This is a genomic window from Nocardioides sp. (assembly GCF_035547795.1).
Taxonomy (GTDB): domain Bacteria; phylum Actinomycetota; class Actinomycetes; order Propionibacteriales; family Nocardioidaceae; genus Nocardioides.
In genome coordinates, this window is sequence record NZ_DASZUF010000169.1 from 1 (window position 1) to 55,612 (window position 55,612).

Annotated in this window: 54 protein-coding genes (1 of these 54 cut by a window edge); 36 read left to right on the forward strand and 18 right to left on the reverse strand. The window is 70.2% G+C overall.

Annotation, left to right across the window (positions count from 1 at the left end; all coding sequences use genetic code 11):
• Positions 1–19: 19 nt before the first annotated feature.
• Positions 20–1,240, forward strand: a complete 1,221-nt coding sequence (locus tag VHA72_RS11500) for a DUF4032 domain-containing protein (RefSeq protein WP_325575309.1) — start codon at positions 20–22, stop codon at positions 1,238–1,240.
• Here VHA72_RS11500 and rlmB read toward each other — a convergent pair.
• From rlmB to VHA72_RS11515, 3 genes are all read right to left on the reverse strand, one after another.
• A complete protein-coding gene (gene rlmB, locus VHA72_RS11505; RefSeq protein ID WP_325575311.1) occupies positions 1,237–2,202 on the reverse strand; it encodes a 23S rRNA (guanosine(2251)-2'-O)-methyltransferase RlmB in 966 nt (321 codons plus the stop codon). The genes VHA72_RS11500 and rlmB overlap by 4 nt on opposite strands.
• Positions 2,203–2,323: 121 nt before the next feature.
• A complete protein-coding gene (cysS, locus tag VHA72_RS11510) occupies positions 2,324–3,712 on the reverse strand; it encodes a cysteine--tRNA ligase (protein WP_325575313.1) in 1,389 nt (462 codons plus the stop codon).
• Positions 3,713–3,742: 30 nt separating this feature from the next.
• Complete coding sequence (locus VHA72_RS11515) at positions 3,743–5,233, reverse strand: molybdopterin-dependent oxidoreductase (RefSeq protein ID WP_325575315.1); 1,491 nt, start codon at positions 5,231–5,233, stop codon at positions 3,743–3,745.
• Positions 5,234–5,263: 30 nt separating this feature from the next.
• Between VHA72_RS11515 and ispF the strand changes: the two genes are divergently transcribed.
• Positions 5,264–5,749 carry a 2-C-methyl-D-erythritol 2,4-cyclodiphosphate synthase gene (ispF, locus tag VHA72_RS11520; RefSeq protein WP_325575317.1) on the forward strand — a complete coding sequence of 162 codons (486 nt, stop codon included), beginning with the start codon at positions 5,264–5,266 and terminating at the stop codon, positions 5,747–5,749.
• Here the strand turns inward: ispF and nirD are convergent.
• Positions 5,742–6,110, reverse strand: coding sequence for a nitrite reductase small subunit NirD (gene nirD, locus VHA72_RS11525; protein ID WP_325575319.1), 369 nt, complete (start codon positions 6,108–6,110; stop codon positions 5,742–5,744). The two genes, ispF and nirD, sit on opposite strands and share 8 nt — an antisense overlap.
• Positions 6,111–6,194: 84 nt before the next feature.
• On the opposite strand from nirD, the gene VHA72_RS11530 reads away from it, so the two are divergent.
• The gene (locus VHA72_RS11530; RefSeq protein WP_325575321.1) at positions 6,195–6,869 is read left to right on the forward strand and encodes an IspD/TarI family cytidylyltransferase; all 675 of its coding nucleotides are present in this window, start codon (positions 6,195–6,197) and stop codon (positions 6,867–6,869) included.
• 53 nt (positions 6,870–6,922) lie between these two features.
• On the opposite strand, the gene VHA72_RS11535 is transcribed toward VHA72_RS11530, so the two are convergent.
• Both VHA72_RS11535 and VHA72_RS11540 read right to left on the reverse strand, forming a co-directional pair.
• Positions 6,923–7,447 (reverse strand): 2-C-methyl-D-erythritol 4-phosphate cytidylyltransferase, encoded by a 525-nt coding sequence (locus VHA72_RS11535; protein ID WP_325575323.1) that lies wholly within the window; start codon positions 7,445–7,447, stop codon positions 6,923–6,925.
• Positions 7,448–7,479: 32 nt separating this feature from the next.
• Positions 7,480–7,965, reverse strand: coding sequence for a CarD family transcriptional regulator (locus VHA72_RS11540; protein WP_325575325.1), 486 nt, complete (start codon positions 7,963–7,965; stop codon positions 7,480–7,482).
• Positions 7,966–8,145: 180 nt separating this feature from the next.
• Between VHA72_RS11540 and VHA72_RS11545 the strand changes: the two genes are divergently transcribed.
• From VHA72_RS11545 to VHA72_RS11555, 3 genes are read left to right on the forward strand one after another with little or no spacing between them, the layout of a single operon-like run.
• Positions 8,146–8,901, forward strand: a complete 756-nt coding sequence (locus VHA72_RS11545; protein ID WP_325575327.1) for a UbiA prenyltransferase family protein — start codon at positions 8,146–8,148, stop codon at positions 8,899–8,901.
• 59 nt (positions 8,902–8,960) lie between these two features.
• Complete coding sequence (locus tag VHA72_RS11550; protein ID WP_325575329.1) at positions 8,961–9,584, forward strand: hypothetical protein; 624 nt, start codon at positions 8,961–8,963, stop codon at positions 9,582–9,584.
• Complete coding sequence (locus VHA72_RS11555) at positions 9,581–10,318, forward strand: phosphoglyceromutase (protein ID WP_325575420.1); 738 nt, start codon at positions 9,581–9,583, stop codon at positions 10,316–10,318. The genes VHA72_RS11550 and VHA72_RS11555 overlap by 4 nt, the downstream gene beginning before the upstream one ends.
• 24 nt (positions 10,319–10,342) lie before the next feature.
• Here VHA72_RS11555 and phoU read toward each other — a convergent pair whose 3' ends face one another.
• Positions 10,343–10,990, reverse strand: coding sequence for a phosphate signaling complex protein PhoU (phoU, locus tag VHA72_RS11560; RefSeq protein ID WP_325575333.1), 648 nt, complete (start codon positions 10,988–10,990; stop codon positions 10,343–10,345).
• A gap of 122 nt (positions 10,991–11,112) precedes the next feature.
• Between phoU and VHA72_RS11565 the strand changes: the two genes are divergently transcribed.
• The 8 genes from VHA72_RS11565 (at position 11,113) to VHA72_RS11600 (ending at position 17,699) form a co-directional block, all read left to right on the forward strand.
• Positions 11,113–12,309 (forward strand): sensor histidine kinase, encoded by a 1,197-nt coding sequence (locus tag VHA72_RS11565; RefSeq protein ID WP_325575335.1) that lies wholly within the window; start codon positions 11,113–11,115, stop codon positions 12,307–12,309.
• Positions 12,306–12,983 carry a response regulator gene (locus VHA72_RS11570; protein WP_325575337.1) on the forward strand — a complete coding sequence of 226 codons (678 nt, stop codon included), beginning with the start codon at positions 12,306–12,308 and terminating at the stop codon, positions 12,981–12,983. Before VHA72_RS11565 ends, VHA72_RS11570 begins: the two co-directional genes overlap by 4 nt.
• A gap of 139 nt (positions 12,984–13,122) precedes the next feature.
• Positions 13,123–13,446, forward strand: a complete 324-nt coding sequence (locus tag VHA72_RS11575; protein WP_325575339.1) for a 2Fe-2S iron-sulfur cluster-binding protein — start codon at positions 13,123–13,125, stop codon at positions 13,444–13,446.
• A 120-nt stretch (positions 13,447–13,566) separates the two neighbouring features.
• A complete protein-coding gene (locus VHA72_RS11580) occupies positions 13,567–14,850 on the forward strand; it encodes an aromatic ring-hydroxylating dioxygenase subunit alpha (RefSeq protein ID WP_325575341.1) in 1,284 nt (427 codons plus the stop codon).
• 14 nt (positions 14,851–14,864) lie between these two features.
• Positions 14,865–15,344, forward strand: a complete 480-nt coding sequence (locus tag VHA72_RS11585) for a hypothetical protein (RefSeq protein ID WP_325575343.1) — start codon at positions 14,865–14,867, stop codon at positions 15,342–15,344.
• Positions 15,341–16,174 carry a 3-methyl-2-oxobutanoate hydroxymethyltransferase gene (locus tag VHA72_RS11590; RefSeq protein WP_325575345.1) on the forward strand — a complete coding sequence of 278 codons (834 nt, stop codon included), beginning with the start codon at positions 15,341–15,343 and terminating at the stop codon, positions 16,172–16,174. The genes VHA72_RS11585 and VHA72_RS11590 overlap by 4 nt, the downstream gene beginning before the upstream one ends.
• Before the next feature lie 8 nt (positions 16,175–16,182).
• Positions 16,183–17,031 carry an alpha/beta fold hydrolase gene (locus tag VHA72_RS11595; protein ID WP_325575347.1) on the forward strand — a complete coding sequence of 283 codons (849 nt, stop codon included), beginning with the start codon at positions 16,183–16,185 and terminating at the stop codon, positions 17,029–17,031.
• Positions 17,031–17,699: a 2,3-bisphosphoglycerate-dependent phosphoglycerate mutase gene (locus VHA72_RS11600; RefSeq protein WP_325575349.1), complete on the forward strand. Its 669-nt coding sequence runs from the start codon at positions 17,031–17,033 to the stop codon at positions 17,697–17,699. Before VHA72_RS11595 ends, VHA72_RS11600 begins: the two co-directional genes overlap by 1 nt.
• Here the strand turns inward: VHA72_RS11600 and VHA72_RS11605 are convergent.
• Positions 17,656–18,120 (reverse strand): RpiB/LacA/LacB family sugar-phosphate isomerase, encoded by a 465-nt coding sequence (locus VHA72_RS11605; protein WP_325575351.1) that lies wholly within the window; start codon positions 18,118–18,120, stop codon positions 17,656–17,658. The genes VHA72_RS11600 and VHA72_RS11605 overlap by 44 nt on opposite strands.
• Positions 18,120–19,049, reverse strand: coding sequence for a PhnD/SsuA/transferrin family substrate-binding protein (locus VHA72_RS11610; RefSeq protein ID WP_325575353.1), 930 nt, complete (start codon positions 19,047–19,049; stop codon positions 18,120–18,122). The genes VHA72_RS11605 and VHA72_RS11610 overlap by 1 nt, the downstream gene beginning before the upstream one ends.
• A 137-nt stretch (positions 19,050–19,186) precedes the next feature.
• On the opposite strand from VHA72_RS11610, the gene VHA72_RS11615 reads away from it, so the two are divergent.
• From VHA72_RS11615 to phtC, 5 genes are read left to right on the forward strand one after another with little or no spacing between them, the layout of a single operon-like run.
• Positions 19,187–20,335 carry a zinc-dependent alcohol dehydrogenase gene (locus VHA72_RS11615; RefSeq protein WP_325575355.1) on the forward strand — a complete coding sequence of 383 codons (1,149 nt, stop codon included), beginning with the start codon at positions 19,187–19,189 and terminating at the stop codon, positions 20,333–20,335.
• Positions 20,332–21,036: a 4-carboxy-4-hydroxy-2-oxoadipate aldolase/oxaloacetate decarboxylase gene (locus VHA72_RS11620; RefSeq protein ID WP_325575357.1), complete on the forward strand. Its 705-nt coding sequence runs from the start codon at positions 20,332–20,334 to the stop codon at positions 21,034–21,036. The genes VHA72_RS11615 and VHA72_RS11620 overlap by 4 nt, the downstream gene beginning before the upstream one ends.
• On the forward strand, positions 21,033–22,031 hold the full coding sequence (locus VHA72_RS11625) for an amidohydrolase family protein (protein ID WP_325575359.1): 999 nt from the start codon (positions 21,033–21,035) through the stop codon (positions 22,029–22,031). The genes VHA72_RS11620 and VHA72_RS11625 overlap by 4 nt, the downstream gene beginning before the upstream one ends.
• Position 22,032: 1 nt before the next feature.
• Positions 22,033–23,034, forward strand: coding sequence for a substrate-binding domain-containing protein (locus VHA72_RS11630; protein ID WP_325575361.1), 1,002 nt, complete (start codon positions 22,033–22,035; stop codon positions 23,032–23,034).
• The gene (phtC, locus tag VHA72_RS11635) at positions 23,034–23,777 is read left to right on the forward strand and encodes a 3,4-dihydroxyphthalate decarboxylase (RefSeq protein WP_325575363.1); all 744 of its coding nucleotides are present in this window, start codon (positions 23,034–23,036) and stop codon (positions 23,775–23,777) included. The genes VHA72_RS11630 and phtC overlap by 1 nt, the downstream gene beginning before the upstream one ends.
• 74 nt (positions 23,778–23,851) lie before the next feature.
• On the opposite strand, the gene VHA72_RS11640 is transcribed toward phtC, so the two are convergent.
• The gene (locus VHA72_RS11640) at positions 23,852–24,295 is read right to left on the reverse strand and encodes a MarR family winged helix-turn-helix transcriptional regulator (protein ID WP_325575365.1); all 444 of its coding nucleotides are present in this window, start codon (positions 24,293–24,295) and stop codon (positions 23,852–23,854) included.
• A 374-nt stretch (positions 24,296–24,669) separates the two neighbouring features.
• Between VHA72_RS11640 and VHA72_RS11645 the strand changes: the two genes are divergently transcribed.
• The 7 genes from VHA72_RS11645 to VHA72_RS11675 all read left to right on the forward strand — a co-directional run bounded on the left by VHA72_RS11645 (position 24,670) and on the right by VHA72_RS11675 (position 32,841).
• On the forward strand, positions 24,670–25,611 hold the full coding sequence (locus VHA72_RS11645; protein WP_325575367.1) for an ABC transporter substrate-binding protein: 942 nt from the start codon (positions 24,670–24,672) through the stop codon (positions 25,609–25,611).
• Entirely contained in the window at positions 25,611–26,438 is an 828-nt protein-coding gene (locus VHA72_RS11650) for an ABC transporter ATP-binding protein (protein WP_325575369.1), read from the forward strand. Before VHA72_RS11645 ends, VHA72_RS11650 begins: the two co-directional genes overlap by 1 nt.
• An 11-nt stretch (positions 26,439–26,449) precedes the next feature.
• Entirely contained in the window at positions 26,450–27,283 is an 834-nt protein-coding gene (locus tag VHA72_RS11655; protein WP_325575371.1) for an ABC transporter permease, read from the forward strand.
• Between the two features lie 133 nt (positions 27,284–27,416).
• Entirely contained in the window at positions 27,417–29,489 is a 2,073-nt protein-coding gene (locus VHA72_RS11660; RefSeq protein ID WP_325575373.1) for a hydantoinase/oxoprolinase family protein, read from the forward strand.
• Positions 29,486–31,246, forward strand: a complete 1,761-nt coding sequence (locus VHA72_RS11665; RefSeq protein WP_325575375.1) for a hydantoinase B/oxoprolinase family protein — start codon at positions 29,486–29,488, stop codon at positions 31,244–31,246. Before VHA72_RS11660 ends, VHA72_RS11665 begins: the two co-directional genes overlap by 4 nt.
• Positions 31,224–31,979: an SDR family NAD(P)-dependent oxidoreductase gene (locus VHA72_RS11670; protein ID WP_325575377.1), complete on the forward strand. Its 756-nt coding sequence runs from the start codon at positions 31,224–31,226 to the stop codon at positions 31,977–31,979. The genes VHA72_RS11665 and VHA72_RS11670 overlap by 23 nt, the downstream gene beginning before the upstream one ends.
• Before the next feature lie 25 nt (positions 31,980–32,004).
• On the forward strand, positions 32,005–32,841 hold the full coding sequence (locus VHA72_RS11675) for an NAD(P)-dependent oxidoreductase (protein WP_325575379.1): 837 nt from the start codon (positions 32,005–32,007) through the stop codon (positions 32,839–32,841).
• An 85-nt stretch (positions 32,842–32,926) separates the two neighbouring features.
• On the opposite strand, the gene VHA72_RS11680 is transcribed toward VHA72_RS11675, so the two are convergent.
• Positions 32,927–34,171, reverse strand: coding sequence for an NAD(P)/FAD-dependent oxidoreductase (locus VHA72_RS11680; RefSeq protein ID WP_325575381.1), 1,245 nt, complete (start codon positions 34,169–34,171; stop codon positions 32,927–32,929).
• 166 nt (positions 34,172–34,337) lie between these two features.
• On the opposite strand from VHA72_RS11680, the gene VHA72_RS11685 reads away from it, so the two are divergent.
• Complete coding sequence (locus VHA72_RS11685) at positions 34,338–35,354, forward strand: cupin domain-containing protein (RefSeq protein WP_325575383.1); 1,017 nt, start codon at positions 34,338–34,340, stop codon at positions 35,352–35,354.
• A gap of 97 nt (positions 35,355–35,451) precedes the next feature.
• Here the strand turns inward: VHA72_RS11685 and VHA72_RS11690 are convergent, their stop codons facing one another.
• The 4 genes from VHA72_RS11690 to VHA72_RS11705 form a co-directional block, all read right to left on the reverse strand.
• Positions 35,452–37,608, reverse strand: a complete 2,157-nt coding sequence (locus VHA72_RS11690; protein ID WP_325575385.1) for a nitric oxide reductase activation protein NorD — start codon at positions 37,606–37,608, stop codon at positions 35,452–35,454.
• 5 nt (positions 37,609–37,613) lie between these two features.
• Positions 37,614–38,447 (reverse strand): CbbQ/NirQ/NorQ/GpvN family protein, encoded by an 834-nt coding sequence (locus tag VHA72_RS11695; protein ID WP_325575387.1) that lies wholly within the window; start codon positions 38,445–38,447, stop codon positions 37,614–37,616.
• Positions 38,444–39,070 (reverse strand): cysteine hydrolase family protein, encoded by a 627-nt coding sequence (locus VHA72_RS11700; RefSeq protein WP_325575389.1) that lies wholly within the window; start codon positions 39,068–39,070, stop codon positions 38,444–38,446. The genes VHA72_RS11695 and VHA72_RS11700 overlap by 4 nt, the downstream gene beginning before the upstream one ends.
• Positions 39,071–39,486: 416 nt before the next feature.
• Positions 39,487–40,158 carry a FadR/GntR family transcriptional regulator gene (locus VHA72_RS11705; RefSeq protein WP_325575390.1) on the reverse strand — a complete coding sequence of 224 codons (672 nt, stop codon included), beginning with the start codon at positions 40,156–40,158 and terminating at the stop codon, positions 39,487–39,489.
• 200 nt (positions 40,159–40,358) lie between these two features.
• Here VHA72_RS11705 and VHA72_RS11710 point away from each other — a divergent pair, with 200 nt between their 5' ends.
• The 3 genes from VHA72_RS11710 (at position 40,359) to VHA72_RS11720 (ending at position 44,383) form a co-directional block, all read left to right on the forward strand.
• On the forward strand, positions 40,359–41,612 hold the full coding sequence (locus VHA72_RS11710; protein WP_325575391.1) for an MFS transporter: 1,254 nt from the start codon (positions 40,359–40,361) through the stop codon (positions 41,610–41,612).
• A gap of 69 nt (positions 41,613–41,681) precedes the next feature.
• Complete coding sequence (locus VHA72_RS11715; RefSeq protein ID WP_325575393.1) at positions 41,682–42,803, forward strand: cupin domain-containing protein; 1,122 nt, start codon at positions 41,682–41,684, stop codon at positions 42,801–42,803.
• A complete protein-coding gene (locus VHA72_RS11720; protein WP_325575395.1) occupies positions 42,800–44,383 on the forward strand; it encodes an ethanolamine ammonia-lyase reactivating factor EutA in 1,584 nt (527 codons plus the stop codon). The genes VHA72_RS11715 and VHA72_RS11720 overlap by 4 nt, the downstream gene beginning before the upstream one ends.
• A gap of 51 nt (positions 44,384–44,434) precedes the next feature.
• On the opposite strand, the gene VHA72_RS11725 is transcribed toward VHA72_RS11720, so the two are convergent.
• The gene (locus VHA72_RS11725) at positions 44,435–45,724 is read right to left on the reverse strand and encodes an MFS transporter (RefSeq protein ID WP_325575396.1); all 1,290 of its coding nucleotides are present in this window, start codon (positions 45,722–45,724) and stop codon (positions 44,435–44,437) included.
• A gap of 274 nt (positions 45,725–45,998) precedes the next feature.
• On the opposite strand from VHA72_RS11725, the gene VHA72_RS11730 reads away from it, so the two are divergent.
• The 3 genes from VHA72_RS11730 (at position 45,999) to VHA72_RS11740 (ending at position 50,080) form a co-directional block, all read left to right on the forward strand.
• Positions 45,999–46,961: an ABC transporter substrate-binding protein gene (locus VHA72_RS11730; RefSeq protein ID WP_325575398.1), complete on the forward strand. Its 963-nt coding sequence runs from the start codon at positions 45,999–46,001 to the stop codon at positions 46,959–46,961.
• Between the two features lie 121 nt (positions 46,962–47,082).
• On the forward strand, positions 47,083–48,846 hold the full coding sequence (locus VHA72_RS11735; RefSeq protein ID WP_325575400.1) for an ABC transporter permease: 1,764 nt from the start codon (positions 47,083–47,085) through the stop codon (positions 48,844–48,846).
• Between the two features lie 52 nt (positions 48,847–48,898).
• Positions 48,899–50,080, forward strand: a complete 1,182-nt coding sequence (locus VHA72_RS11740) for an ABC transporter ATP-binding protein (protein WP_325575402.1) — start codon at positions 48,899–48,901, stop codon at positions 50,078–50,080.
• An 81-nt stretch (positions 50,081–50,161) separates the two neighbouring features.
• On the opposite strand, the gene fgd is transcribed toward VHA72_RS11740, so the two are convergent.
• Positions 50,162–51,226 (reverse strand): glucose-6-phosphate dehydrogenase (coenzyme-F420), encoded by a 1,065-nt coding sequence (gene fgd / locus VHA72_RS11745; protein ID WP_325575404.1) that lies wholly within the window; start codon positions 51,224–51,226, stop codon positions 50,162–50,164.
• On the opposite strand from fgd, the gene VHA72_RS11750 reads away from it, so the two are divergent.
• A complete protein-coding gene (locus tag VHA72_RS11750) occupies positions 51,225–52,346 on the forward strand; it encodes a CaiB/BaiF CoA transferase family protein (protein ID WP_325575406.1) in 1,122 nt (373 codons plus the stop codon). The two genes, fgd and VHA72_RS11750, sit on opposite strands and share 2 nt — an antisense overlap.
• Before the next feature lie 4 nt (positions 52,347–52,350).
• Here VHA72_RS11750 and typA read toward each other — a convergent pair whose 3' ends face one another.
• Positions 52,351–54,240 (reverse strand): translational GTPase TypA, encoded by a 1,890-nt coding sequence (typA, locus tag VHA72_RS11755; RefSeq protein WP_325575408.1) that lies wholly within the window; start codon positions 54,238–54,240, stop codon positions 52,351–52,353.
• Positions 54,241–54,340: 100 nt separating this feature from the next.
• Here typA and VHA72_RS11760 point away from each other — a divergent pair, with 100 nt between their 5' ends.
• Positions 54,341–54,799: a PPOX class F420-dependent oxidoreductase gene (locus VHA72_RS11760; protein ID WP_325575410.1), complete on the forward strand. Its 459-nt coding sequence runs from the start codon at positions 54,341–54,343 to the stop codon at positions 54,797–54,799.
• Positions 54,800–54,857: 58 nt separating this feature from the next.
• Positions 54,858–55,612, forward strand: the 5' portion of a protein-coding gene (locus VHA72_RS11765; RefSeq protein ID WP_325575412.1) for a M4 family metallopeptidase. Its footprint extends 226 nt past the window's final position; 755 of the gene's 981 nt are visible here — the first part of the coding sequence; it begins with the start codon at positions 54,858–54,860; the stop codon falls past the right edge of the window.

Genomic DNA, 55,612 nt, shown 5'->3' on the forward strand with positions numbered 1-55,612 from the left:
GCTCCCCTAGGCTTGAGCCATGGCACTGCGCATCGTCGCCAGTCGCCCCGATCCCGCGATCGTGACGCTGCCCTGGTCGACGCCGCTCGAGGAGTGGCCCGACGACGTCGTCGTACCCCTGGCGCGGGGCCTGTCTCGCCACGTCGTGCGGATCGTCCGGCTCGGCGACCGGATCTACGCGGTCAAGGAGACCCAGGAGCCGATCGCGTTCCGCGAGTACCGCACCCTGCGCGACCTACAGCGGCTGGGCGTGCCCGCGGTGGTGCCGCAGGCGGTGGTGACCGGCCGCGAGGACGAGCAGGGCAACGAGCTGCCCAGCGCGCTGCTCACCGAGCACCTGCGCTTCTCGCTGCCCTACCGCAGCCTCTTCGAGCACGGCCTGACCGCCGACGACCTGCCCCGGATCATCGACGCGCTGGTCGTGCTGCTGGTCCGGCTGCACCTGACCGACTTCTACTGGGGCGACGTGTCGCTCTCCAACGTGCTCTTCCGCCGCGACGCCGGCGGCTTCGCCGCCTACCTGGTCGACGCCGAGACCGGCGAGCTGCGCGCCTCGATCTCGGATCGCATGCGTGCCTACGACCTGGAGGTCGCCGCGGAGAACGTGTACGCCGAGATCCTCGACCTGGAGGCCAGCGGCGCCCTGCCGGCCGACTTCCCGGTGGAGGGCGTGGTGGCCCAGCTGCGCGACCGCTACGAGGCGCTGTGGGATGAGCTGACCGCCGAGACCCGCTTCCCCGTCGGCGAGATGTGGCAGATCGAGCGCCGCATCGAGCGGCTCAACGACCTCGGCTTCGACGTCGAGGAGCTCGACATCGTCACCGACTACGACGGCGACACCGTGATGCTGCGGCCCCGGGTCGTCGAGCTCGGCCACCACCAGCGCACGCTGCGCGGCCTGACCGGCATCCAGGCCGAGGATGAGCAGGCCCGCCGGATGCTCAACGACATCGCGGCGTACACCGCCTCACGCGATCTGGGCGGACTCTCCCGCGAGGTCGTCGCCCAGCGCTGGCTGAAGGAGATCTACGAGCCGATCGTGGCGATGATCCCCGAGACCGCCCGCGGCAAGCTGGAGCCGGCGGAGATCTTCCACGAGATCCTGGTGCACCGTTGGTACCTCTCCGAACGAGCGGGCCACAGCGTCAAGCTCCTCGACGCCGCCCGCGACTACATGGACTCGGTCCTGCTGAGCCGGCCCGACGAGGCGCTCGCCACGCCCGCCGACGCAGGAGTCTAGGCGCGCGCCTGCGCGACCGCGTAGAGGGTCACCGAGGCGGCGACGCCGGCGTTGAGCGACTCGACGGCGTTCGCCATCGGGATCGACACGATCCGGTCGCAGGTCTCGGCGACCAGGCGGGACAGGCCGCCGCCCTCGGCGCCGACCACGATCACCAGCGGCCCGTCGGCCACCTCGGCGATGTCGGTCAGCGACAGGTCGCCGTTCATGTCGAGGCCGATCACCTGGCAGCCCGCGTCCTGGTACTCCTTGAGCACCCGCGTCACGTTCACCGCCTGCGCGACCGGAATCCGCGCGGCCGCTCCGGCCGAGGTCTTCCACGCGGCGGCGGTCATGCCGGCCGCGCGCCGCTCGGGGATGACCACGCCGTGCGCGCCGAACGCCGCGGCACTGCGCACCACTGCCCCCAGATTGCGGGGGTCGGTGACATGGTCGAGTACGACGATGAGCGCGTCCTCGCCCTCGTCGGAGGCCCGGTCGAGCAGGTCGCCGGGGTGTGCGTACTCGTACGCCGGCACCCGCGCCGCCAGCCCCTGGTGCCCGTTGAACCCGGTCAGCCTGTCCAGCTCGGGCTTGGCCACCTCGAGCAGCCCGATGCCGAGCTCGGCGGCGAGCTGGAACGCCTCCCGCAGCCGGCCGTCCCGCTCGGCGCCCTCGGCGACGTAGACCGCGTTGGCCGGGACGCCCTCGCGCAGCGCCTCGACGACCGGGTTGCGGCCGATGATCCACTCGGCGTCGCCGGTGCCGCGCTTACGTTGCCCGCCGGCACCGCCCTGCCGCTTGGAGGCGCTGCGCTCGGCGAGCTGCTTGCTGCGGTAGGCCTTGTGATACGGCCGGTCCTCCGCCTTCGGCGTGGGGCCCTTGCCCTCCAGCCCGCGTCGGCGCTGACCGCCGGAGCCGACGGTCGCGCCCTTCTTGTTCGACTTCTGGATCGCGCCGCGGCGCTGGCTGTTGCCCGCCATCAGGGCCTCCTGGCTCGTGTTGGTTCGTCGAGGTACGCAGGGCAACCGACACTTCCCTGGTGGAACTCCGCACGGGATGTGCTGGTTCGGCTGCCTACCTCGACGAGCATGCAGCGGCCGCTCACGCCAGGCTCCACTTCGGTCCGTCGGGGGTGTCCTCGAGCTCGATCCCGGCCGCCTTGAGCTGGTCGCGGATCTCGTCGGCGCGGGCCCAGTCCTTCGCCGCCCGGGCGGCCGCGCGCTGCTCCAGCAGACCGGCGACCAGGGCGCCGACGGCCGCCGCCGCCTTCCCGTCGCCGTCGCCCGAGCCGCCCCAGGCGGGATCGGCCGGGTCCAGGCCGAGTACGTCGAGCATCGCCGTCACGGCCGCCGCCTCCGCCGCCGCGGACTCGCCCGCGGCGAGCTTGCGGTTGCCTTCGCGGACGGTCTCGTGCAGGACGGCGACGGCCGCCGGCGTACCGAGGTCGTCGTCCATCGCCGCGGCGAACTCGTCCGGGACGACGCCCGCGCCGGCCGCGCCCGCGCGCTCCAGGAAGCCCTCGATCCGGGCGAAGCCGACCGCCGCCTCCTCGAGTGCGTCGAAGCTGAACTCCACGTGCGAGCGGTAGTGCGTCGAGACCAGGTAGTAGCGCAGCTCGATGCCGCGGAAGCGCTCCAGCACCGCCGGGATGGTCAGCGAGTTGCCCAGCGACTTGCTCATCTTCTCGCCGGCGGTGGTGATCCACGCATTGTGCATCCAGTACGACGCGAAGTCGCGCCCGGCCGCGCGGGACTGGGCCTGCTCGTTCTCGTGGTGCGGGAAGCGCAGGTCGAGCCCGCCACCGTGGATGTCGAACGCCGGGCCGAGGTACTTGCCGGCCATCGCGGAGCACTCGATGTGCCACCCCGGCCGCCCGCGGCCCCACGGCGAGGGCCACGACGCGGTCGCCGGCTCGGAGTCCTTGCGGCCCTTCCAGAGGGCGAAGTCGCGCGGGTCCCGCTTGCCGCGCGGGTCCGCGTCAGCGGCGGCCTCCATGTCCTCGACGGCCTGCCCGGTGAGCTCGCCGTACGGCTTCCAGCTGCGCACGTCGAAGTAGACGTCGCCCGAGCCGTCGGGTGCCTGGTAGGCGTGACCACGCTCGACCAGCTCGGCGATCAGCTCCACCATCTCGGGGATGTGACCGGTGGCCAGCGGCTCGTAGGTCGGCGGGGCGACGTTGAGCAGCTCGTAGGCGTGCGTCACCGAGCGCTGCACGTCGTAGGCGAGGTTGTACCAGGGCCTGCGCTGCTCGGCCGACTTCGCCAGGATCTTGTCGTCGATGTCGGTGATGTTGCGGATGAACGTCACCTGGTAGCCGCTGTGCCGCAGCCAGCGCTGCAGCACGTCGAAGTTGACCCCCGAGCGCAGGTGGCCCACATGGGGCTCCGACTGCGGGGTCAGGCCGCAGACGTAGAGCGACGCCTTGCCCTCGACAAGGGGCACGAAGTCACGCACCTCGTGGGTCGCTGAGTCATAGAGCCGGAACGTCACCCCGAGAGTCTAATGAAAGGAGACGTCCGGCTACGAAGCCTCGAAGTCGACCCGGTGCCAGCCGGTGGCGCCGTCGGGCGCCTCGCTCGTCCGGACGGCGGTCTGCACCTCTCCGGCGCGGTTCACCGCTCGCACCTGTGCGGAGTGGTGCCCGGACTTCAGCGATACGACGGCCTTCCACTGCACCCAGGTCTCGGTGTCGGGCGCCGTGCCCAGGTCGCACTCCACCCAGGGACCGCCGTCGACCGACACCTCGACCTTCGCGATCCCGGTCTCCTGCTGCCAGGCGACGCCCGCCAGCGTGTAGTCGCCAGCCGGCACCACGTCGCCCGAGCCGGGCCGGTCGATCCTGCTGGCCAGCTTCACCGGCCCCTGCGCCGCCCAGCCGAGCGGGATCCAGTAGCCGACCGCCTTGTCCATGGTGGTGACCTCGAGGTCCACCACCCACTTGCAGGCGCTGACGTAGCCGTAGAGACCCGGCACGATGGTGCGCACCGGGAAGCCGTGGTCGATGGGCAGGGCCTTGCCGTTCATCGCCACCGCCAGCAGCGCGTTGCGCTCGTCGGTCAGCGCCGTCAGCGGCGTCCCGCAGGTCCAGCCGTCGGCGCTGGTCTGCAGCACCGCGTCGGCGCCCTCGCGCACCCCCGCCTCGGCCAGCAGCGAGCGGACCAGCACGCCGCTCCACCAGGCATTGCCGATCAGGTCGCCGCCGACCGGGTTCGAGACGCAGTTGAGGGTGATCCATGCCTCGGTGCGCTGCCGTGCCAGCAGGTCGGCGAAGGTGAGCGTGAGCGGCTTGTCGACCATGCCGTGGATCCGCAGTCGCCAGCCGTCGGGATCGACCGAGGGCGGCGAGATGGTGGTGTCGACCCGGTAGAACGAGCCCGCCGGGGTGAGCCAGGGCTGCGCGAGCCCGAGGTCCGCACCGGCGGGTACGACGGGAGGCGTCACCTCGGTCAGCCGCAGCGCTTCCCGGGCGGCCTCCACGGCCCGCCGACCGCGCCCGGCGTACGGTGCCACCACGGCGACGATAACCCCCGCGGCTGCGACCAGGCCCAGTCGCAGCACCGCGCGCCGGTCGCCCGCCGGCTCCATCCGCAGCGGCTCGGTGACGATGCCGAACGCGCCGACCCAGGTCAGCAGACCGACCACCACGGCGATCTGGGCGCCGCTGCCCTCGGCCTTCTCCGCCCCGACGGCGAACCCACCGATCGCGGCGAGGACCAGGAAGCCCAGCACCGGCGGCCACCAGCGCCGTCGGCCGAGCAGGCCCAGCACCGCGAAGACGATCGCCAGCACCACCAGGATCACGCCGACCAGCACCGGCTTGTCGCGATGGCCCAGGTGCTGGATCGCCGACTCGGCCAGCCCACCGGGAACGTGTCGGATCACCCACTCGGCCACCGCCACCACGGGCGAGGCGCGCACATGCAGGGCGTCGGCGGCCAGCCAGCTGGTGGCGAGGCCCGAGCCACCCGCGACCACCCCGGCCGCGGCCCACTGCCAGCGAGGCTCGGTCACTCCCCCAGTGTGCCGCAGCGCCCCTCGGGCATGATCAGCATCGTGAACCCACCTCGGATCGGCATCGGCACCGACGTGCACCGGCTCGCCCCCGGCGTACCCCTGCATCTGGCCGGCCTAGCCTGGCCGGACTCCCCGGTCGGCCTCGAGGGCCACTCCGACGGCGACGTCGCCGCTCATGCCGCCTGCGACGCGCTGCTGTCCGCCGCCGGGCTGGGCGACCTCGGCTCGAACTTCGGTACGGCGCGGCCGGAGTCGGCCGGTGCGGCCGGCGCCACGCTGCTCGCCGAGACCGCCCGCCGGGTGCGTGCCGCGGGCTTCGAGATCGGCAACGTCGCGATCCAGGTGATCGGGAACGAGCCCAAGCTCGGCCCGCGCCGTGCCGAGGCGCAGCGCGCCCTCTCCGACGCGGCCGGTGCCCCGGTCACGGTGAGCGCCACCACGACCGACGGGCTGGGCCTGACCGGACGCGGCGAGGGCGTCGCCGCGATCGCGACGGCGGTCCTGCTCAGCTGACCGTCCGGCGGCGGCCGACCTGGACGACACCGGCCACGATCCTGACCTCGTACGCCGGCACCGACACGTGGTCGTCCTCCAGGCACCGCCCGGTGCGCAAGTCGAAGCCGTGCCGGTGGGCCGCCGAGGCCACGAACGGCACCCCGTCGCGCTGGCCGACGATGCCACGGGCGATCACCGACGCCTTGGCGAACGGGTCGTGGTTGCCCAGCGCGTAGACGCGGTCGTCGGCGGTGCGGAACAGCGCGACGGACTGGCCGTGCACCAGCGCCGTCGCGCCACGGTCCACCGCGAGGTCCTCCAGCCGGCACACCGGCTGCCAGTCCTCGGCTGTGTGTCCGGCGCCCCGTCGCGGTGTCATAGCGCCCCGAACGTAGGCGGCGGGAGTGCGCTGCGGTGTTACGCCGTGTAACAGCCGTGCTAACACCTCAGTAGGGTTCCGCGCATGCCCGCTGCTCTGGTCGTCCTCGCCGCCGGCTCCGGCTCTCGGGTGGGGGCCGACCGCAACAAGGTGTTGCTGCCCCTGGGCGACACCACCGTGCTCGGCCGCTCGGTCACCGCCGCACTGGCGGTCCCGGACGTGGCCCGGATCGTGGTCGTCGCCCGCCCCGGCGAGGAGGAGGCGGTTGGCGAGGCGCTGGTCCCGATACTCGGGGACCGCGAAGTGCTGCTCGTGGCCGGCGGCGCGACGCGGCACGCCTCGGAGGCCCGCGCACTGGCGGTGCTGCGCCGCGACATCGAGGCGGGCATGGTCGACGTGGTGGCGATCCACGACGGCGCCCGGCCGCTGGCCTCCCCCGAGCTCTACGCCGCCGTCATCGAGGCCGCCCGGGTCCACGGCGGCGCCCTGCCCGCGGCCCCGCTGGGCCACCTGCTGACCCGCGCCCTTGCGCCGGTCGAGGGGGAGCTGGTCGGGGTGCAGACGCCGCAGGCCTTCCGCGCCGCGGACCTGCTGCGCGCCTACGACGCCGCCGCCGAGGCCGGCGAGGAGTTCACCGACACCGCCGGCTGCCTGGAGCGGCACTCCGAGGTGCGCATCGCCGCCGTACCGTCGACGGCGCTCAACCTCAAGGTCACCTTCCCCGAGGACGTGGCGCTGGCCGGCACCCTGCAGGGGTAGTTCGGGGAGAAACGGTCGGTTACTCACCAGTAGAGCGACCGTTTCTCCCCGAACTACCTCCGTGCTGCAGTCAGCCCCTCCAGCAGGCGTACGTCGTCCAGGTCCGCGACCCGACGCCCCTCCGGAGGGGCCTGCAGGGTCGTGACCGGGAAGCGGGCGGCCAGGGCGGTGGTCAGGGTGGCGAAGTCGCCGGCGGGCTGGTCATCGAGGGCCGCCACCACGGCCGGCGGCAGCACGATCGGCGAGGTGACGGCGAGCAGGTCGTCGCGGTCGAGGGTGCGGCCGACCAGGCCGTCCTCGACCGTCTTGACGGTGTCGGTGACCGGCCGAACGCCGACCACGACCGCCTCCCGCGCCACCGCCGCCTCCACACACGCGGCGATGAAGCCGGCCGGGGTCATCGGGCACAGCGGGTCGTGCAGCACGAACGGCTCACCGGACTGGACCACGGCCTCCCAGCTGGTGGCGAGGTCGATCGGCGTCACACCCGCCTCGCCGAGCGCCCACGCGGCACAGGCGACCAGCGCCTCACCGTGGATGAGCGCAAACGGCAGGGATCCGCGGTCGGTCTCGACCACGGATCCCAGAGCCGGTGTTGCGTCCTCGGCGATCAGGACGCGAGGACCTCGTCGAGGAGTGCCTCCGCCTTGTCCTCGTTGGTGTGCTCGCACAGCGCGAGCTCCGAGACCAGGATCTGGCGCGCCTTGGCCAGCATCCGCTTCTCGCCGGCCGACAGCCCACGGTCGCGCTCACGGCGCCACAGGTCGCGGACGACCTCGGCCACCTTGTTCACGTCGCCGCTGTGCAGCTTCTCCAGGTTGGCCTTGTAGCGGCGCGACCAGTTGGTCGGCTCCTCCACATGAGCAGCACGAAGGATCTCGAAGACCCGGTCGAGGCCATCACGGTCGACGACGTCGCGGACACCGACGAGATCGAGATTGGAGGCAGGAACCCGAACGACGAGGTCCTGCTGCGCGATGATCCTCAGCACGAGATACTGCCGTTCCTCGCCCTTGATCGTCCGCATCTCGATGTCCTCGATGACGGCTGCCCCATGGTTCGGATAGACGACGGTCTCGCCGACAGTGAAAGTCATATGTCAGGTACCCCTTCCTAGACACCCGAGTCTACCACGGTTTCGAGTCGACGAATTTCGCGTTTATGCAGGTCAGGGCCCCTATCCGGGCTTGACATATGGCCCGGTGGTGTGATCCGGGCCTGTGGCGTGGGCCACGTCCTCCCCGTGGTTCCTGGCCCTGACCTGCATACTTCGCACATGTCGAAGTCGCCCTCGCAGGCCCTTGCGCCGGCAGTACGACGACGGCGGCTGCGCGACTGGACGCCCCTCCTGCTGGCGCGCGCCGCACACCCGCGACATGCCCTGATCACGGCCCTCGTGCTGGCCGCCGCGGCCGCGCTCGACGGCCGGCCCGCCCGCGAGATCGCGCTGGTCGGCGGCACGGTGCTGGTCGGGCAGGTAGTCCTCGGCTGGCACAACGACCTGGTCGACGAGCAAGCCGACCTGGCCCACGACCGGCCGGGCAAGCCGATCGCCGACGGGCGCCTGGACGCGGGCACGGTGTGGTTCGCGCTGTGCTGCGCGGTGCTGCTCGTCGTACCCCTCGCGATCTCGAACGGGGTCGCCTCCGGGCTGTGCTATCTGGCCTCGGTCGCGGTCGGCATGATCGGCAACGTGGTCCTGCGCCGCGGCCTGCTCTCCTGGCTGACCTGGGCACTGGCCTTCGCGCTCTACCCGGCGTTCCTCTCCTACGGCGGCTGGGGCGGCGGCAGCCACGGCGGCCCGCCGCAGCCGGCCCTCGTCGGGCTGGCTGCGCTGCTCGGCATCGGCGTCCACGTGCTCTGCGCGCTGTGGGGCCTGGTCGCGGACAACGCCGACGGCTGGACCTACCTGCCGCTCAAGCTCGGCCTGCGGATGGGCGCCACCCGGCTGCTCGTCCTGGCCGGCCTCTACACCGCGGTGGTGGCGGCGGCGCTGCTCTACGTCGCCGATGACGTCGGTCTGCGGCGCTGACCGGCCCAACGGGCAACCTGGAGAACACCGGTCCGGCAGCGGCCGCTAGCATGTCGCCCGTGACGACGCCTCTTCGCCGCAAGCTCGCCCTGGCCGCCGGCCTCCTCTGCCTGGCCGTGCCGGTGCTGAGCTCGTGCGGGTTCGACTACGCGACCGACCGTCCCAACGTCATCGCCAACGGCGGCTACGACATCGGCAAGACCGGTCTGCGCGTGCTCGCCGCCCGGATCGTCGCCTCCCAGGACGGCCAGGGCGTCTTCGTCGCCACCATCGCGCTCAACCCGACCGCCGACCCGGTCACCGACGCCTCCGACGCCCCCAAGCTGGACCAGATCAGCGCCGGCCCGGACAGCAAGTACGACCTCACGGCGAAGAACTTCACGCCCGTCGCCGTCGGCGACACCGGGGCGGTGAACATGGCCGACCCGTCGGTCGGCGGCATCACCGTCACCGGCGACTTCAAGGCCGGCAGCATCGTGCCGGTGAAGCTGACCTTCAGCGACGGCAGCTCGGCGGTCGTCCAGACCCCGGTCGTCACCAAGTGCGGCGACTACGCCTCGGTCGCGCCGCAGAGCGGCTCGGGCAAGAACGCGAACGCCGGGTCGCAGGAGTCGAGCAGCGCCAGCGGCTCGGGCGCCTACGACTGCTCCTACCCGACCCTGCCCGCGATCCCCGGCGCCTGATGCCGACACTGATCCTGCTCCGCCACGGCGAGAGCGAGTGGAACGCACTCAACCTCTCCACCGGTTGGGTGGACGTCGCCCTCACCGAGAAGGGCCGTGAGGAGGCGGTCAACGGTGGCCGGCTCCTCGCGGAGGCCGGGCTGCTGCCCGACGTCGTCCACACCTCGCTGCTGCGCCGCGCGATCAACACCGCCGCGATCGCACTCGACGTCGCCGACCGGCACTGGATCCCGGTCCGGCGCGACTGGCGGCTCAACGAGCGGCACTACGGCGCGCTGCAGGGCAAGAACAAGTCCGAGACGCTGCGCAAGTTCGGCGAGGAGCAGTTCCAGCTCTGGCGCCGCTCGTACGACGTACCGCCTCCGCCGCTGGCCGACGACGACCAGTACTCACAGGTGGACGACGTGCGCTATGCCGGCATCGAGGTGCCGCGTACGGAGTGCCTCAAGGACGTCGTCGAGCGGTTGGTGCCCTACTGGGAGCAGGCGATCGTGCCGGACCTCCGGGCCGGCCACACCGTGCTGGTCACGGCGCACGGCAACAGCCTTCGCGCGCTGGTCAAGCACCTCGACGGCATCTCCGACACCGACATCGCCGGGCTCAACATCCCGACCGGGCAGCCGCTGGTCTACCGGCTCGACGACGAGTTCCGGCCGACCGTGGCCGGAGGCGAGTACCTCGACCCCGAGGCGGCTGCCGCCGCCGCGGCTGCGGTCGCCAACCAGGGCCGCTGAGCGCCGACTTGCTCGGGAGGCCCGTCAGGAGGCCATGGTCTCCCCGGTGACGACGAAGACCACTCGGCCGGCCACCGAGACGGCGTGGTCGGCGATGCGCTCGTAGTAGCGACCCAGCAAAGCCACATCGACGGCCGCCTCCACCCCCGCGGTCCAGTCGTCGCCGAGCAGCTCGGCGAAGCTGGCCCGGCGCAGGCCGTCCATCTCCTCGTCGTCGCGGCGCAGCTCGGCAGCCTGGTCCACATCGCGCTCGGCGATGATCGCCGCCGTGCGGGACACCATGTCCTCGGCCACCTCGGCCATCCGGGCGATGATCGGGCGAGCCTGCTCGGGCACCGCGATGTTCGGCGTACGCAGTCGGGCGATCTTGGCCACGTGCACCGACAGGTCGCCCATCCGCTCCAGCTCGCTGACCATCCGCAGCGCCGCCACCACCACCCGCAGGTCGCCGGCCACCGGGGCCTGCAGCGAGAGCAGCGAGAACGCGGTGTCCTCGACCCGCTCGCGGGCCTGGTCGATCTCGACGTCCCCGCTGATCACCCGCTCGGCGACGTCCGCCGTACCGGTCAGGAGAGCCTCGGTGGCGAGCCGGACCGCCTCCTCCACCCGGCGGCAGATCGCCGCGAGGTCGGTGAAGACTCCGTCGAGCTGGTCATGGAAGGCGTAGCGCATGGTGCGAAGCGTACGGAGGATAGATGACCACTCGGGGTTGATGGGTGAACCATGGGTGAACGTTGTCTGATCCGGGGTCCGGATGGCGAACCCCAGGTGAATCGGAGCCTTACGCTGGGACCGTGGATGCGACGACGCAGGCGTTCCTCGCCGCGCTGCTCGGCGCCGTCGTCGCTGGCTCGGCCGCGCTCGCGTGGCACATCAGCGAGCGACAGCAGAGCCGGATGCCGGCGGTGGAGCAGCCGGTGGTGCCGCCCGAGGTGGCGACGGTGCTCTCGGTCCTGCGCAGCAGCGCCGTCATCGTCGACGACGACGACACCGTCCTGAAGGCGTCCGCGCCCGCCTACGCCCTCGGCCTGGTCCGCGGTACGTCGCTGCTCTCCACCGACCTGGCCGACCTGGTCCACCAGGTCCGCCGCGACGGCCAGATCCGGGAGACCGAGCTGGTGATGAGCCGGGCCGGCGTACCTGCCCGGCACGTCACCGCCCGGGTCGCTCCGCTCGGCTCGCGGCTCGTGCTCGCCCTCGTCGAGGACCGCACCCGCGAGCGCCGTGTCGAGGCGGTACGCCGCGACTTCGTGGCCAACGTGTCCCACGAGCTGAAGACCCCGGTCGGCGCGATCCGGGTGCTGGCGGACGCGGTCAGCGACGCGGCCGAGGATCCCGAGGCGGTACGCCGCTTCGCCGGGCGGATGCTGACCGAGAGCGAGCGCCTGACCCAGCTGGTCCAGCAGATCATCGAGCTCTCCCGGTTGCAGGGCGACGAGCCGCTCGAGGCGCCCGTCGCCGTCGACGTGGACAAGGTGATCGCCACCGCCGTGGACACCAGCGCGATCGACGCCGACGAGAAGCACATCACCGTGATCTCCGGTGGCACCAAGGGGCTGCAGGTCTTCGGCAACGAGGAGCAGGTGCTGGCGGCGGTGGCCAATCTGGTCTCCAACGCCGTCGCCTACTCCGACCCCGGCTCCAGCGTCTCCGTCAGCACCCGCGCCGACCAGGGCGCCGTCGAGATCTCGGTGGTCGACCAGGGCATCGGCATCCCGCAGGAGGAGATCGACCGGATCTTCGAGCGGTTCTACCGCGTCGACCCGGCCCGGCACCGCTCCACCGGCGGGACCGGCCTGGGACTGTCCATCGTCAAGCACGTCGCCGCCACCCACGGCGGCGAGGTCAGGGTCTGGTCCGTGGAGGGCCAGGGCTCGACCTTCACCCTCACCCTGCCGGAGCACCTGCCGGCCAGGGCCGACCAGGCGGTCGCCACGGCCGCCGGGTCCGACAAGACCAGCTCCGACAAGACAAGGGAGGAACGCCCGTGACCCGGGTACTCGTCGTCGAGGACGAGGAGAGCTACAGCGAGGCGCTCTCCTACATGCTGCGCAAGGAGGGCTTCGAGGTGGCGATCGCCGCGGACGGCGACACCGCGCTGAAGGAGTTCGACCGCAACGGCGCCGACATCGTGCTGCTCGACCTCATGCTGCCGGGCATCCCCGGCACCGAGGTGTGCCGCCAGATCCGCACCACCTCGACCGTGCCGGTGATCATGGTCAGCGCCAAGGACGACGAGGTCGACAAGGTCGTCGGGCTCGAGTTGGGCGCCGACGACTACGTCACCAAGCCGTACAGCCCGCGCGAACTGGTCGCGCGCATCCGCGCCGTGCTGCGCCGCGGCCAGGAACCCGACCTCGCGCCGGCGACCCTCGAGGCCGGACCGGTCCGGATGGACGTCGAGCGGCACGTCGTGACCGTCGACGGCAACGAGCAGCGGCTGCCGCTCAAGGAGTTCGAGCTGCTCGAGATGTTCCTGCGCAACCCGGGCCGGGTGCTGACCCGCGGCCAGCTCATCGACCGGGTCTGGGGTAGCGACTACGTCGGCGACACGAAGACCCTCGACGTCCACGTCAAGCGGCTGCGGGCCAAGCTCGAGCCCGACCCGAGCGAGCCCAAGTTCCTCGTCACCGTGCGCGGGCTGGGCTACAAGCTCGACCTCTAGCCGAAACTGACCTTTGAACGGGCCGACGCCGGCGCGTACGTCGTACGCGCCGGCGTCGTCGCGTTCCGTGCCGCCTTGTTGACGCACGTCACACTCTTGGTATATTGGTTAGGCCATTAGCCGATCTAAGGAGTTGTCAGTGCCCAAGGTGGTCTACGTCAGCGTCAACAACGACCAGTGGATCGTCGACGCGACCGTCGGCGAGTCGGTGATGTCGGCCGCGGTGCGCAACGGCGTCCCCGGCATCGTCGGCGAGTGCGGCGGCAACAACTCCTGCGCCACCTGCCACGTCTGGGTGCGGGACGACTTCAGCGAACTCGTCGGCGGCCCCGGAGAACTCGAGGACGACCTGCTCGACCTGGGCGTCGAGGAGCGGCGCGAGACCAGCCGGCTCAGCTGCCAGATCGCCATCACCGACGAGCTTGACGGCCTGGTCGTCGACGTACCGCCGACGCAGCCATAGCCCCTTCGGACCCCAGCGCCCACCGCAGCGCCCACCTCACCCCCACCTCGATCCACTCAGACCCATTGTCGCCAGGCTAATGGTCTGATAGTTATTCCCTTAAAGGCGAAAGGACCCCAGATGCTGCGCACCGAGATCAACGAGCTGCTGACCCAGACCGGACCGGGCACCCCGATGGGTGAGCTGTTCCGTCGTTACTGGCAGCCGGTGCTGCTGGCCGAGGAGCTGCCCGCCAACGACTGCCCGCCGGTGCGGGTCAAGATCCTCTCCGAACGGCTGATCGCGTTCCGCGACTCCGAGGGCCGCTACGGGCTGATGGACGAGTTCTGCGCACACCGCGGCATCTCGCTGTGGTTCGGCCGCAACGAGCAGGGTGGCCTGCGCTGCCCCTACCACGGCTGGAAGTACGACGTCACCGGCCAGTGCATCGAGGTCCCCAGCGAGCCGGAGACCAGCAACTTCTGCGCCAACGTGAAGCTGCGCTCCTACCCGCTGGTCAAGCGCGGCGACGTGCTCTGGGCCTACCTCGGCGACCCGGCGAAGCAGCCGGAGCTGCCGGAGTGGGAGTTCGTCACCGTGCCCGAGGGTCAGGCGTTCACCTCCAAGCGACTGCAGGAGTGCAACTGGCTGCAGGCGCTCGAGGGCGGCATCGACTCCAGCCACGTCACCTTCCTGCACTCGGGCAACCTGGACAGCGACCCGCTCTTCAAGGGCTCGAAGGGCAACGCCTACAACAAGGGCGACCTCAAGCCGTTCTTCGAGGTCGTCGACTACGAGGGCGGCCTGCTCATCGGGGCCCGCCGCAACGCCGAGGAGGGCCACTACTACTGGCGAGTGACGCCGTGGGTGCTGCCCAACTTCACCATGGTCCCGCCGCGCGGCGACCACCCGGTGCACGGCCACTTCTGGGTCCCGATCGACGACGAGAACTGCTGGGCCTACAGCTTCGACTACCACCCGACCCGGCAGCTGACCGAGGACGAGGTCGCCGCGATGCGCGCCGGCAAGGGCGTGCACAGCGCGAACGACGCCAGCTACCGCCCCCTGGCCAACAAGGACAACGACTACCTGATGGACCGCGAGGCCCAGCGTCGCGGCGAGACCTATTCCGGCATCCACGGCATCGCGCTGCAAGACGCCTCGCTGCAGGAGTCGATGGGCCCGATCGTCGACCGGACCAAGGAGCGCCTGGTCGCCACCGACGCCGGCATCATCAAAGCCCGGCAGAAGCTCCGCAAGGCCGCGCTGGCCCTGGCCGAGAACGGCACGGAGCCGGTCGGCAACCGCCCCCAGGACCAGCACGTCCGGTCGGTTGCCGTCGTACTGCCGGCGGACCAGTCCTTCGTCGAGGGCATCGGCGAGGCCATGATCGCCAAGCCAGGCGTTCCGCAGACCACCGTCTGAGAGAGGGGTACGCCGTGTCAGTCCTCGCTGGTGTCAGCGCCTGCTCCCGTGCCGCGACGGCCGAGGAGGCCGCGTTCCGCATCGACTACCCGCTCGCCGCGGCACGCAACACTCGCGTCATCGCCCTCGACCCGGAGGCGGAGCGGATCGTGCGGTCCGCCTCGGAGCTGACCTGGGGCCAGGCGAGGTTCTACACCGCCGTCGACCCGGGACTCGACCTGGTCACCATGGCCGGCGAGCGGGTCCCGCTGGCCGGAGAGATCGCGGAGAGCAACACCGTGGTGCTGGTCGCCACCGAGGGTTCGAACGCCGAGGCGGTCGCCACCATCGGGGCGGCGTGCAAGGTCCGCGGCATCATGACCGCCGGGCTGGTCGTGACCGACGCGCAGCACATCCACGACGCCCTGGCGGTGCTGCGTCCCTACGCCCGCATCCTGCTGGTGCCGGCCGAGGAGGACGACCTGGTCGAGCTGCTCCGGGCGACCCGCGCATGACCGCCCCGACGGGTGGCGCGGACCGGGTCACCATTCCCGCGCTGCAGGCCATGAAGGCGGCCGGCGAGAAGAGCGTGTGCCTGGTGGCCTGGGACTACCAGATGGCGCGGATCGCCGACCGGGTCGGCGTCGAGATCGTCTCGGTCGGCGACACGGTCGGCGTGAACCTGTGGGGACAGCCGCACCCGCTGGAGATCACGATGGCCGAGATGCTCGTCGTGGCCAAGGCGGTACGGCGCGGCGTCACCCGGGCGCTGGTCAGCTGCGACTTCCCCTTCGGGCCGCTCCAGGAGGGCCCGGCCCGCGCGGTGCAGGCGGCGATCCGGCTGGTGAAGGAGGCCGGCGTCGACCTGGTCAAGCTCGACGGCGCGGCCGACTTCCCCGAGGCGGTCGAGGCGGTGACCCGGGCCGGGATCCCGGTGTTCGCCCAGTTCGGCATCACCCCGCAGACCGCGCTGAAGTACGGGATCGAGTACTCGGCCGCCAGCGCCGTCCAGGTGCCGGACGCCATGCTCGAGGAGCTCGTCACCGAGGCGAAGCGGCTCGAGTCGGCCGGAGCCGTCGCGCTCAACTTCACCAACTCCGGCCCGGTCGTCGGGCCGGCGGTGGTGGCGGCCGTCTCGATCCCGGTGCTCGGCGGCTTCGGCGGTGGGCCGTGGCTGGACGGGCGGATCAGGATGGCCACGGCGGCCATCGGGTACAACGCGGCCAACGTCGACCGCGAGCCTGACACCTATCTCAACGTGGGCCGGCTCGCCTACGACGCCCTGAGCGCGTGCGCCGCCGACATCCGCGCCGGCCGGCAGATCCGCGGCGGCATCACGATCTAGGAGCAGCCATGCCCATCGCCACCATCGACGGCATCGAGACCCGCTACGAGACCGTCGGGCAGGGTCCGGCACTGCTGATGTTCAGCCCCGGCGGCTTCGACTCCAGCCTGGAGAACTGGACGAGCTTCGGCCGCTACCGCGACCTCGGGTTCGTCGACGCGCTCTCCCCGCACTACACCTGCATCGTGTTCGACAGGCGTGAGGCCGGCCGCTCGGGCGGTCGGGTCGAGCGACTCACCTGGGAGCGGTACGTCGTCCAGGCACGCGGGCTGCTCGATCAGCTCGGTATCGACTCCGCCCACACCATGGGCGGCTGCGTGGGCTGCTCCACCGCCGCGGCACTCGCGGTGGCCGCGCCGGAGCGGGTGCGCAGCATGGTGCTCTTCTCCCCCGCCGGCGGGCCGCGCTACCGGATGGCGCAGCATCGCCGCTTCGCCCTCCATCTGGCCTTCGTCGCCGAGCACGGCCTGCCCGCGGTAGTGGAGCTGGCCCGTGGCACCAGCGCCGGCTTCAGCAAGGACCCGCGAGTGGGGCCGTGGGCCGCGCCGCTGCGCACCGACGAGGCGTTCGCGGCGTCGTACGCCGCCCTCGACCGCGCCCGCTACGAGGCGATCGCGACCGGCAGCGCGCGCGCTCTCTTCGACCGCGACACGGTGCCTGGGGTGGAGCCGGAGGACCTGATGACCCTCGACGTACCCGCCCTGATCGTGCCCGGTCAGGACGCCTCCCACGCCCCCTCGGCGGCCCGCTACCTGCAGGAGTGTCTGCCGGCCCACGAGTACTGGGACGTCCCGGTTGCCGAGCAGACCCCGCAGACCGCGCCGGCACGGATCCTGGCCTTCCTGGGTCAGCACTGATGGGACCGCTCGTCCTGCTCCGCCACGGCGAGAGCACCGCCAACGTCGACGAGCGGTTCGCCGGCTGGCTCGACGTGCCCCTGACCCGGCGCGGCATCCGCGAGGCTCACGGCGCCGGCCGCGGCCTCGCCGGGTTCCGGCCGACGGAGGTCCACACCTCCGTGCTGGGCAGGGCGATCAACACCGCCCATCTGGTCGCCGAGACGGCCGGGTGGGAGGTGCCACTGCGCCGCTCCTGGCGGCTGAACGAGCGTCACTACGGCGCGCTCCAGGGCCTCGACAAGGACCTCGCCCGGGCCCGGTACGGCGCCGAGGACGTCGAGCGCTGGCGTCGTTCGGTCGACGTGCCACCGCCGCCGGCCGGCACCGACGCGCTGGCTGCCCAGCTCGCCGACGGTCGCTACGCCGACACGCCGGAGGCGCGGCTGGTGCGGGCCGAGAGCCTGGCCGACGTCGCCGTCCGGATGCGGCCCTACTGGGACGACGTGCTGTGCCCGCTGCTGGCCGAGGGCCGCCGCGCGCTGGTCGTCTCGCACGGCAACGCGCTGCGGGTGCTCCTCCACCTGGCGACCGGCACCCCGCTGGCGGAGACCGCGCTGACGCAGATTCCCACCGGGATGCCGATCATTCCCGCGGTACGCCTGGACGAGCCGCTTCGATCGCACTGATCTGGTCGATCCGGCGCTGGTGGTCGCCGCCCTTGAACGGCGTGGCCAGCCACAGCCCGACCAGCTCGAGCGCCTCCTCGTCGGAGACCACCTTGGTGCCGATCACCATCACGTTCGCGTCGTTGTTGCCGCGCGAGATCTCGACCGCGAACCGGCTGTATGCGAGCCCGGCCCGGACGCCGTGGACCTTGTTCGCCGCGATGACCTCGCCCTGACCGCTGCCTCCCAGGATGATCGCCAGGTCGGCACTCCCGCCGGCGACCATCCGGCTCACCGCCGCGCACAGCGGCGGGTAGTCGACGACCGCCTCGGCGTCGTTACCGCCGATGTCGGTGACCTCGTGGCCGCGCTCGACCAGCCAGGCACCGAGCCGGGTCTTGAGCGCGACGCCGTGGTGGTCGCCACAGAGTGCGACCCGCATCAGCCCACCAGCCCGAGGGTCTCGGGGACGAAGACGTCCTCGACGGCGGCCGGCCGGGTGAGGATGCCCTGGGCGATGGCGTTCTCCATCAGCTTCTCCAGCGCGACGCGGTTGACCTCGACGCCGTACGGCAGCGGATCGGTGGCCCCGGTGATCTCCATGGCCTTGCGCAGCAGCCGGTCCTGCCCGGCGTCGCCCTCGCCGTTGCGGAGTCGATCGAGGTAGGGCCGCTTGGCCTCGGCGAAGGCGCGGAAGACGGCCGCGGCCAGGCCAGGGTTGGCGTCGAGGAGCTCGTCGCGGATCACCACCAGGTGGTTGATCGGGACGAAGCCGGTCTCGCGCAGCGAGTCCCAGCTGGCGTTCTCGGGCAGCAGCGAGACGACGGCGTCGTTCTCGATGCCGGCGTTGACGACGGCGTCGAGCTCGCCGGCGAGGAGGAGCTCCTCCAGCGACCGGCCCTCGGGCGCGGAGACGACGTTCGACGGCGGCACGTAGGTCGCGACGTGCTCGTCACCGGAGAGGACCCACGTCACCGACGAGAGGTCGAGGCCGGCGTCGGCAAGCGCCGCGCGCGCCCAGACGCCCGCGGTCACGGTGTAGCCGCGGTTGACGCCGACACGCTTGCCGGCCAGGTCGGCGGCCGTCTTGATCGGCCCGTCCGCGAGGACCTGGGTCTTGCCGTGGTGGAAGTCGCGGACGATGAAGACCGGCAGCGCGGTGAACGCCGCGCCGTGCTCCTTGGCGGTCAGGTACGTCGTGACGGCCAGCTCGGCCACGTCGTACTCGTTGTTGCGCACCATCTTCCGGAAGCCTTTGACCAGGACCGGCTCGTCGGCGAAGCGGAGGGTCCAGCCCTCGGGCGCGATCGCGTGGTCGACCAACGCCTGGTTGGCGCCCTGGGCGCGGGTGAGGGTGAACAACTCGGGCATCGCAGCTCCTGGCTCGTGGTCATGGGCTCGTGGTCGTGGGCTCGCCGTCGTAACGGAGTTCCGCCGTCGGGGTGGTGACCCACCTCACGTCGCCATAGTATGTTTGGTTAGACCATTCTGCCAATGAAGGAGCGTCGATGACTCAGAAGGTGCTGGCGGCCGTCCGGACCGCCCCGGGGACGACGGAGATGCGCGAGTTCGATCGGCCCGAGATCGACGAGGACTCCGCGCTCCTCCAGGTCGAGGTGGCCGGCATCTGCGGCACCGACGTGAAGCTCTACAGCAACCCGCCGACCAGCCCCGCGACGCGGGGCCCGGTGATCATGGGCCACGAGAACGTCGGCGTCATCGCCGAGGCGGGCGCGAAGTTCAAGGCCCGCCACGGCCTCCGCGAGGGCGACCGGGTCTTCGTCGAGCACTACGTCGGCTGCTTCAACTGCGAGTGGTGCCGCATCGGCGAGTACCGCCACTGCGAGGCCACCGACTGGCGCACCAACCCCCACGCCCGCCGCTTCGGCTACACCTCCGCCGACAACCCCGGCACGCTGTGGGGCGGCTTCAGCCAGTACATGTACCTGCCGTGGAACGCCGTCCTCCACAAGATCCCCGACACCATCACCGCCGAGCAGGCCGGCCTGGTGATGCCGCTCTCCAACGGCATCGAGTGGGCGCTGCTCACCGCCGGCGTGGGTTACAACGACACCGTCCTCATCCAGGGCCCCGGCCAGCAGGGGCTCTCCCAGCTGGTGGCCGCCAAGCAGGCCGGCGCGTCGAAGATCATCGTCTCGGGCACCACCCGGGACAAGCGCCGCTTCGACCTCGCCAAGGAGCTCGGCGCCGACGAGGTGATCGACGTACTGCAGGAGGATCCGCGGGAGAAGGTCATGGACCTGACCGACGGCCGGGGCGTCGACTTCGTGCTCGACTGCACCTCCCGCGCCGGCACCGCGCCGGTGCTGCTCGGCATCGACGTGCTCAAGCGCCGCGAGGGCACGCTGCTGATCCAGGGCGAGCTGGCGGCATTCCCCGACTTCCCGGTCAAGCAGGTCACCGAGAAGGCGATCACCATCAAGTCCGCTCGCGGACACTCCTTCAACGCCTGCGAGCTGGCCGTCGCGCAGCTCGCCTCGGGCCGCTTCCCGCTGGAGAAGCTCGCCACCCACCGCTACGGCATCGACCAGGTCGACCACGCCATCCGAGTGCTCGCCGGCGAGACCGAGGAGGACGCAATCCACATCTCGCTCATGCCCGAGCTGGTTGGCCAGGCCGGCGGGGCCGTTCGATGAGCATCGTCGTCACCCACCCCCCGCGCGCCGAGCGTGCGGTGGTCGACGCCCTCGGCGAGTACGGCGTGGCCACCATCCACGAGGCCCAGGGCCGCACCGGTCTGCTCGGCTCGCACATCAACCCGATCCAGTCCGGCACCCGGATCTCCGGCAGTGCCGTCACCGTCACGGTGGCGCCCGGCGACAACACCACGATCGGCGTCGCGGTGGAGCAGTGCGGCGAGGGGGACGTCCTCGTCGTCTCCCCGACCGCCCCCTGCGACATGGGCTACTTCGGCGACCTGCTCGCCACCTCCCTGCAGGCCCGCGGCGTCCGGGGCCTGGTGATCGAGGCCGGCGTGCGCGACGTCGCCGACCTCCTCGCGATGGGCTTCCCGGTGTGGTCGAAGTGCATCTCCGCCGAGGGCACCGGCAAGGGCGTGATCGGCGACGTCAACGTCCCGATCAGCATCGCCGGCCGGATCGTGCGCCCCGGCGACGTGATCGTGGCCGACGACGACGGGGTGGTCGTCGTACCCCGTCTCGCGGCTCCCGAGGTGCTCGCCGCGGCCAAGTCGCGCGAGGAGAAGGAGGCCCGCTCCCGGGCGCGCTACTCCGCCGGCGAGATCGCGCTCGACGTGAACGACATGCGCCCGCTCGTCGAGAAGGCTGGCACCCGCTACGTCGACTACGCCGACTGGGCGAAGGAGAACGACGCATGATCATCGACGTCCACGGCCACTACACCACCGCCCCGGGGCAACTGCAGGCGTTCCGCGATGCCCAGCTCGCCGGCCAGACCGCCGAGCTCGCGCCCGTCAGCGACGACGAGCTGCGGGAGAGTGTCGAACCGAACCAGCTGCGCATCCTGCGCGAGCGCGGTGGCGACGTGATGCTGTTCTCCCCCAAGGCGTCCGGCATGGAGCACCACGTGCCGGACACCGCGGTCGCCGCCGCGTGGGCGCGCGCGTCCAACGACCTGGTCCACCGGGTCTGCGCGCTGTATCCGGAGCACTTCGCGCCGGTCGCGCAGCTGCCGCAGACGCCCTCGGGCGAGCTGGCCGGGGTGATCGCCGAGGTCCGGCGCACCGTTACCGAGCTCGGCTTCGTCGGCGTGAACGTCAACCCCGACCCCTCCGGCACCTGGGCCGGCAGACCGGTCACCGACCCGTCGTGGAACCCGCTGTGGGAGGTCATCGAGGAGCTCGACGTCCCCGCCATGGTGCACGTGTCGACCGCCTGCAACCCCAACTTCCACACCCTCGGCGCGCACTATCTCAACGCCGACACCAGTGTCTTCATGCAGTTGCTGCAGGGCGACCTCTTCCAGCGCTTCCCCGGCCTGCGGCTGGTCATCCCGCACGGCGGCGGCGCCGTTCCCTACCACTGGGGCCGCTATCGCGGGCTGGCCATGCGCAACGGCTGGCCGGACCCCGCCGAGCTGCTCGGGAACGTCTTCTTCGACACCGCCGTCTACCACCAGCCCGGCATCGACCTGCTCACCCGGGTGGTGCCGAGCACCAACATCCTCTTCTCCTCCGAGATGCTCGGCGCGGTGCGCGGCGCCGACCCGGCGACCGGGATCCCCTGGGACGACACCTTGCGGTACGTCGAGGCCGCCGGCCTCTCCCCCGACGACCTGGCCGCCGTCTGTGAGACCAACGCCCGGCGGGTCTACCCGGCGCTCGACCGGCGACTCAAGGCACAGGGGCGCTGACATGGGCCGGATCCAGCTGACCTTCGCGTGCGGTGACTACGACCGCACCCGCGGCCTCGAGGACGGCAGCGTCCCCGTCGACGGCGTCGACCTGACCTACCTGCGGCTGCCGGTGGAGGAGACGTTCTTCCGGATGCTGCGGCATCGGGAGTTCGACGTGGCCGAGATGTCGCTGTCGACGTACACCGCGACGCTCAACGCCCTCGACGCCGGCGAGGAGCCGCCGTTCGTGGCCCTGCCGGTCTACACCTCACGGCAGTTCCGGCACGGCGGCATCTTCGTCAATGCCGCCGCCGGCATCGAGAAGCCCGCCGACCTCGCCGGCCGACGGATCGGCATGCCGGAGGTACAGCTGACCGCCTGCGTGTGGCAGCGCGGCATCCTCGCCGACGAGCACGGCCTCCCGATCGACGCCGCCACCTTCCACACCGGCGGCCAGGAGCGGCCGGGGCGCATCGAGAAGGGGAAGGTCGACGTCCCGTACTCCGTCTCCCCGATCGGCCCGGAGCAGACCCTGTCGGAGATGCTGTACGACGGCGAGATCGACGCGCTCCTCTCGCCCCGCATCCCGAGCTCGTTCGGGCGCGGTGACGGCCGGGTGGTGCGACTCTTCCCAGACACGGTCGCGGCCGAGAAGGCCTACTACGCGGCGACCGGCATCTTTCCGATCATGCACGTGGTGGCGATCAGGCGCGAGGTCTATCAGCGCCACCGCTGGATCGCCCAGTCGCTGACCAAGGCGCTCATCGAGGCGAAGGCACAGGCCTATGCCCGGATCTACGACTCCTCCGCGCTGCGCTTCATGGAGCCCTGGCTGATGGTGCACCTGGAGGAGGCACGCGCGCTGATGGGCGACGACTTCTGGTCCTACGGCCTGGGCGCATCCGACCGGCGCACGCTGGAGACGTTCCTGCGCTACCACCACGAGCAGGGCCTCTCCCGTTCACCGCGTACGCCGGAGGAGCTCTTCGCGCCCGAGTCGCTCGAGGCGTTCGTGATCTGATGGCCGACGACCTCGACGACCTCGACGACCTGCGCCGTACCGTCGCGCTCGGCTGCCGGATCCTGGCCGCCACCGACACCACCACGCCGCTGCTCGGCCACATCAGCGTGCGACTCGACGACGGCCGCGTGCTAGTCCGCTGCCGCGGGCCACACGAGGCCGGGCTGCTGTTCACCGAGGCCGCCGACATCCGCGTGGTGGGGCTCGACGACAGCGGCGAGGTGGGCGACGGCTACCGGCTGCCGAACGAGTACTCGATCCACGCCGAGATCCTGCGCGCCCGGCCGGAGGTGACCTCGGTGGTGCACGCGCACCCGCGCAACGCCGTCCTCGCCGACCTGGCCGGCGTCGAACTGCGGCCGGTCTTCGGCGCGTTCGACATCCCCGCCTACCGCCTCGCCGACCAGGGCGTCCCGGTCTACCCGCATCGGGGCCTGGTGCGCACGGCCGCGTCCGGCCGCGCCCTGGCGGACACGCTCGGCGTTGCCTCCGTCGCCCTCCTGCGCGGCCACGGCGTGGTCACCACCGGCGACGACGTCGCCGAGGCGGTCGCACACGTGCTCGCCCTCGACGAGCTCGCCGGCATCTCGTTGCGGCTCGCCGGGCTCGGCGCGCACCCCGACGTCGTATCCACCGAGGACCGCGCCGACCTGCCCGACCTCGGCGCCAGCTTCAACGTGCAGGCGCTGTGGCGCCACCATCTGCGCCGGCTCGAGCGGCAGGGGCTGGCCGACCTCGGCTGACGCCAGCGATCCGCACCCACGACCGAGGCCGGACCGGCACCGGCTCGGCCTCGCCTGTCTCAGATGAGCCGGTCTCAGATGAGATCGGCGAGCCTGTTCATCAGCGGGATCGCCGAGACGAGGCGCTTGATCTCGCCGGAGGAGAAGTACTCGTCCAGCACCTCCACCATGGCGTGAGCCGCGGCCTGGTCGTGGCTCGCGAGCGCGGCTCGACCGGTCTTGGTCAGCTCGATGACCGTACGCCGGCCATCGGTGGAGTGCGCGTCGCGGGTGACCAGCCCCCGAGCCTCCAGGTCACGCACGATCGCCGCGATGGCCTGCGAGGTGACCTGCTCGTGTCGCGCGATGTCGCTCGGCGAGAGCGCCCCCTCGTGCGAGAGCCGGAGGAGCACCAGGAGCTCGTTGAACTTCACCGCGCCCTCGGCATCGCCCTCGGCCGAGAGGCGGCGCAGCCGGCGGGCGACGCGTCCGACGGCCACACGAAGCTCCTGGGACACCTGCATCAGATCGTCGGACATGGGGTGAGGGTAGCGGCTTCCGTAGGGACCGCAGGCAGCCGCCCCGCGCGGTAGATCACTCATCCAGGTTACGTAAGTGGAATTTACGAGTCAACGATCCTGGGGAATTTGGAATCAATATCGAGAAATTCTCAAATTTGTCGGTCCAATGGATTGACCACTGTGACGAGGGCCACTAGCGTCCGACGACGTGGGCGGCACGGAAGCCCACGTGAACGAAGCGATCAGACGCTCTCCCAGGGGGTTATCCCATGTCGCTCCACCGCCGTGGCCGCCGTTGTGTGGCGGCTGCGTTCTCATCCGTCCTGCTGCTGGCAGCCGCCGGTCTCACGGCCTGCGGCGGAGGGTCCTCCACCGCCGCGGCCGGGGGCGGCGTGCCGACAGTCACGATCGGCAAGGCCGTCGACACCATCGGCTTCTCCGCGGTCGATGTGGCCCAGCAGATGGGCTACTTCAAGGACGCCGGGGTCAACGTCAAGACCACCCTGCTCCAGGGCAGCAGCCAGGCGACCGCTGCCCTCCAGGGCGGCAGCATCCAGTTCGCCACCCTCTCTTCCACCGCGTTGCTCCTTGCCGCCAGCCAGGGGGTGAAGCTCCAGGCCGTCATGAGCCTCGACCATGGCGTCTCGGTCCAGATCGTCGCCACGAAGGACTGGGCTAGTAAGCACGGCATCACCCCGACCGCGCCGCTCGGCCAGCGGATGAAGGGTCTCGAGGGCGCCAAGGACGCGGCGATCTCCTCCACCGGGACCTCGGTGCTGAAGCTGATGATGGATCAGAACGGCGCCGACTCCGGCAAGGTCGACTTCGTCACCGTCGGCTCGGACGCCGCCGGCTCGGCCGCACTCGGCCACGGCACGCTGCAGGTCTTCGTCGGCTCCCCGCCCTCGACGTACTACATGGCGGACAACGCCAACAGCGAGATCGTCGCCAACGCCACCGAGGTGCCGGCGATGAAGGACATGGCCTACGACATCCTCATCACCAACCCGTCCTGGGCCGGGAGCAACCCCAAGACGGCGACCGCCGTGGCGACCGCGCTGAGCCGGGCCGAGAACCTGATGGCGACCGACCCGGGCAAGGTCATCGCCCTGGAGCAGAAGCACTTCCCGTCCTACTCCAAGGACGAGCTGATGCAGAGCCTCAAGCAGGTGCAGTGGACGACCAACGGCACCTTCACGCAGCCCATGTGGGACGACGCGGTCAAGGTCTCGCAGCAGATGGGACAGCTCAAGGGCGCGGTCGACACCCAAGAGAACGGGCTGTGGACCAACAAGTACATCGACACCGCGAAGACCGCCCCCGGGAGCAACTGATGTCGTTCGCCCAGCCCACCAACGCCCCCGACACCGCCTCCGCGCGGCGCCGGGAGAGCATGGAGGCCTCGATCCGCATCGTCGACGTCGAGCAGCGCTTCGCCCCGACCAATCGGCCCGCGTTCAACGCCCTGGAGGCGGTGAACTTCGAGATCGGTCCGACCGAGTTCTGCTCGATCGTCGGACCGAGCGGCTGCGGGAAGTCCACCGTGCTCAACATGGTGGCCGGCTTCCTGCAGCCCACCGCGGGCCGGATCGAGGCTCTCGGCAAGCCGGTCACGAAGGTCAACACCGAGCTCGGGTACGTCACCCAGGACTCCAACCTGCTGCCCTGGCTCACCACGGCCAAGAACATCGAGCTGCCGCTCAAGATCCGCGGATACGCCAAGCCGGAGCGCGAGAGACTGGTCGCGGAGTGGATCGAGCTGGTCGGCCTGGAGGGCTTCGAGAACTCCTACCCCCACCAGCTGTCCGGCGGCATGCAGAAGCGGTGCGCGATCGCCCGGACGCTGGTCTACGACCCCGAGGTGCTGCTCCTCGACGAGCCGTTCGGCGCCCTCGACGCGATCACCAAGACGGTGCTCCAGGGCGTGCTGCTCGACCTGTGGTCCACCAAGCCACGCAGCGTCTTGTTCGTGACCCACGACCTGAACGAGGCGATCACGCTCTCGGACAAGGTCGTCGTGATGACCAAGCGCCCGGGCACCGTCAAGGCGATCGTCCCGATCGATCTGCCCCGGCCGAGAAACGTCTACGAGATCGGCTCCGACCCCCGCTTCGCCGAGCTGCACCACGGGCTGTGGTCGCTGTTCAAGAGCGAGATCTGAGAGGAGACGCCATGAGTGTCATGCAACGTAGCCGCCAGGCCCCCGCCGAGTCCGCCGACATCGAGGCCGGCGCCCGCGCCAGGTCGCTCCGGGTGCCCGCGACGGCGTGGATCGCCGCCGGACGCCTCGCCATCGTCCTGGTCCTGCTCGTGGCCTGGCAGCTGGCCTCGGGACGGCTGGTCCCGGCGTACCTCATCAGCAGCCCCACGGCGGTGGCGCATCGGCTCTACGACCTGTTCGCGAGCGGCACCGCATGGGCCGACATCTGGATCACCACCGAGGAACTCGTCCTCGGCTATGCCATCGGCGTGGTCGGTGGCATAGCGGTCGGCGTCGCGCTGGGCACCTCGCGGATCGCGGCCGCCCTGATCGAGCCGCTGCTGGCCGCGCTGAACAGCATCCCGAAGATCGCCCTCGCCCCGCTCTTCCTGCTGTGGTTCGGCATCGGGCTCAGCTCCAAGGTCGCGATCGCGGCGATGACGGTCTTCTTCGTGATGTTCTACAACGTCTACATGGGCATGGGCACCATCCCCAACGGCCTGGTCAACACGCTGCAGATCATGGGCGCCAGCCGCCGCGTGATGATCCGCCAGCTAGTCCTGCCTCAGCTCACCGTGCCGATCCTGGCCGGCCTCAAGGCCGGCGTGTCGTTCGCGATGATCGGTGTCGTCGTCGGCGAGTTCGTCGCCGCCGACAAGGGGCTGGGCTACTCGGTCCGCAACTCGACCGATCTGTTCGACTCACCGGGCGTGTACGCCGGGATCATCCTGCTGATGCTGCTCGTGCTCATCGGGATCGGCCTGGTCACCCTGCTCGAGCGACGCCTGCTGCGCTGGCGCCGCTGAAAGTCCACTGCCACCCGTGACCGCCTGCCGGCGGCGTCGTCCGTCGGCGGTCGGCGGCAGCCGATGCGCGCGCACCGCCGCAGTCTGCCCGCGCTGTCGGCCCCACCCCTACCCCACAAGCCCTGGAGGATGCATGGCGCGCTATCGCCTGACCGTCGACACCGGAGGCACGTTCTCCGACTTCGTACTGCTCGACGAAGAGACCGGTGAGCACCGGGTCCTGAAGGTCCCGTCCACCCCCGATGATCCCGGACGGGCCATCCTCGACGGCCTCGACGTCTTGGCGAAGGACGGAGTCTCGCCCGCCGACATCGTCTTCTTCTGCCACGGCACCACCGTCGCCACCAACGCTCTTCTCGAGGAGAAGGGCGCTCGCGTCGGCCTGGTCGTCACCCGTGGGTTCACGGGCATCTACGAGACCCAGGAGCAGAGCCGCCCCTACGGCCCCAGCGTCTTCGACCTGACCTACACCAAGCCGCCACTGCTGGTCCCGGGCCGGCGTACCGCCGAGGTCACCGAGCGGATCGGGGCGAACGGCGAGGTGCGGATCGACCTGGACGAGTCCTCGATCGAGGAGGTCGTCGCCAGGTTCGAGCGCGAGAACGTCGAGTCGGTCGCCGTCTGTCTGCTCTTCTCCTTCATGAACGACGACCACGAGCGTCGCGTCAAGAAGCGACTCAAGGAGGCTCATCCACAGTGGTGGGTGTCGACCTCCTCGGAGCTGCTGCCACAGATCCGTGAATACTTCCGCCTCTCGACGGTCGTCATCAACGCCTACGTCTCGCCGGTGCTGGGTCGCTACGTCGAGAGGCTCGAGAGCGAGCTCGATGCGCTGAAGGTCGCGCCACAGGCGCGATTCACGATGCAGTCCAATGGCGGCTCCTCCCCGTTCACCAGCACCTCGGGGCGCGCCGTGGGCACGATCTTGTCGGGTCCCGCCGGTGGCGTGACCGCCGGCTCCGCGCTCTCGAAGGCGACCGGGAACGACAACATCATCACCTTCGACATGGGCGGTACCAGCTGCGATGTCGCCCTCATCCAGCACGGCGAGCCGGTCATCACCGACCGGTCCAAGATCGACGGTCGCGACATCGCGATCCCGATGCTCGACATCACCACCGTCGCTGCCGGTGGCGGCACGATCTCGCGAGTCGACGAGTACGGCGCGCTGCACGTCGGTCCCGCCTCGGCCGGTGCCGTCCCGGGCCCCGCCTGCTATCTCCGTGGCGGCACCCAGCCGACCACCACCGACTGCAACGTCGTACTCGGCTACCTCAACTCCGGCTCGCTGCTCGGCGGGGCCATGACGATCGACCGGTCCCTGGCCGAGAAGGCCGTGCGGACCGAGTTGGCGGACAAGCTGGGCATGGACGTGCTCAAGGCTGCTGAGGGCCATGTCAGGATCATCGACGTCCAGATGGGCGAGGCGGTCAAGTCGATCTCCACCGAGCGCGGATTCGACCTGCGCGAGTTCGCCCTGGTCCCGTTCGGTGGTGCTGGCCCGCTGCACGCCTGCCGTATCGCGAAGGACCTCGGCCTGGCGCGCGTGGTCATCCCGACCTACCCGGGCGCGTTCTCCGCGCTGGGCCTGCTCATGTCCGACGTCAAGCACGACTACCTGCGCAGCCGCCTGTCGAACATCGAGGACTGCGACCCCGCCGAGATGACCGCGCTGTTCACCGAGCTCGCCTCGCAGGGCAAGGAACAGCTTGCGGCCGAGGGCTTCACCGAGGACCAGATGACGTTCCGCTACTACGCGGACCTGCGCTACGCCGGCCAGGGCTATGAGAACCCGGTGCCGCTCACCGCGCTGCCGACGTCGCCGAGTGACATCGCGGCCGTTCGCTCCGACTTCGACCGGATCCACGAGCAGTGCCACGGCCACGCGGCCCCCGGGCAGCCGGTCGAGATCGTCAACTACCGCGTCGAGGCCTTCGGCGTCGTACCGCAGATCCGGCTCGCCGATCTCGACAAGGCCACCGGTCCGGTCGAGGACGCGATTGTCGGCACCCGCGACGCCTACTTCTCGGACGTCGCCGCCACGCCGTTCGCCGTCAACGTCTACCAACGCGAGAGGCTGCGCGCCGGCCACACCTTCGACGGTCCGGCCCTGATCGACCAGTACGACTCCACCACCGTCGTGTGCGCGGGTCAGACCGTCACCGTCGACGACCACGGCAACCTGATTGTGGAGAACAACCGATGACCGAGACCACACCCAGCGTCGACCCGATCACCGTCGAGGTGATCAGTCAGTCCCTCGGCGGCATCGTCCAGGAGATGCAGAACTCGCTGTTCTGCACCGGCTACTCGACGATCGTGCGGGAATCGCGCGACGCGAGCTGCGCCATCCTCGACTCCGAGGGTCGCGTGCTCTCCCAGTTCACCGTGCTCCCCCTTCACCTGGGCGCGTTCCCCGCATGCGTCCAAAGCCTGCTCGCGTTCTACCCGGCCGACACCTTGAAGCCGGGCGACGCGTTCATCGTGAACCATCCCTACTACGGCGGCAGTCCGCATGCCCCGGACATGGCGCTGATCGCACCGATCATCGTCGACGGTCGGCTGTTCGGCTTCAGCGCGAGCATCGCCCACAAGTCCGACATCGGTGGCATGGTGCCGGGCTCGAGCTCGGGCCTGGCTCGCGAGATCTTCCACGAGGGCATCCTGCTGCCGCCGGTGAAGTTCGTGGACGAGGGTCGCACCGTGCCGGAGGTCGACACCATCCTGCGCGCCAACAGCCGTACGCCGGAGCTGGTGCTGGGCGACCTCGGCGGCCAGGTCGGCTGCACCGCCCTGGGCGCCACCCGGGTCGCCGATCTGTGCCACAAGTACGGCGCCGACGTGGTCGCCGCCGCGGCGGAACGGCTCTACCTGCTCACCGAGCAGCGCATCCGGGCCGCCGTCGCCCAGTGGCCCGACGGGGTCTACTCGGGCAGCGCCGCGCTCCACAGCGACGGGCTCGAGGACAACCAGCCGATCACCATCCGCGTGACGGTCACCGTCAAGGGCGACCAGGCGAGCTTCGACTGGTCCCGGACCGATGACCAGGTCGCCGGCCCGTACAACATCCGCCCACCACTGGTGCGGGCCGTGTGCTCGTACGTGCTCAAGTGCCTCGTCGATCCCGACCTGCCCTCCAACGAGGGCCTGACGCTGGCCGTCGAGAGCACGACACGGCCGGGCTCCGTCGTCGATCCGCACTTCCCGGCACCGGTCAACACGTACATGCCGATCGCCAACGTCGCCGTCGAGGCAGCCCTGGACGCGTTCGCGGAGATCCTGCCGCTGGCCCGGATCGCGGAGAGCAGCCGCGGCATCAGCGGCACGATCTCCCACTTCGAGGACGGCGGCCGGTTCCCGCGGGTGCAGTACGAGCTGCCGGCCGGCGCCATCGGGGCTCGCGCCGACGGCGACGGCGTCTCGGCGTCGAAGGCGCACGTCGCCAACGGCACGATCACACCGATCGAGATCATCGAATCCGAGTTCCCCGTCGAGCTGGTCAGCTTCGAGCTGGTCCCCGACTCGGGCGGCGCCGGCCGCTATCGCGGCGGACTCGCCTACGTCCGCGAATATCGCATGCTCGGCGACGGCCAGTTCAGCAGCCGCGTCGGCCAGATGCTGTCCTCGCCGGTGGGCCGCAACGGCGGCCGGCCGGGCTCGCCGGGTGCCACCGTCGTCAACCCCGGTACGCCGCAAGAGCACGTCATCTTGTCCCGGGACGGCAACTACCGCCTGTACCCCGGCGACGTCATCCGACGCGAGATGACCGGTGCCGGTGGCTACGGCGATCCGCTCGACCGCCCCGCCGAGGAGGTCCTCGACGACGTCCTCGACGGATACGTGACCCCCCGGGGCGCCCGCGAGAGCTACGGCGTGGTCGTCGTTCCCGACGGTCCGGGCTGGGTGATCGACCATGCCGCAACCAAGAAGGAGAGACAGCGTGCAGCAGCGTTTCGAAGGTAAGACCGCCATCGTCACCGGGGCCGGCCGCAACGTCGGTGCGGCGATCGCCCGCCGCCTCGCCGACGAGGGTGCCAGCATCGCCGTCGTCGATCTCGACCAGGGCCGCGGCACCGCGGTCGCCGAGGAGATCAACGCCAGGCACCCCGGCTCCGCCCGGTGGTTCGGCTGCGACGTGTCCGACTCCGAGCAGGTCCAAAAGCTCGTCACCGATGTCGTGGCGGCGTTCGGGACCGTGGACGTCCTGGTCAACAACGTGGCCATCACCGACCGTGGCGCGACCGTCCTCGACCTCGAGGAGGACACGTGGCACCGGGTGCTGAAGGTCTGCATGGACAGCGTCTTCCTCTGCAGCAAGTACGCCGGCCGGCAGATGGTTGCGGCCGGCAACGGCGGCGCCATCGTCAACATCGGATCGACCTCGGGCTACCGCGCTCGGGTCAACGCCACCGCGTACGCCGCCGCCAAGGCGGCCGTCCTCAGCCTCACCCGGTCCATGGCCGCGCAACTCGGCGAGCACGGCATCCGGGTCAACACCGTCGTCCCCAACAAGGTCGGCTCGCCGGTCGGTCAGGACGTCGAGCCCGAGGGCCGCAAGCGCGACAACGTCCTCAATCGTGGGGCCGTCCCGGCGGACATCGCCAACGCCGTCGCCTTCGTCGCCTCCGACGAGGCCGCCTTCATGACCGCGGCCGACATCCTCGTCGACGGTGGCTCCCTCTACGCCGGGTCCTGACAGCTATCAGACAAGGAGATCCATGATGACCTCGACCACCCCGCTCAGCGTTGGCGTGATCGGCCTCGGCGCGATGGGCCGCCCGATGGCCGAACACCTACTCAAAGCCGGCCATCCGACCACCGTTCTCGACCTGGATGCCGACGTGGTCGCCGCCGTCGTCGGGCAGGGCGCCTCGGCGACGGACGAGCTCGCCGAGATCGCCGAGAACGACCTCGTCCTGATCGTCGTCCCCACCGACGCCGACGTCCGCGAGGTCTGCCTCGGCGAGAACGGCCTGATCTCGAACCCGCGCAAGGGCTCGGTCTGGATGATCAACGCCTCGGTCACTCCGCAGACCTGCGCGGACATCGCCGCGGCCTGCGCCCAGGTCGGCGTCGACGTACTCGACGGCGCGCTCACCGGCGGCGTACGCGGCGCCGACGCCGGCGAGATCAACCTCCTCGTCGGCGGCGACGGCGCTGTCCTCGAGCGGATCCGCCCCGGGCTGGACCCGTGGTGCAAGGCCGTCCACCACCTCGGCGACCTCGGCGCCGGCCAGGTCGGCAAGACGGTGAACAACATCTGCCACTGGATCCAGATCGCCGGCGTGCACGAGGCGCTGTTGCTCGGCCAACGCCTCGGCGTCGCACCGTCGAAGTTGCGCGCGGCCCTGGCCGACAGCCCGGCGCAGAGCCGCACCATCGCCGAGATCGACCAGATGAGGTTCACCTGGTGGAAGAAGGACATCGACAACGCCCACCTGATGGCGGAGCCGATCGGCTACCAGATGCCCGTCACCGACCTCGTCTACTCCCTGATGCCTGGCATCACCGTCGACCGCATCGCCAAGCTGGTGAAGGACGAGGATCCCGACGCCTGAGGTCGTTGGCTGTCGCCGGCTGCTGTCGTCGACAGCCACCCCGCCATCCTCGCCGGAGCGTCTTGCCCCGCTTCGGCGAGGAGGATCAGGTGGCGGAGATGAGCTCCTTCAGCGGGCGCCCGGCATCGACGGACAACTCCGCCGGGATCGAGCGGCCCTCCCCGAGCAGCTTGCGGATGGCCATGTAGTCACGGGGCGTGTTCACCGCGTCGACGGCGATCAGTCGGCCAGCGGCGTAGTAGAGCACCGAGAACTGCTCGGTGTCGGGCTCGCCTCGGACGACGACCTGGTCGTAGCCGTTGGACAGGCCCGCGATCTGAAGCTTGATGTCGCCCTGGTCGGACCAGAACCACGGCACGGCCCGGACCTCGGCCTCCCGGCCGAGCAGCGAGGCCGCGGCCACCTGGGCCTGCGCGATCGCGTTCTGCACCGACTCGATCCGGACCCGGCCCTCGCCGGTGAGCGGATGCGGCAGCGTGGTGCAGTCACCGGCGGCGACGATGGCCCGGTTGCTGGTCCGGGCGGCCGCATCGACCACGATGCCGTGATCGATCTCGAGGCCGAGCTGCCCAGCGAGCTCGGTCCGGGGCTCGAGGCCGATGCCGACCAGCACCAGGTCGGCGGCCAGCAGCCGCCCGTCGGCCAGCCGTACGCCGCTGACGGCGCTCGCCCCCTCGATCCGCTCCAGGGCCGTCTGCAGGAGGATGCGGGTGCCGCGTCGCTCGTGGGCCCGGCGGTAGAACTCCGAGACCACCGGCGCCACCGCTCGGCCGAGCAGCCGGTCCGCGACGTCGACGACGGTGACGTCCTTGCCGGCGGCCCGCGCTGCCGCGGCAGCCTCGAGGCCGATGAATCCCCCTCCGACGACGACGACCTGCTCGGCCGTCGCCAGCCGATCGCGCAGTTCGTGGGCGTTGCGCAGGTGGCGCAGGTAGCAGACGCCCTCGAGGTCGGCACCTGGCAGCCGCAACCGGCGCGCCCGCCCACCGACGGTGAGCGCGAGCCGCGCGAAGCCGATCTTCTCTCCCGCGTGGGTCACGGCAACGCCGGCCCCACCCTGGGGGTCGTCGAGCTCGATCCGCTCGATCTTGGTGCTCAGTCGCAGGTCGATGCGGTTCTCGGCGTACCACTCCGGCTGGCGGAAGGCGAGCGAGTCGGCGGTCGCCTTGCCGGACAGGTATGCCTTCGAGAGCGGAGGACGCTGGTACGGCGCGCGCTTCTCGCTGCCCACCAGCACGATCGGCTCGTCGTCGCCCAGGTCGCGCAGCGAGGTCGCGATCTGCAGACCGGCCTGGCTGGCTCCGACGATGAGCGTTCCGGAGCGATCCATCGGACCTCCTAATGGTAGATTGGTTATACCATACTTGCCGGCGCGGTCGGAGCGCAATCCGTTTCCGGTTCCGCGATGTGACGGCCCTCATAGCCACCACTAGATTGGTCATACAGTTAGCCCTATACTTCAGCACGTTCCCGCGACGCTGAGAAAGCGAGAGACCATGGCCAAGAAGACCCGCACCTTCGTACGGGGGATGAACTCCGAGACCTACACCCTCAACCAGTTCCGCCGGGCGCAGCTCGCGGCCCCGCGCGTGCGGGACAACACGATCGTCACCGACACCGGTGACAGCGTGGCCCACTCGGGGGACTCGGCGAAGACGCGGACGTGGTGGCGGATCGGACCGGGCGACGAGCCGTTCCTCACCCAGACCATCCAGGTCCACTTCAACGAGTTCCCGGGCGAGAGCGCCAACAACGGTCACGGGCACCAGAACGAGGCGGCCTTCTACATCCTCGAGGGTCGCGGCTACGAGATCCACGACGGCTTGCGCTACGACTGGGAGAAGGGCGACCTCTGCTTCGTCCACACCGACTCCCATCACCAGCACTTCAACCCGTACCCGGAGGTGGCGCGCGCGCTGGTGTTCAAGTCCAAGAGCCTGTGGATGTTCATGGGCCTCATCCAGCAGGGCCGCAAGGGCCCGATCGACCGCCCCGACGAGTTCGGCGAGCGCGAGGAATGGTCCCGGATCTGGACCCCGGGCGCCGTCGACATGAACAAGGTCGTCAAGCCGACCGACGGTCAGTGGGAGTACACCCCGCTGGGCTACATGCGGTGGATGAACCACAAGGACAAGACGCCGAACAACCGTCAGTTCTCGATGGACTTCTATGAGGTCACCACGCCGGCGGGCGGGCGCACCGGCAAGTACTGGAAGATGGCGGACCAGGTCTTCTACGCCCTCCAGGGCGACGGCTACTCCCTGATGTGGGAGGTCGAGGCGGAGATCGCGGAGAAGTACTACGCCCGCATCGCCAAGGAGCCGACCCGTCACGAGTTCCGCGAGGGCGACACGATCTACGTCCCGCAGAACACGGTCGTGCAGCACTTCGCCGCCGACGGCACGCCGTTGCACCTGCTCGGCGCGGAGAACCGGATCTTCCAGTACCTCGGCTACGACAACATCTACTTCTTCGAGGACGCCCCGGAGTACACCGAGCACCAGGACAGCTGAGCCCCCGCTCCGCGGTTCCTACCGAGCCAGCGCCCCGCCACCCGATCGGGTGGCGGGGCGCTGTGCGTCTCCCCGCCACCAGTCGGGCGGACGTGGCTCAACCCGTCGTCGCCTCCTGGCGGACGGCGAGGTACAGGTCGGCCAGCGCCTGCGGCAGCTCCGAGGTCTCCCCGATGACGTGGTACGTGCGCGGATCGCAGGCCCGGGACAGGTAGTCCTCACCCTCGGGGTCGACCGTGACGAGATACGGGTGCACGCCCCCGGCCCGGGCCTCCTCGAGCGCCTTGGCGGTGTCGGCGACGGTGTAGTCGAGGATCGCCTCGTCGCCGTACTGCTGACCGTAGTCGATGTCGAACGGCCGGCCGTCGGAGATCACGACCAGGATCTTCGTCACCGCGTCCACGCTCGCCAGCCGCTCGGCCAGGTGACGGATCGCCGGCGCCATCCGGGTGGTGTGGTCGGGAACGAGGCCGCCGAGTCGGCGCCACACGGTCGGCGTGAGCCGCTCCTCGACGTCCTTGACCACCGTGAGACGGACCTCGTCACGGCCGCTGCCGCTGAAGCCGTAGATGCCGAAGTCGTCTCCGACGCGGCTCAGCGCCTCGGCGACCAGGCTCACCGCGTCGCGCTGCAGATCCAGAACACGGCGGACGGTGCCCGGCGCATCCGGCTCGGGCGGCAGCACGATCGCGGTCGAGGCGGACAGGTCGATGGCGAAGGCCACCACGACCTCGCGGCGGCGCTGCCGCAGGTCGGTGAAGACCCGCTCGCTCGGCTCGACCCCGGTGCGGAGGTCGATCATCGCATCGATGCACGCGTCCAGGTCCAGGTCGTCGCCGGTGATCGCGCGGCGCGTGATCGTGCGCCCCTGCGCGGAGACCCGCTCGAGGCTGCGGACCAGCGCCGAGACCAGGTGTCCGTAGCGGGCCAGCGCACGGAAGTGCCCGTGGTCGGAGCGGTCCGAGGGCGCCGGCCGGACGCGGACCAGGGCGTGATCCGGCAGCAGCCGTCCGGCGTACACGTCCCACTCGGGGTAGGTGAACTCGTGCGGCCCCCCGGCCTGGAGCGGCCCCGACGACGCCAGTACGCCGTCGGTCGGCCCCGGCAGCGGCACGGCCGGACGGAGATCGGGGGTGAGATCGGAACGGTCCGACTGGCTCGGCGTGGCCCCCTCCGCCGGCGGGGCGGCGCCGGTCGCGTCCTCGGTGTCCTCGTCGTCCGAGTCGGTGCCGTGCGCGGGCCGGGTGGACCGCTGAGCGACCTGCGGGAGGAGCTCCGCCAGGGAGAGGTCGGCGGCCCGCTCCCCCACGTACCTCGGGCCGGGCCAGTCGCGATAGGCGACCGGGACATACCACCCGGCGAAGCCCTCGGCGCCGGCCAACCGCTCCGGGAGCGAGGCGATGTCGTCGGGACGGAAGTCCTCGGGGTCGCCGTCGAGCTCGGCGAAGCGGATCTCGTGGGTGGCACGATGCGCACCCGCGGTGGGGAGGTCGGCGAGGACGTGACAGATCCGCAGCGCGGCCTCGACGCTCGACTCGACGGTGGCGCGGGGGTCGCGCAGAACGCGGGCGACGGCCGCGATGCGGCCGATCGGCTCCTCCATCACGGTGGCCGCCCACACCAGTGAGCCGCCGAGGCTGAGCCGCACCAGCGCCTCGATCGCAGCGGCCCGCGGGAAGAGCGAGGCCGGCTGCGGCCGCTCGTGCAGCGCACCGTGGCGCACGCCCTTCGCCGCCCGGGCCATACCCGGGTAGAGCCGGTCGGTGGCCGCGTCGATGCGCAGGTCCTCGCACGTCGCGAAGATGTGCACGCCGAGCAGAGAGTGGCCGAAGAGCGCGGCCAGCCGCTCCAGCTGCGGTACGCCGGGATCGCCCGTGTCGACCGGGCGCAGCCGCTCGAAGAGCGGCTCGTCCTCATCGAGGTCGAGCGCGAAGGTCCCGAGCGTCTGGTGCATCGCCCGGTGGGTCATCGCCACCTGGTACCACTCGTCGGCGGTGAACTCGGCGTGGTCGTCCAGCGGCGCCCGGGAGGGCAGCCACACCGTGGTCTCGGTGTCGGCGTGCTCCCACGGGCTCGACCCGTCGTCGTAGGGAACCAGCGAGCAGATCTCCCCGCACAGCGCCCGGTCGTAGAGCGCGAGCGAGTGCCGGGTGCGCTCGCGGCCGGCCGCCTCCTCGAGCGCATCGAGGACGCTCGCATCGTCGAGATCTGCCGACTGACGAGGGACGGAGCGGCCGGTGGCGGCGGTCGTCATCGGGATCAGGCCGGGAAGACGGCGGTGACCACCTGAGTGATCGCCTCCTGCACGTCGGGGTCGTCGGTGAGCGCCTGCACCAACCCGACGTCGCAGGCGCGCCGCGGCGTGATGCCACGCGCGATGAGAGCGCCCACGTGGACGAGCAGCCGGGTGCCCGGACCCTCGATGACGCCGGCCTCACCGAGCCGGCGGAGCTGCTCGCCGAGGAACGCCAGCTGTGTCGCCGTATTCTCCTCGACTGCCGCCTCGTGGGCGATGATCCGGGTCTCGAGCGCACGGTCGGGGTAGTCGAACTCGATCGCCATGAAGCGCTGCCGAGTGCTCGGCTTCAGGTCCTTTGCGGACGCCTGGTAGCCCGGGTTGTAGGAGACGACGAGCAGGAAGTCGGGGTGCGCCTCCAGCGTCGTGCCCAACCGCTCGATCGGCAACATCCGCCGGTGATCGGTGAGGGCATGCAGGATCACCGTGGTGTCCTTGCGTGCCTCCACCACCTCGTCGAGATAGCAGATCGCGCCGCCGCGCACCGCCTGCGTCAGCGGGCCGTCCAGCCAGGTGGTGCCCTCGGCCGAGAGCAGGTAGCGGCCGACCAGGTCGGCCGAGGTCAGGTCGTCGTGACAGCTGACGGTGACCAGCGGCTGCTCGGGCGCGTCGGCGCGCTGCCCGAACAGGCGCCACGCCATGTGCTCGACGAAGCGCGTCTTGCCACAGCCGGTCGGCCCCTTGAGCAGGACCGGGATGCGCTGCTCGTACGCCGCGGCGAAGAGCTCGACCTCGTCATGGACCGGGAGATAGAAGGGCGCCTCGGTCGCGGTGGGCGCGGGACTGGTCGTGGTCACGCGGTGGTCCTCTCCGGGGTCTGGATCATGGTGCCGATCTCCTTGACGGTACGCACGCGCACCATCCGCGGGAAGATCGTGTCGCAGAAGTAGTCGCGCTGCTCCCGGTGGCCGGTGCACGCGTCCTTGACGACGATCATCTGGTAGTCGAGGTCACGGCCGGCATAGACCGTGCTCGCCACGCCGACATGGGTCGAGCCGCCACAGATCAGCACCGTGTCGATGCCCTGCACCCGCAGGGTGAGATCGAGCGCCGTGCCGTGGAAGGCGCTCCACCGGTGCTTGCGGATGTCGATGTCGGCCGGCCCTTGGCCCAGCTCGGCCAAGGAGCGGTAGTCGCTGCCCGCGCTCGGCCGGGTCGGCTGCGGGTGCTCGTCGGTCCACGGCTCGAACCGGCGGTCGACGTCGGCGACGACCCGGGTGAAGTCAGCGCCGTCCTCCCGGTGGTCGGCACGGGCGAAACAGATCAGGATCCCGTTGTCGCGGGCGACCTGCACCAGCTCCTGGGCGTACGGGAGCGCGCCCGACGCCTCGATCTCGCTGCGGTAGCACTCGAGCATGTCGAAGACGATCAGCGCGGTTCGGGTGGGGTCGATGACGTGGGGCTCGGGACGGGTCCACATGGGAGTTCCTCTCGAAGACGGGACCGGACGGTCTAGTCGTGACGCTCGTTCTTGCTGAAGTCGTGGTCCGTGCCGACCGTGGCGCGGAACTCCCACGTGATCTCGCCGGGACGGCGGAGAGGCACGTCGTCGCGCACAGGCGCTCCCTTCCAGCCGAAATGGTCTATCCATTGACCATCAGCAACATAACATCACCGGAGGTCTGCGGCGAGAGGCCCGAACACGGCTGGCACCCGGCCGGGAGGCGAGAGTCCAGCATGGCGACTGTCGCGGCGTGACCGGAGTGCGGCCCGGGGCCTCGGGGCCGCCATCGCCGAGTCCCTGGTCGGCAGCATGGGCCATGCCTGGGCACGGAGCCTGAACCCCGACCCCGCGGCTCTCCGGCCGCGTTGATCGACCGGACCGGGCCCGCCCGCTCAGTCGGTCGTGGACCCGACCCGCTGGGCGGTCCGGTCGAGGTGGGTGCCCATGACGTCGCGGGCCGCCTCGAGGTCGCGCTGCTTGACCGCCTCGGCGAGGCGCCGGTGCTCCTCCACCCCTTGACGGCTCATCGGCGCAGCGAGGTGGGACTCCTCGATGGACATCCGCATCGGCCCATGGAAACTCTGCATCAGCATCTCGATGGCCGGGTTGTGGGTGCACTCGGCGAGCCGGATGTGGAAGGCGGCCGACATCTCGATGTTGTAGGTGCCGCCCTCGAGGGCCTGCTCGGCCTCGGCCACCATGGCGAACAGCGCCTCGACGTCCTCGTCCGTGGCACGCTCGACCGCCAGGGGGAGTACGCCGAGCTCGACGATGAAGCGGGCCTCGGTGACGTTGGCGGCCGTCATCCGGGCCAGCGAGATCAGATCCGCGAGCCCCTCACCGAGCCGCTCGGCGGATGGCGTCGTCAGGAACGCGCCACCATGGGCGCCGACCCGGATGGTGAGCAGGCCGCTCGCCTCGAGCACGCGCAGTGCCTCGCGGACGGTCACCCGGCTGACGCCGAACCGCTGGCACAGCTCGCGCTCGCTGGGCAGGCGGTCGCCCGGCTGGAGCTTGCCGTCCCGGATCAGGACCTTGATCTGGTCCACGATCACCTGCGACACCCGATCGACATTGACCGGACTGAACAAGTCCGGAGCGTTCAGCGCCTTGTCCGAGCTTGCCGCCATCGTCCTGCCTTCCGGGCATGTCGCGTTGCATCACCTGCGTTCGCGAACCCTAGTGCTTCGACGGCCGCCTGTGATAGGACCCTGTATCGGCCTGATGGTATGACATATCGCGTGAGCGACCCAAGGAGGCGCGGGTGCCGATCGCCCCCATCCTGCGAAATCGAGACTTCGATCTCTACTGGTCAGGCGTCATCCTGTCGCAGGTCGGGAGTCGCGGAACGATCGCCGCCAATCTCTTCCAGGTCTATGAGCTGTCCGGCTCGCTGGGGACCACCGGACTGGTGGGCGCCGCCCAGGCCGTCGCGCTGCTCGTCCTCAGCCCGCTGGGTGGGGCGTACGCCGACCGGCTCGACCGGCGGCGTCTCCTGCAGTGGTCACAGGGGCTGGCGATGGTCGTGGCCGCACTGCTGGCCGTGCTGACGATGGCCGGCCACGTGACGACATGGGAGGTGCTCGCCTCGGTCATCCTCACCACGGCCGCGGGCACCTTCGACCAGCCGGCCCGCCAGGCACTCATCCCGGCACTGGTGCCGGCCGAGCAGCTGCCGCAGGCGTTCGCGCTGATCAATCCCTCACGCGAGCTCGCCGTGCTGATCGGCCCGGCGCTCGCGGGCATCCTGATCGCGGTGAACGGACCCGGCCTGATGTACCTCGTCGACGCGGTCACCTACGCCGTCCTCGTCCTCGACCTCGGCCTGATCAGGGTCGTCCATCTGCCCGGCGCGCCGCGCCACGAGTCGGTCTGGCGCCAGATCGGCGAGGGCTTCTCCTTCGTCCGACATCGCAGGATCGTGTGGATGATGATGTCCCTCGACCTCTCGGCGACGCTCTTCTCCTCCTATCGCGTCGTCCTGCCCGATCTCTCGGTGCACCGCCTCCACATCGGGGCGACCGGCTACGGCCTGCTCTCCTCGACGCCCTCGCTGGGCGCGCTGCTGGCGACGTACACCGTCTTCCGGGTGGTCGGGAGCAGTCGCAGACTGGGCCGGGTGCTGCTGATCTCGACGGTGGCCTACGGGCTCAGCGCGATTCTGCTGGCCCGCGCCGGCATGGTCCCGCTCGCGGTCCTCGCCCTCCTGCTGCTGGGCGCGTGCGACGCGATGGCGACGACGATCCGACAGGCCGCCGTCCAGCTCGAGACGCCGCACGAGTTACGCGGTCGCGTCTCGGCGACGTACCAGATGGCCTCCAAGGGCGGCCCGGCGCTCGGCGACACCTTGATGGGCGCGGCGGCCGGCGCGATGGGGCCGGGCACCTCGCTGCTCCTCGGCGGCATGCTCACCATCGGATACGTCGGCGCCTTCCTCGGCAGCAGCAATCCGGTCCGCCGCTACACCGGCGCCCGGGCCGCGGAGGCCGAGCCGGCCGGAGCGACAACGGCGGGCTGATCCGGTGTGACTCTTGACATATCCGGCATTGGTAATACCATTGCACCAAATCGAGAGGATGGAGGAGACGTGACCAAGGACGCGCTCGTATCGGAGAAGATGGCGAAGAACTTCGTCAACGAGAAGGACTCGCCCTACGTCCGGTGGGTGGCCGACGAGGGTCTCGACATCATCGCCGCGCACTACATCCCCGACCTCAACACGGTCGAGCTGAAGCCCTGGGAGCGTCGCGGCGGCCGCGGTGTCTTCATCAACCACGAGGCGTCCCGCACCTCGAACGACTGCTACGTCTGCGAGATCCCGGCCGGCGGCAAGCTCGCCCCCCAGCGCCAGCTCTTCGAGGAGATGATCATGGTGCTGTCGGGCCACGGCTCGACCTCGGTCTGGAACGACAAGGGCGACAAGGTCACCTTCGAGTGGGGCCCCGGCTCCCTGTTCGCGATCCCGCTCAATACCTGGCACCAGCACTTCAACGGCTCGGGTACGACGGCGGCGCGCTTCGTCTCCTCGACGAACATGCCGCCGATCATCAACCTCTACGACGAGCCCGAGTTCGTCTTCAACACCTCGCACGACTTCCTCGGCCGGTTCAACGGCGAGCCCGACTACTTCTCCGACAAGGACGACCGAGAGGGCCTGCTGCTCAAGACGAACTTCGTCTACGACGCGATCAACCTCCGCCTCAACGAGGCCAAGGAGCGCGGCGCCGGCGGTGGCCACGTCCGCTTCATGATGGCCAAGGGCTCGATGAACAGCCACATCTCGCAGTTCCCGATCGCGACGTACAAGAAGGGCCACCGGCACGGACCCGGCGCTCACGTCATCATCATGAGCGGCGAGGGCTACTCGCTGATGTGGCCCGAGGGCGAGGAGCCGCGGCGGTACGAGTGGAAGGCCGGCTCGATGATCGTGCCTCCGAACATGTGGTATCACCAGCACTTCAACACCGGTGACACGCCCGCCCGCTACCTCGCCTTCAAGCATGAGGTCGTCTCCATCCGCAACGCACAGGGCGTGCCGAAGGCCTGGATCAGCCAGCGCATCGGCGGCGACCAGATCGATTACGCCGACGAGTCGCCGCTGGTCCGCGACACCTTCGCCAAGGCGCTCGCCGACAAGGGACTCACCCCGCAGATGGACGCCGCGTACGCCGCGGAGCTCGAGGACCTCCCGCCGCTGCCGACCGCATGAGCATCGGGGCGGGCCACCACGATCACGGCCACGGGCACGGGCACGCGCACGGCGTCGACGACGACCACGACGACGGCGTCGAGATGCCGCTGGAGGAGAACCCGATCTGGCAGCAGGACAACGTCGTGCTGCACAGCGTGGGCGTCGACATCGGCTCCTCGGGCACCCAGGTGGCCTTCTCCCGACTGCACCTGCGCCGCCTGAGCGAGGACCTCACCAGCCGCTATGTCGTCGTGCGCCGCGAGACCCACTACGAGTCCGAGGTGCACCTGACGCCGTTCGTCGACCACGACGGCGACCTCTTCATCGACTCGGTCGCCCTCGGCACCATGCTCGACACCGCGTACAACGAGGCGCGGGTGACGCCCGAGCAGATCGACACCGGCGTCGTGATCCTCACCGGCGAGGCGTTGCGGCGCCGCAACGCCGAGCTGATCGCCTCGGTGGTCAGCCAGCGCGCCGGCGACCTGGTCTGCGCCACCGCCGGCCACCACATGGAGGCCATGCTCGCGGCGTACGGCTCCGGCGCCGTGGCGGCGTCTCACCATGGCCGCAGCCGGCTGCTCAACATCGACATCGGGGGCGGCACGACCAAGCTGACCCTGGTGGACGGCGGCCGGATCCTCGCCACGGCCGCCTTCCACGTCGGCGGCCGGCTGGTGGCGGTCGGTCCCGACGGCACCGTCATCCGGCTCGAGCCGGGCGGCGCGCGTCACGCGGCTCGGGCCGGCGTCCCCGTCGGCCTGGGCAGCACAGTGGGTGACCGGGACCTTGCCGCCATCGCCGAGCGGATGGCCGAGGAGCTCCTCGCCGCCCTCCACGGAGAGTCCTCCACCGCCCCTGAGCTGTGGTTGACCAGCCCGCTGCCGGAGTTCACCGACGTCGATGGCGTCGTGTTCTCCGGTGGGGTCTCGGAGTACGTCTACGGCACCGAGTCGCGCACCTTCGGCGACCTGGGACCGGCGCTTGGCGCCGCCCTTGCCGCCGCCGGCGCCGAGGGGCGCCTGCCCGGACCGATCCTGCCCGCCGACGCTCGCATCCGGGCCACCGTGCTCGGCGCGTCGGAGTACACCGTGCAGCTCAGCGGCATCACCAGCTTCATCAGCGATGCCGAACGGACCCTGCCGCGACGGAACCTCCCGGTGGCCCAGCCGCACTACGAGCTCGGCGAGGTCGTCGACACCGCCGCGGTGGAGGAGGAGATCCGTCGCCACGTGGAGCGCTTCGGCGTCCCCGACGCCGAAGACCTGGCGCTGGCACTGCGGTGGGACGGGCCACCGGAGTACGCCCGCATCCGGTCGCTGGCCGAGGCACTGGTGAAGGCCCTCGACGCCCGCATCGCCGCGGGCGTGCCGCTCTACCTGATCCTGGACGCGGACGTGGCCCGCACCCTCGGACTGCTGCTGCACGACGAGCTCGGCGTGACCAACGACCTGGTGGTGCTCGACGGCGTGCTGCTGCGCGACTTCGATTACGTCGATCTCGGTCGAGTACGCCAGCCCTCCGGGACGGTCCCGGTGACGATCAAGTCCCTGGTCTTCTCGGCCATGGAGAGCGCTCCGACCGAGTCGATGGGCTGACGTGGACCCGACGACCCTCTCCTGGGCTACGGCCGCCACCCACTGTCCGTCCTACGCCGAGGCGGCCGTGGTCCGCTCCTGGGCGTCGATCGCGGCGGCATAGCCCGCCTCGAGCGTGGGTCGTGTCCGGATCAGGGCGATCGCCGCGACACCGGCGACCAGGGAGACGATCCCGCCACAGAGCACCGAGGACCTGGCGCCGACGGCGCCACCGAGCCAGCCGACGATCGGCGCGCCCACCGGCGTCGTGCCCTGCCGAATGGCGACATAGAGCGCCAGCACCCGGCTGCGCATGTGTGGCAGCGTCGACATCTGCACCGAGCCGTTGGCGCTGTTGAGGAACGTGATCGAGGCGAAGCCGGTCGGGACCAGGAGGACGGCGAAGAGCAGGTACGACGGTGCCAGCGCCGAGACCGTGACGATGATCCCGAAGCCGATCGCCGACGCGATGAGCAGCGAGAGCCGCGGTCGCCTTCGGCTCGCTCCGCGCAGCGTTCCGGAGAGCGAGCCCACCGCGATCATGGAGCCGAGCAGTCCGTAGGCCTCCGGTCCACGATGGAAGGCTCCGGTCGCCATCAGCGCGTTGGTGAGCTGGTAGTTCAGGCCGAACGTGGCGACTACCGCGGTCAGTCCGAAGACGAGCAGCAGATCCGGTCGGCCGATGACATAGACCAGACCCTCTCGGACCTGTCCCCTGGCTCGCGGCAGCCTCGGCACCGGCCGCATCCGGACCGGGTTCATCAGGGCCAGCGCCACCAGGGCGGCGATGAAGCTCGCGGCGTTGACCAGGAATGCCGGCCCGGTGCCCCAAGCCGCGATGATCAGACCGGTGACGCCGGGTCCGACGAGGCGAGCGAGGTTGGTGCTGGTGCTGTTCATGCTCACCGCGCTGAGCACGTCCTCGAGCGGGACCAGCTCGCTGATCAGCGCCTGCCGCGTCGGCTGGTCGAACGCGCTGCCGAAGCCCAGCACGGTCGCACACAGGAAGACGTCCCACAGTCGGGCGGTGTGCGTGACCACGAGCAGCCCCATCGCCAACGCCGCCAGCCCCATCGCCGTCTGGGTGACCACCAGCACGCGCCGCTTCGGCCACCGGTCGGCGAGGACACCGGCATGCGCCGAGAGCAGGAGCATCGGGAGGTACTGCAGCGCGCTGGTGACGCCGACGGCGAGTCCGGAGTGGTCGGTCAGATCGACCAGGACCAGCCAGTCCTGCGCCACCCGCTGCATCCAGGTCCCGAGATCGGAGACCACCTTGCCGGCGATCCAGCAACGGAAGTTCGGCTCGCGCAAGGACCGAAAGGCCGACGCGGACGTCCCCGCCGTAGGAGAAGAGGTCATCCGCAAGTCACCTCATGAAGTTCATTGACAAATGGTCAGACCATCGTGCCATACTCGACCCCAAGACGTGACGTACGCCACGCTAGGCGTTCGTCCTTGCCGGTCCCGAGCAGACGTGGCCGGCGGGCAAGAAGGGAAACGTGGAATGAGGACGAGGCGATCTCTCCAGCGGGCAGCCGTTCCGCTGGTCGCGCTCGGGCTGGCTCTCACCGTGGCGGCCTGTGGCTCGAGCTCCTCGGATAGTGGCAGCTCCTCGGGAACCAACTACAACACGATGTCCGACGCGGACCTTGCGAAGGCGGCCAACGCCGAGGGCAAGGTGACGTGGTACACGACGTTCAGCTCCGATGACGTCGACCCGATGATCAAGGCCTTCAACAAGACCTACCCGAAGATCAAGGTCGACGCGCTTCGGCTGAGCGCCGACCAGATCCCGCCGAAGATCATCACCGAGCAGAAGGGCCACCAGTACACCGCCGACGTGGTGAGCGGCGACTCCCCGCAGGTCGCTCAGCTCATCCAGGCGAAGGCACTGCAGCCCTACACGCCGCCGGACCAGACCGCGCTGCCGAAGGGCCTGTCCCTGCCGAAGGGCTACGAGGGCGTCGTCTACACGAACACGACCCCGATCGCGTGGAACCCGACGGTGGTGGCGCAGAAGCACCTCCCCGTCCCGACCGGGATCGAGACGTTCACCCAGCCGGCCTGGAAGGGCCAGTTCTCGATCGACCCGTCGGCGATCAACTGGTACGACTCCCTGATCAAGTCGATGGGCCACGACAAGGCGCTCGACCTGGTCAAGCGTCTGGGCGACAATGACCCGGTCTTCGTGGAGAGCCACACCGAGGCGCTCACCGATGTCCAGTCGGGTGAGCCGGCCGGAGCGGCCACGATCTACGGCTACAAGGCGGCGTCGATGAAGAAGGACACTCCGAACCAGGTGGAATTCCTCAACATCAACCCGCTCCCGTCGTCGCTCAACCTGACCGACGTGGTCGCGAACGCGCCGCACCCCGCGGCCGCCCGCCTCTTCGACGACTGGCTGGTCTCGCAGGAGGGCCAGCAGGCGATCGTCGACGAGACCAACCACACCTCGATCCGCCCCGACGTGAAGAACGACCCGACCGTCTGGGACGAGTCGAAGTGGCCCGCCGCTTGGGGAGACCCGATGCTGAGCCCCTCGGCGTACAACTCCGAGCTCGCGGAATACCAGCAGGCGCTGCACGCGCCGCAGTGATGCCCCGCCGCGGAGGTCGGCTCGGCCGGCCTCCGCGGTCATCCCTTTCCTGACAGCGAACCTGTCACTCACTCTCCGCCCGGCCGCCGTCCCGATCCGATTCGGAGGAACACCGCTCGTCATGGCCATCCTGCTCGACACCCCGCCCCGCCTCGAGGCGACACCGCCCCCGCAGAGCCCCCGCCTGGGCTGGCGCCGCTTCGTCAACGGCCGCTACATCACCCTGACGCTGGCCTCGATCCTGGTCGCCTACCTCGCCCTCGTGCCGGTCTGCACGATGGTCTACGCAAGCCTCCAGTCGAACTTCCTCGGCGTCGGCGGCAGCCATTGGACCCTGGGCAACTACGGGCGGACCTTCACCCAGCACGGGTTCTGGCCACTGGTCGCCAACTCGTTCGGGTACGCCGTCTCCACCTCGGTCGTCTGCATCGCCATCGGCTTCGGGCTGGCCTGGCTGGTCACCCGCACGAACGCGCCGTTCAAGGCGTTCGCCCGCGCCGCGGCGCTGGTGCCGATGATCATCCCCGGCATCCTGAACACCATCGCGTGGAGTCTGCTGCTCTCACCCGAGCAGGGTCCGGTCAACCAGCTTCTGCGCAAGATCGGCCTGCCGTCGTTCGACGTGTACTCCCTGCACGGCATGATCTTCGTGCAGTCGATGCATGTCGTCCCGATCGCCTTCCTGATGGGCACGGCGGCGTTCTCCGCGATGGATTCCTCCCTGGAGGAGGCGGCGATGGCGTCGGGGGCCTCGCCGCTGCGGACGTTCTTCACGATCACGCTCCGCATGGTGCGCCCGGCGATCTTGTCCGCGGCGCTGCTGATGTTCATCCAGTCGATCTCGACCTTCGACGTACCCCAGCTGATCGGCGTGCCCGGGCACACCTACGTCTTCGTCAGCAAGATCTACGCCGCGCTGCAGCAGTTCCCCGCGGACTACGGCACCGTCGGCACGATCGGCGTCTTCATCCTGGTCATCGCGGTCATCGGCCTGCTGCTCTCCAGGCGCGCCAGCAAGGGCGCGGCCGTCCAGACGATCACCGGCAAGGGGTTCAAGGCCACCGTGCAGGACATCGGCAGGTGGCGCTGGGTGGGCTTCGCCTGCTTCGTCCTCTTCTTCCTCGTCGCGGTGGTGATGCCGCTCGCGATGCTGCTGTGGTCCTCGCTGCTGCCCGGATACGAGCCGCCGAGCATCAGCGCTCTGCACGACCTGTCCTTCAAGAACTACTCCAACGTCTTCCACCGTCCGGTGCTGATGAAGTCGCTGAAGAACAGCATCATCATCTCCTTCAGCGCCGCGCTCATCGTGACGATCCTCAGCGCGGTGGTCGCCTACATCACCGTCAAGACGAAGATCATCGGCCGCGGCATCCTGGACAGCCTGGCGACCATCCCGATCGCGGTGCCGAGCATCCTGATGGGCGTCGGCATCCTCTACTTCTACCTGTCCGCACCGCTCCCCGTGCACCTCTACGGCACGTTCACGATCATGATCATCGCGTTCGTCACGATCACGATGCCGTACGGCATGCGGTACGTCGTACCCGGCATGTCGGCGATCAAGGACGAGCTCGAGGAGGCCGCGACGAGCAGTGGGGCGTCCTGGCTGGAGAGCTTCCGCCGGGTCTTCATCCCGCTGCTGATGCCGTCGCTGCTGGCTGCCTTCCTCTACGCGATGATCGTCTCCTTCCGCGAGATCTCGGCGGCGATCTTCCTCTACACCTCCGGCACCGAAGTCGTGTCGGTGCAGATCTACGACCTCTTCCGCAACGGCACCTACCCCGTCGTGGCCGCGCTCGGCATCGTGATGGTCCTCTTCCTGGTCATCCTCGTCGCCGTGATGCAGGGCCTGTCCCGCATCTTCGGCGTCAAGCAGCGCCACTGAGGCGTCCGTTCACCCCAGACCGACCGACTACCGACCAAAGGAATCCAACCCGATGATCAAGCTGACCGGACTGATCAAGCGCTACCCCGGCCGGACGGTGACCGCCAACGCCGTCGACGGCCTCGACCTGGAGATCCCCGAGGGCAAGCTCGTCTCGCTGCTCGGTCCCAGTGGCTGCGGCAAGACCACCACCCTGCGCATGATCGCGGGCCTGGAGCGCAACGACGGCGGCACCATCGAGATCGACGGAACCGTCGTCTCCGACCCCGCTCGCCGGATCTTCCAGGGGGCCGACCGCCGACCCATCGGCATCGTCTTCCAGTCCTACGCGATCTGGCCGCACATGACGGTGGAGCAGAACGTCATGTTCCCGCTCCGCGTCGGCAAGGGGAAGGTCGCCCGGGAGGTAGCGCGCCAGCGGGCGCGCACCGCGCTCGACATGGTCGGCCTGGCCGACTTCGCGACGCGCCCCGCGCCCGACCTGTCGGGTGGACAGCAGCAGCGGGTGGCGCTGGCGCGTGCGCTGGTTCGCCAGCCGAAGGTGCTGCTGCTCGACGAGCCGCTGAGCAACCTCGACAAGGGCCTGCGCGACCGGATGCGCGACGAGATCCGCGCCGTCCAGCAGCGGTTGGGCATCACGACCGTCTTCGTCACCCACGACCAGGACGAGGCGCTCGCCGTCTCCGACGACGTGATCGTGATGAACCACGGCCGGATCGTCGAGCGTGGCATGCCCCAGGAGATCTACACCTTCCCCCGCGAGGAGTTCACCGCGCGCTTCCTCGGTGTCTCCAACAGCGTGGACGGCGTCGTGGCCTCGGTCGAGGAAGGTGGCTCCGTCACGGTGACCACCGGCTCCGGCCCGCTGACCTGCGTGAACGCACCGCAACTGCGTGAGGGCGAGGCCGTCAGTGTCTTCATGCGACCCGAGAGCCTGCGGCTCTCCCGCAAGGACGGCCCGTGGAAGGGAACGGTGGAGTTCAGCATCTACCACGGCGACTGCTGGGACTACCACGTCCGCGTCGGCGACGACCTGCTCCGGGTGCGGGTCTATCGGGAGAAGGTCGGCATCGCGCACGGCCAGTCGGTGTTCCTCTCCCCCGACCCGGAGAGCGCCATCGTCGTGCCGAAGAGCGGCGCCGACGCCGGTGCGACCGGCGACGCCGCCGGCGTGGACGACGCTGCCGCCGCACCGACGGCGGCCAAGTCGGCCACCGTCTCGGGCTCTCGCTGAGTCGCCAGCGCCCTCCTCACGCGGTACGCCCCTGGCTGCTCGAGCGGCCGGGGGCGTACCGCGTTCAGTGTTCCGACCAACTCAGGCCGTCCCCAGCGCCCTGAGCTCGGAGACGACCTCCTCGGCGAAGGAGCGCAGGAAGTCGGCCTGGTCGTGGCCGGGCGGGTGGAAGACGAGGTGGTTGAAGCCCTGGTCGACGTACGGCTTGACGCCGGCGACCACCTCGTCGGGGCTGGTCGCGACGATCCAGCGCTTGGCGACCTGCTCGATCGGCAGCTCGTCCGCGAGCCGCTGCATCTCCGACGGGTCGTGCACACTGTGCTTCTGCTCGGGGGTGAGGGCGAGCGCGCCCCAGAAGCGGGTGTTCTCCAGCGCTTCCTCGCGGGTGTGCGCGTAGGAGAGCTTGACCTCGATCATCTTGTCGATGCCATCCACGTCGCGACCCGCCGCCTCCGCGCCCTCGCCCAGCGCCGCGATCAGCGAGGCGTACAGCTCCTCGCCCTTCCCGGAGGTGCAGATGAACCCGTCCGCGTGGCGACCCACGCTCTTGGCCATCTGGGGGCCGCCGGCGGCCATGTAGACCGGGATCGGCTGGCCGGGCTTGTCGTAGATCGTGGCGTCCTTGGTGTGGTAGTAGCTGCCCTCGAACGTCACGCGGTCCTCGGTCCAGAGCCGGCGCATCAGCGCGATCGACTCGCGCAAGCGGGCCGAGCGCTCCTTGAACTCCGGCCACTCACCCTCGTTCGGGACCGACCCGACCGCGATCTCGTTGAGCGCCTCGCCACTGCCGACCCCGAGGGCGATCCGGCCAGGGTAGAGCGAACCGAGGGTCGCGAAGACCTGGGCGAGTACGGCGGGGTTGTAGCGGAATGTCGGCGTCAGCACGCTGGTGCCGAGCAGCACCCGCTCGGTCCGCTCTCCGACCGCCGCCAGCCATGGCAGCGCCTGCGGCGCGTGGCCGCCGATGTGGCGCCAGGGCTGGAAGTGGTCGCTGACCCAGACGCTGTCGAGGCCTACCTCCTCGGCCAGGACGGCGTACTCGACGAGGTCGCGGGGGCCGAACTGCTCGGCCGAGGCCTTGTATCCGATCTTCAGCACGTGGACGACGCTACTCGCCGGTCGGTCGTCGGGCAGGATGCTGCCCATGACTGGACCCCTCGCCGGCCTGCGCGTCATCGAGTTCGCGGGCATCGGACCCGGCCCCTACGCCTGCCTCCTGCTCGCCGAGCTCGGCGCGGAGGTGATCCGGGTCGACCGGCCGTCCGCGGGGGGGCTCTTCGACGCCGAGGTGCTCAACCGCAGTCGGCCCACCATCGCGGTCGACCTCAAGTCGCCGGCGGGCGTGGAGACCGTGCTGCGGCTGATCGAGGGCGCCGACGTGGTCGTGGAGGGGCTGCGGCCGGGCGTGATGGAGCGGCTCGGCCTCGGGCCCGAGGAGTGCCTGGGCCGCAACCCGCGGCTGATCTACGGCCGGATGACCGGCTGGGGCCAGACCGGTCCGCTGGCCTCGGCCGCCGGCCACGACATCACCTACGCCGCGCTCACCGGCGCGCTGCACGCCACCGGCTCGGCCGACAAGCCGCGCAACGCGGTCAACCTGGTCGCCGACTTCGGCGGCGGCACGCTCTTCCTGGTGATGGGCATCCTGGCGGCGGTCTTCGAGCGCGGCGTCTCCGGCAGGGGGCAGGTCGTCGACGCCGCGATGGTCGACGGCGCGGCGTCGCTGATGACGATGGTCTACGGCCTGCAGGCGGCCGGCCTGTGGCAGGACCGCCGCGAGGCCAACCTGTTGGACGGCGGTGCGCCGTTCTACGACACCTACGAGTGCGCCGACGGCAAGCACGTCGCCGTCGGGGCGCTGGAGCACCAGTTCTTCGCCGAGCTGATGAAGCACACCGGGCTGTCCTTCGAGCAGTGGGACGTCGCCCGCTGGCCGGAGATGCGCGCGGCGCTGACCGAGGTGTTCCGGTCGCGGACCCGCGACGAGTGGGCGGCGGTCTTCGAGGGCACCGACGCCTGCGTCGCACCGGTGCTCTCGCTGGTCGAGGCACCGGCGCATCCGCACAACGTCGCCCGAGGGGTCTTCGCGCCGTACCGCGACGGTGTGGCGCCCCGGGTGGCGCCGGTCTTCTCCCGCACACCGGCCCTGCCGCCGGGCGAGGTCCACGCCGCCGGCCAGGACACCCGCACCGTGCTGCTGGCAGCCGGCTTCGGCGAGGCCGAGGTGGACGCCCTGTTGGAGCAGGGCGTGGTCACCCAGGCCTGACCGGCTACTTGCTCGCTTTGCGCACCCGGCTCGCGATCTTCGCGCGCTCGTTCTGGTCGAGCACGACCTTGCGGATCCGGATCATCTCCGGGGTCACCTCGACGCACTCGTCGTCGCGGCAGAACTCCAGGCACTGCTCCAGCGAGAGCTTCCGCGGTGGGATGAGCTTCTCGAAGTTGTCCGAGGTGGCGGAGCGGATGTTGGTCTGCTGCTTCTCCCGGGTGATGTTGACGTCCATGTCGTCGGCGCGGGAGTTCTCCCCGACGATCATGCCCTCGTAGACCTCGGTGCCCGGCTCCACGAAAAGGGTGCCCCGCTCCTGGATCGAGGTCATCGCGTACGCCGTCGCCGCGCCCGCGCGGTCGGCCACCAGCGACCCGGACTGACGCGAGCGGATCTCGCCGGCCCACGGCATGTAGCCCTCCGAGATCGAGGAGGCCATGCCGGTGCCTCGAGTCTCGGTGAGGAAGTCGGTGCGGAAGCCGATCAGCCCACGCGCCGGCACCACGAACTCCATCCGCACCCAGCCGGTGCCGTGGTTGGTCATGTTCTCCATCCGGCCCTTGCGGTTGGCCAGCAGCTCGGTGATCGCGCCGAGGAACTCCTCGGGAGCGTCGATGGTCAGGCGCTCGACCGGCTCGTGGACCTTGCCGTCGATCTCCTTGGTGACCACCTGCGGCTTGCCCACCGTCAGCTCGTAGCCCTCGCGCCGCATCTGCTCGACCAGGATGGCCAGCGCCAGCTCGCCGCGGCCCTGCACCTCCCAGGCGTCCGGGCGCTCGGTCGGCAGTACCTTGAGCGACACGTTGCCGACCAGCTCGGCGTCCAGCCGGTCCTTGACCATCCGGGCGGTGACCTTGGCGCCCTTGACCTTGCCGACCAGCGGGGAGGTGTTGGTGCCGATCGTCATCGAGATGGCCGGGTCGTCGACATGGATCAGCGGCAGGGCGATCGGGTTCTCCGGGTCGGCCAGGGTCTCGCCGATCATGATCTCCGGGATGCCGGCGACGGCGACGATATCGCCGGGACCGGCCTCCTCGCCGGGCTCACGGTGCAGGCCCTTGGTGATGAGCAGCTCGGTGATCTTGACGTTCTTGACCTCGCCGCTGCGCTGCATCCACGCGACGGTCTGGCCCTTGCGGATGGTGCCCTGATGGATGCGCAGCAGCGCCAGCCGGCCCAGGAACGGCGAGGCGTCCAGGTTGGTGACGTGCGCCTGCAGCGGCGCGCCCTCGGTGTAGGTCGGGGCCGGGATGGTGTCCAGGATCGTCTTGAACAGCGGCTCGAGGCTGTCGCCCGCGGGGAGGGTCCCGTCGGCCGGCTTCTCCAGCGACGCGATGCCGGCCTTGCCGGAGGCGTAGATGACCGGGAAGTCGAGCGCGTCGTGGCTGTGGCTGTCATCGAGCAGGTCCATGAACAGCTCGTAGACCTCGTCGACGACCTCGTCGATGCGGGCGTCGCCGCGGTCGACCTTGTTGACCACCAGCACCACCGGCATGTCGGCGTTGAGCGCCTTGCGCAGCACGAACCTGGTCTGCGGCAGCGGGCCCTCGCTGGCGTCGACCAGCAGCACGATGCCGTCGACCATCGACAGGCCGCGCTCGACCTCGCCACCGAAGTCGGCGTGCCCGGGCGTGTCGATGATATTGATCGTCAGCCCCTCCGGCGCGCTCGGGCCGGTGTAGTGCACCGCGGTGTTCTTCGCGAGGATCGTGATGCCCTTCTCGCGCTCGAGGTCACCGGAGTCCATCACGCGGTCGGCGACCGACTCGACCTCGTGCTCGGTGAACGCGCCCGCCTGCTTGAGCATGGCGTCGACCAGCGTGGTCTTGCCATGGTCGACGTGCGCCACGATGGCGACGTTGCGCAGGTTGGCCTTCTTTGTTTCGGACATGCGGGAGCGCTCGACTTTCGCGTTGGGATCGGCTCTCATGCTATCGGCGCGCGTCGATATGCCCCGCATCCACGAACGGCCCCGGGGATACGGTCACACCATGCCCAAGATCGCCACCAACACCCGAGTCGGCCTCGCCGAGCTGCTGGAGTTCGTCCGTCCCCGGCACCGAATGGTGCTGGTCACCGCCCGAGCCGACGGGCGCCCGCAGGCCTCCCCCGTCACCGGCGGCGTCGACGGGCAGGGGCGGATCGTCATCTCGACGTACCCGGAGCGGGCGAAGGCCGCCAACCTGCGCCGTACGCCGAGGGCCTCGGTGCTGGTCATCTCCGATGACTGGAACGACCCCTGGGTGCAGGTCGACGGCACCGCCGAGGTGCTCGGCCTGCCCGAGGCGCTGGAGCCGCTGGTGGACTACTACCGCTGCATCTCCGGCGAGCACCCGGACTGGGAGGAGTATCGCGCTGCGATGGTGCGCCAGGGCAAGTCCCTGATCCGGATCACGCCGACATCATGGGGACCGGTGGCCACCGGTGGGTTCCCGCCCCGACAGGCGTGATCCACAGGGCGGCCCACGACCCCTTGAGACTGTCGGTGGTGGCGTGTTGAGTGGCGGTATGACATCTCGGGTCTGCCACTTCATTCCGCCCTACCTCTTCGAGCGGCTGCAGCCGCACCTGGTCGAGGCCGACCGTGCGCTGCGCGCCCGCCGCGAGGCCGGGCCGCATCCCGTCCCCCAAGCCGCGGCCGGCGCTCCCGCCTGGGTGGTGCACACCTGCCACAACACCGCCACGCTGCCGGGTGACGTGGTCAGGTCCGCCGGGCAGCCGGCCTCCGGCGACGACGCCGTCGACGAGGCGGCCAGTGGCATCTCGGCCACCCTCGACCTCTACCGGTCGGTCTACGACCGCTCTTCCTACGACGGCGCCGGCGCCTCGGTGTCGCTGTCGGTGCACTACGAGCAGGGCTACGACAATGCCTACTGGGACGGCACCCAGCTGGTCTTCGGCGACGGCGACGGTCAGGTCTTCGACCGGTTCACCAAGCCGGTCGACGTGCTCGGCCACGAGTTCACCCACGCCGTCACCGAGCGGACCGCCGGGCTGACCTACTCCGGCCAGTCCGGTGCGCTCAACGAATCGGTCTCCGACGTCTTCGGCTCCTGCGTGAAGCAGCGCCTGCTCGGGCAGAGCGCCGACCAGGCCGACTGGCTGATCGGTCAGGGCCTGCTCCTGCCCGGTGTCCAGGGCCGCGCGCTGCGCGACATGGCGCATCCCGGCACCGCCTACGACGACCCGAAGCTCGGCAAGGACCCGCAGGTCGGCGACATGAGCGACTACGTCCAGACCGACGACGACAACGGCGGCGTGCA

Bases quoted from the DNA above. Each gene is read 5' to 3' on its own strand.
- VHA72_RS11500 (WP_325575309.1), top strand. From the start codon at position 20: ATGGCACTGCGCATCGTCGCCAGTCGCCCCGATCCCGCGATCGTGACG.
- rlmB (WP_325575311.1), bottom strand. From the start codon at position 2,202: ATGGCGGGCAACAGCCAGCGCCGCGGCGCGATCCAGAAGTCGAACAAG.
- ispF (WP_325575317.1), top strand. From the start codon at position 5,264: ATGATCAGCATCGTGAACCCACCTCGGATCGGCATCGGCACCGACGTG.
- nirD (WP_325575319.1), bottom strand. From the start codon at position 6,110: ATGACACCGCGACGGGGCGCCGGACACACAGCCGAGGACTGGCAGCCG.
- VHA72_RS11530 (WP_325575321.1), top strand. From the start codon at position 6,195: ATGCCCGCTGCTCTGGTCGTCCTCGCCGCCGGCTCCGGCTCTCGGGTG.
- VHA72_RS11540 (WP_325575325.1), bottom strand. From the start codon at position 7,965: ATGACTTTCACTGTCGGCGAGACCGTCGTCTATCCGAACCATGGGGCA.
- VHA72_RS11545 (WP_325575327.1), top strand. From the start codon at position 8,146: ATGTCGAAGTCGCCCTCGCAGGCCCTTGCGCCGGCAGTACGACGACGG.
- phoU (WP_325575333.1), bottom strand. From the start codon at position 10,990: ATGCGCTACGCCTTCCATGACCAGCTCGACGGAGTCTTCACCGACCTC.
- VHA72_RS11580 (WP_325575341.1), top strand. From the start codon at position 13,567: ATGCTGCGCACCGAGATCAACGAGCTGCTGACCCAGACCGGACCGGGC.
- VHA72_RS11590 (WP_325575345.1), top strand. From the start codon at position 15,341: ATGACCGCCCCGACGGGTGGCGCGGACCGGGTCACCATTCCCGCGCTG.
- VHA72_RS11595 (WP_325575347.1), top strand. From the start codon at position 16,183: ATGCCCATCGCCACCATCGACGGCATCGAGACCCGCTACGAGACCGTC.
- VHA72_RS11600 (WP_325575349.1), top strand. From the start codon at position 17,031: ATGGGACCGCTCGTCCTGCTCCGCCACGGCGAGAGCACCGCCAACGTC.
- VHA72_RS11605 (WP_325575351.1), bottom strand. From the start codon at position 18,120: ATGCGGGTCGCACTCTGTGGCGACCACCACGGCGTCGCGCTCAAGACC.
- VHA72_RS11610 (WP_325575353.1), bottom strand. From the start codon at position 19,049: ATGCCCGAGTTGTTCACCCTCACCCGCGCCCAGGGCGCCAACCAGGCG.
- VHA72_RS11615 (WP_325575355.1), top strand. From the start codon at position 19,187: ATGACTCAGAAGGTGCTGGCGGCCGTCCGGACCGCCCCGGGGACGACG.
- VHA72_RS11620 (WP_325575357.1), top strand. From the start codon at position 20,332: ATGAGCATCGTCGTCACCCACCCCCCGCGCGCCGAGCGTGCGGTGGTC.
- VHA72_RS11625 (WP_325575359.1), top strand. From the start codon at position 21,033: ATGATCATCGACGTCCACGGCCACTACACCACCGCCCCGGGGCAACTG.
- VHA72_RS11630 (WP_325575361.1), top strand. From the start codon at position 22,033: ATGGGCCGGATCCAGCTGACCTTCGCGTGCGGTGACTACGACCGCACC.
- phtC (WP_325575363.1), top strand. From the start codon at position 23,034: ATGGCCGACGACCTCGACGACCTCGACGACCTGCGCCGTACCGTCGCG.
- VHA72_RS11640 (WP_325575365.1), bottom strand. From the start codon at position 24,295: ATGTCCGACGATCTGATGCAGGTGTCCCAGGAGCTTCGTGTGGCCGTC.
- VHA72_RS11650 (WP_325575369.1), top strand. From the start codon at position 25,611: ATGTCGTTCGCCCAGCCCACCAACGCCCCCGACACCGCCTCCGCGCGG.
- VHA72_RS11655 (WP_325575371.1), top strand. From the start codon at position 26,450: ATGAGTGTCATGCAACGTAGCCGCCAGGCCCCCGCCGAGTCCGCCGAC.
- VHA72_RS11660 (WP_325575373.1), top strand. From the start codon at position 27,417: ATGGCGCGCTATCGCCTGACCGTCGACACCGGAGGCACGTTCTCCGAC.
- VHA72_RS11665 (WP_325575375.1), top strand. From the start codon at position 29,486: ATGACCGAGACCACACCCAGCGTCGACCCGATCACCGTCGAGGTGATC.
- VHA72_RS11675 (WP_325575379.1), top strand. From the start codon at position 32,005: ATGACCTCGACCACCCCGCTCAGCGTTGGCGTGATCGGCCTCGGCGCG.
- VHA72_RS11680 (WP_325575381.1), bottom strand. From the start codon at position 34,171: ATGGATCGCTCCGGAACGCTCATCGTCGGAGCCAGCCAGGCCGGTCTG.
- VHA72_RS11685 (WP_325575383.1), top strand. From the start codon at position 34,338: ATGGCCAAGAAGACCCGCACCTTCGTACGGGGGATGAACTCCGAGACC.
- VHA72_RS11690 (WP_325575385.1), bottom strand. From the start codon at position 37,608: ATGACGACCGCCGCCACCGGCCGCTCCGTCCCTCGTCAGTCGGCAGAT.
- VHA72_RS11700 (WP_325575389.1), bottom strand. From the start codon at position 39,070: ATGTGGACCCGTCCCGAGCCCCACGTCATCGACCCCACCCGAACCGCG.
- VHA72_RS11720 (WP_325575395.1), top strand. From the start codon at position 42,800: ATGAGCATCGGGGCGGGCCACCACGATCACGGCCACGGGCACGGGCAC.
- VHA72_RS11725 (WP_325575396.1), bottom strand. From the start codon at position 45,724: ATGACCTCTTCTCCTACGGCGGGGACGTCCGCGTCGGCCTTTCGGTCC.
- VHA72_RS11730 (WP_325575398.1), top strand. From the start codon at position 45,999: ATGTCCGACGCGGACCTTGCGAAGGCGGCCAACGCCGAGGGCAAGGTG.
- VHA72_RS11735 (WP_325575400.1), top strand. From the start codon at position 47,083: ATGGCCATCCTGCTCGACACCCCGCCCCGCCTCGAGGCGACACCGCCC.
- VHA72_RS11740 (WP_325575402.1), top strand. From the start codon at position 48,899: ATGATCAAGCTGACCGGACTGATCAAGCGCTACCCCGGCCGGACGGTG.
- VHA72_RS11750 (WP_325575406.1), top strand. From the start codon at position 51,225: ATGACTGGACCCCTCGCCGGCCTGCGCGTCATCGAGTTCGCGGGCATC.
- fgd (WP_325575404.1), bottom strand. From the start codon at position 51,226: ATGGGCAGCATCCTGCCCGACGACCGACCGGCGAGTAGCGTCGTCCAC.
- typA (WP_325575408.1), bottom strand. From the start codon at position 54,240: ATGTCCGAAACAAAGAAGGCCAACCTGCGCAACGTCGCCATCGTGGCG.
- VHA72_RS11760 (WP_325575410.1), top strand. From the start codon at position 54,341: ATGCCCAAGATCGCCACCAACACCCGAGTCGGCCTCGCCGAGCTGCTG.